The organism is Asaia bogorensis (assembly GCF_900465345.1).
GTDB lineage: Bacteria > Pseudomonadota > Alphaproteobacteria > Acetobacterales > Acetobacteraceae > Asaia > Asaia bogorensis_A.
Genome location: NZ_UEGO01000004.1, coordinates 172,246 through 228,402 on the forward strand (window position 1 = coordinate 172,246; position 56,157 = coordinate 228,402).

Annotated in this window: 55 protein-coding genes and 1 tRNA gene (1 of these 56 only partly in view); 30 read left to right on the forward strand and 26 right to left on the reverse strand. The window is 60.0% G+C overall.

Annotation, left to right across the window (positions count from 1 at the left end):
• Positions 1-373: 373 nt before the first annotated feature.
• A complete protein-coding gene (rpsI, locus tag ED655_RS02840; RefSeq protein WP_023977906.1) occupies positions 374-859 on the reverse strand; it encodes a 30S ribosomal protein S9 in 486 nt (161 codons plus the stop codon).
• Positions 860-864: 5 nt separating this feature from the next.
• Positions 865-1,341, reverse strand: coding sequence for a 50S ribosomal protein L13 (gene rplM, locus ED655_RS02845; protein WP_023977905.1), 477 nt, complete (start codon positions 1,339-1,341; stop codon positions 865-867).
• Positions 1,342-1,575: 234 nt separating this feature from the next.
• On the opposite strand from rplM, the gene ED655_RS02850 reads away from it, so the two are divergent.
• The 5 genes from ED655_RS02850 (at position 1,576) to ED655_RS02870 (ending at position 7,494) form a co-directional block, all read left to right on the forward strand.
• Positions 1,576-2,997, forward strand: a complete 1,422-nt coding sequence (locus tag ED655_RS02850) for a hypothetical protein (protein ID WP_162993359.1) — start codon at positions 1,576-1,578, stop codon at positions 2,995-2,997.
• Positions 2,998-2,999: 2 nt separating this feature from the next.
• Positions 3,000-3,899 (forward strand): SDR family oxidoreductase, encoded by a 900-nt coding sequence (locus ED655_RS02855; protein ID WP_122048890.1) that lies wholly within the window; start codon positions 3,000-3,002, stop codon positions 3,897-3,899.
• On the forward strand, positions 3,896-4,399 hold the full coding sequence (locus tag ED655_RS02860) for a hypothetical protein (protein WP_240993459.1): 504 nt from the start codon (positions 3,896-3,898) through the stop codon (positions 4,397-4,399). The genes ED655_RS02855 and ED655_RS02860 overlap by 4 nt, the downstream gene beginning before the upstream one ends.
• A 62-nt stretch (positions 4,400-4,461) precedes the next feature.
• Positions 4,462-5,928: a phosphomannomutase gene (locus tag ED655_RS02865; protein ID WP_122048976.1), complete on the forward strand. Its 1,467-nt coding sequence runs from the start codon at positions 4,462-4,464 to the stop codon at positions 5,926-5,928.
• 123 nt (positions 5,929-6,051) lie between these two features.
• Entirely contained in the window at positions 6,052-7,494 is a 1,443-nt protein-coding gene (locus ED655_RS02870; protein WP_240993460.1) for a mannose-1-phosphate guanylyltransferase/mannose-6-phosphate isomerase, read from the forward strand.
• 200 nt (positions 7,495-7,694) lie between these two features.
• Here the strand turns inward: ED655_RS02870 and ED655_RS02875 are convergent.
• A tRNA-His gene (locus tag ED655_RS02875) sits at positions 7,695-7,770 on the reverse strand.
• Positions 7,771-8,123: 353 nt separating this feature from the next.
• Between ED655_RS02875 and ED655_RS02880 the strand changes: the two genes are divergently transcribed.
• Positions 8,124-9,578: a SulP family inorganic anion transporter gene (locus ED655_RS02880; protein ID WP_122048891.1), complete on the forward strand. Its 1,455-nt coding sequence runs from the start codon at positions 8,124-8,126 to the stop codon at positions 9,576-9,578.
• Here ED655_RS02880 and ED655_RS02885 read toward each other — a convergent pair.
• Positions 9,552-10,010: an RrF2 family transcriptional regulator gene (locus ED655_RS02885; RefSeq protein WP_122048892.1), complete on the reverse strand. Its 459-nt coding sequence runs from the start codon at positions 10,008-10,010 to the stop codon at positions 9,552-9,554. The two genes, ED655_RS02880 and ED655_RS02885, sit on opposite strands and share 27 nt — an antisense overlap.
• Before the next feature lie 80 nt (positions 10,011-10,090).
• On the opposite strand from ED655_RS02885, the gene ED655_RS02890 reads away from it, so the two are divergent.
• On the forward strand, positions 10,091-11,287 hold the full coding sequence (locus tag ED655_RS02890; RefSeq protein ID WP_240993461.1) for a globin domain-containing protein: 1,197 nt from the start codon (positions 10,091-10,093) through the stop codon (positions 11,285-11,287).
• Between the two features lie 333 nt (positions 11,288-11,620).
• Positions 11,621-12,949: a hypothetical protein gene (locus tag ED655_RS02895; protein WP_122048893.1), complete on the forward strand. Its 1,329-nt coding sequence runs from the start codon at positions 11,621-11,623 to the stop codon at positions 12,947-12,949.
• Between the two features lie 121 nt (positions 12,950-13,070).
• Here the strand turns inward: ED655_RS02895 and ED655_RS02900 are convergent, their stop codons facing one another.
• The 9 genes from ED655_RS02900 to ED655_RS02940 form a co-directional block, all read right to left on the reverse strand.
• On the reverse strand, positions 13,071-13,490 hold the full coding sequence (locus ED655_RS02900) for a host attachment protein (protein WP_023977894.1): 420 nt from the start codon (positions 13,488-13,490) through the stop codon (positions 13,071-13,073).
• A 79-nt stretch (positions 13,491-13,569) separates the two neighbouring features.
• Positions 13,570-14,442, reverse strand: coding sequence for an inositol monophosphatase family protein (locus tag ED655_RS02905; RefSeq protein ID WP_122048894.1), 873 nt, complete (start codon positions 14,440-14,442; stop codon positions 13,570-13,572).
• Positions 14,443-14,497: 55 nt separating this feature from the next.
• A complete protein-coding gene (hflX, locus tag ED655_RS02910) occupies positions 14,498-15,802 on the reverse strand; it encodes a GTPase HflX (RefSeq protein ID WP_122048895.1) in 1,305 nt (434 codons plus the stop codon).
• Between the two features lie 27 nt (positions 15,803-15,829).
• A complete protein-coding gene (gene hfq / locus ED655_RS02915; protein WP_122048896.1) occupies positions 15,830-16,123 on the reverse strand; it encodes an RNA chaperone Hfq in 294 nt (97 codons plus the stop codon).
• Positions 16,124-16,248: 125 nt separating this feature from the next.
• Positions 16,249-17,634: a nitrogen assimilation response regulator NtrX gene (gene ntrX, locus ED655_RS02920; RefSeq protein ID WP_122048897.1), complete on the reverse strand. Its 1,386-nt coding sequence runs from the start codon at positions 17,632-17,634 to the stop codon at positions 16,249-16,251.
• Between the two features lie 20 nt (positions 17,635-17,654).
• A complete protein-coding gene (locus tag ED655_RS02925; RefSeq protein WP_240993467.1) occupies positions 17,655-19,964 on the reverse strand; it encodes a sensor histidine kinase NtrY-like in 2,310 nt (769 codons plus the stop codon).
• Between the two features lie 137 nt (positions 19,965-20,101).
• Complete coding sequence (locus ED655_RS02930; protein ID WP_162993360.1) at positions 20,102-21,031, reverse strand: helix-turn-helix domain-containing protein; 930 nt, start codon at positions 21,029-21,031, stop codon at positions 20,102-20,104.
• Positions 21,032-21,245: 214 nt separating this feature from the next.
• Positions 21,246-22,349 (reverse strand): tRNA dihydrouridine synthase DusB, encoded by a 1,104-nt coding sequence (gene dusB / locus ED655_RS02935; RefSeq protein ID WP_122048899.1) that lies wholly within the window; start codon positions 22,347-22,349, stop codon positions 21,246-21,248.
• A gap of 105 nt (positions 22,350-22,454) precedes the next feature.
• Complete coding sequence (locus ED655_RS02940; RefSeq protein ID WP_122048900.1) at positions 22,455-23,504, reverse strand: threonine-phosphate decarboxylase; 1,050 nt, start codon at positions 23,502-23,504, stop codon at positions 22,455-22,457.
• An 8-nt stretch (positions 23,505-23,512) separates the two neighbouring features.
• Here ED655_RS02940 and cbiB point away from each other — a divergent pair, with 8 nt between their 5' ends.
• Positions 23,513-24,514, forward strand: coding sequence for an adenosylcobinamide-phosphate synthase CbiB (cbiB, locus tag ED655_RS02945; RefSeq protein ID WP_122048901.1), 1,002 nt, complete (start codon positions 23,513-23,515; stop codon positions 24,512-24,514).
• Positions 24,511-25,167 carry a 5,6-dimethylbenzimidazole synthase gene (gene bluB, locus ED655_RS02950; protein ID WP_122048980.1) on the forward strand — a complete coding sequence of 219 codons (657 nt, stop codon included), beginning with the start codon at positions 24,511-24,513 and terminating at the stop codon, positions 25,165-25,167. The genes cbiB and bluB overlap by 4 nt, the downstream gene beginning before the upstream one ends.
• Before the next feature lie 80 nt (positions 25,168-25,247).
• Here the strand turns inward: bluB and ED655_RS02955 are convergent, their stop codons facing one another.
• Positions 25,248-26,156 carry a LysR family transcriptional regulator gene (locus tag ED655_RS02955; protein ID WP_162993362.1) on the reverse strand — a complete coding sequence of 303 codons (909 nt, stop codon included), beginning with the start codon at positions 26,154-26,156 and terminating at the stop codon, positions 25,248-25,250.
• A gap of 241 nt (positions 26,157-26,397) precedes the next feature.
• Between ED655_RS02955 and ED655_RS02960 the strand changes: the two genes are divergently transcribed.
• A complete protein-coding gene (locus tag ED655_RS02960) occupies positions 26,398-26,865 on the forward strand; it encodes a hypothetical protein (protein WP_162993363.1) in 468 nt (155 codons plus the stop codon).
• 106 nt (positions 26,866-26,971) lie between these two features.
• Here ED655_RS02960 and ED655_RS02965 read toward each other — a convergent pair whose 3' ends face one another.
• The 3 genes from ED655_RS02965 to cobU all read right to left on the reverse strand — a co-directional run bounded on the left by ED655_RS02965 (position 26,972) and on the right by cobU (position 29,613).
• Positions 26,972-28,402: a cobyric acid synthase gene (locus tag ED655_RS02965; RefSeq protein WP_122048904.1), complete on the reverse strand. Its 1,431-nt coding sequence runs from the start codon at positions 28,400-28,402 to the stop codon at positions 26,972-26,974.
• Between the two features lie 14 nt (positions 28,403-28,416).
• Positions 28,417-29,055 (reverse strand): cob(I)yrinic acid a,c-diamide adenosyltransferase, encoded by a 639-nt coding sequence (cobO, locus tag ED655_RS02970; protein WP_122048905.1) that lies wholly within the window; start codon positions 29,053-29,055, stop codon positions 28,417-28,419.
• A 63-nt stretch (positions 29,056-29,118) separates the two neighbouring features.
• Complete coding sequence (gene cobU / locus ED655_RS02975; protein WP_122048906.1) at positions 29,119-29,613, reverse strand: bifunctional adenosylcobinamide kinase/adenosylcobinamide-phosphate guanylyltransferase; 495 nt, start codon at positions 29,611-29,613, stop codon at positions 29,119-29,121.
• 47 nt (positions 29,614-29,660) lie between these two features.
• On the opposite strand from cobU, the gene cobT reads away from it, so the two are divergent.
• A complete protein-coding gene (cobT, locus tag ED655_RS02980) occupies positions 29,661-30,683 on the forward strand; it encodes a nicotinate-nucleotide--dimethylbenzimidazole phosphoribosyltransferase (RefSeq protein ID WP_122048907.1) in 1,023 nt (340 codons plus the stop codon).
• Positions 30,684-31,457: an adenosylcobinamide-GDP ribazoletransferase gene (locus tag ED655_RS02985; RefSeq protein WP_031240178.1), complete on the forward strand. Its 774-nt coding sequence runs from the start codon at positions 30,684-30,686 to the stop codon at positions 31,455-31,457.
• 47 nt (positions 31,458-31,504) lie between these two features.
• Here ED655_RS02985 and sodC read toward each other — a convergent pair whose 3' ends face one another.
• On the reverse strand, positions 31,505-32,032 hold the full coding sequence (gene sodC / locus ED655_RS02990; RefSeq protein WP_408735638.1) for a superoxide dismutase[Cu-Zn]: 528 nt from the start codon (positions 32,030-32,032) through the stop codon (positions 31,505-31,507).
• A gap of 253 nt (positions 32,033-32,285) precedes the next feature.
• Here sodC and ED655_RS02995 point away from each other — a divergent pair, with 253 nt between their 5' ends.
• The 4 genes from ED655_RS02995 to ED655_RS03010 all read left to right on the forward strand — a co-directional run bounded on the left by ED655_RS02995 (position 32,286) and on the right by ED655_RS03010 (position 35,428).
• On the forward strand, positions 32,286-32,531 hold the full coding sequence (locus tag ED655_RS02995) for a DUF1272 domain-containing protein (RefSeq protein ID WP_122048908.1): 246 nt from the start codon (positions 32,286-32,288) through the stop codon (positions 32,529-32,531).
• A 147-nt stretch (positions 32,532-32,678) separates the two neighbouring features.
• On the forward strand, positions 32,679-33,761 hold the full coding sequence (locus ED655_RS03000) for a catalase family peroxidase (RefSeq protein WP_122048909.1): 1,083 nt from the start codon (positions 32,679-32,681) through the stop codon (positions 33,759-33,761).
• Positions 33,758-34,303: a cytochrome b gene (locus tag ED655_RS03005; RefSeq protein WP_122048910.1), complete on the forward strand. Its 546-nt coding sequence runs from the start codon at positions 33,758-33,760 to the stop codon at positions 34,301-34,303. Before ED655_RS03000 ends, ED655_RS03005 begins: the two co-directional genes overlap by 4 nt.
• 81 nt (positions 34,304-34,384) lie before the next feature.
• Complete coding sequence (locus tag ED655_RS03010) at positions 34,385-35,428, forward strand: hypothetical protein (protein ID WP_122048911.1); 1,044 nt, start codon at positions 34,385-34,387, stop codon at positions 35,426-35,428.
• A gap of 106 nt (positions 35,429-35,534) precedes the next feature.
• Here ED655_RS03010 and ED655_RS03015 read toward each other — a convergent pair whose 3' ends face one another.
• Both ED655_RS03015 and ED655_RS03020 read right to left on the reverse strand, forming a co-directional pair.
• Positions 35,535-35,993: a hypothetical protein gene (locus ED655_RS03015; protein WP_023977874.1), complete on the reverse strand. Its 459-nt coding sequence runs from the start codon at positions 35,991-35,993 to the stop codon at positions 35,535-35,537.
• A 142-nt stretch (positions 35,994-36,135) separates the two neighbouring features.
• Complete coding sequence (locus ED655_RS03020; RefSeq protein WP_240993462.1) at positions 36,136-37,128, reverse strand: aldo/keto reductase; 993 nt, start codon at positions 37,126-37,128, stop codon at positions 36,136-36,138.
• A 107-nt stretch (positions 37,129-37,235) separates the two neighbouring features.
• Here ED655_RS03020 and ED655_RS03025 point away from each other — a divergent pair, with 107 nt between their 5' ends.
• Genes ED655_RS03025 through ED655_RS03035 form a run of 3 tightly spaced genes read left to right on the forward strand, consistent with a single transcriptional unit; the run spans position 37,236 to position 40,629 of the window.
• Complete coding sequence (locus ED655_RS03025) at positions 37,236-38,621, forward strand: O-antigen ligase family protein (RefSeq protein WP_122048913.1); 1,386 nt, start codon at positions 37,236-37,238, stop codon at positions 38,619-38,621.
• A gap of 14 nt (positions 38,622-38,635) precedes the next feature.
• Positions 38,636-39,598, forward strand: coding sequence for a CobW family GTP-binding protein (locus tag ED655_RS03030; RefSeq protein ID WP_062163788.1), 963 nt, complete (start codon positions 38,636-38,638; stop codon positions 39,596-39,598).
• Between the two features lie 5 nt (positions 39,599-39,603).
• The gene (locus ED655_RS03035; RefSeq protein ID WP_122048914.1) at positions 39,604-40,629 is read left to right on the forward strand and encodes a WD40 repeat domain-containing protein; all 1,026 of its coding nucleotides are present in this window, start codon (positions 39,604-39,606) and stop codon (positions 40,627-40,629) included.
• 123 nt (positions 40,630-40,752) lie between these two features.
• Here ED655_RS03035 and ED655_RS03040 read toward each other — a convergent pair whose 3' ends face one another.
• The 4 genes from ED655_RS03040 to mtnA all read right to left on the reverse strand — a co-directional run bounded on the left by ED655_RS03040 (position 40,753) and on the right by mtnA (position 44,706).
• Positions 40,753-41,226, reverse strand: a complete 474-nt coding sequence (locus ED655_RS03040; RefSeq protein ID WP_122048915.1) for a nuclear transport factor 2 family protein — start codon at positions 41,224-41,226, stop codon at positions 40,753-40,755.
• Positions 41,223-42,497: an adenosylmethionine--8-amino-7-oxononanoate transaminase gene (locus tag ED655_RS03045; RefSeq protein WP_122048916.1), complete on the reverse strand. Its 1,275-nt coding sequence runs from the start codon at positions 42,495-42,497 to the stop codon at positions 41,223-41,225. The genes ED655_RS03040 and ED655_RS03045 overlap by 4 nt, the downstream gene beginning before the upstream one ends.
• 3 nt (positions 42,498-42,500) lie before the next feature.
• A complete protein-coding gene (locus ED655_RS03050; protein WP_031240175.1) occupies positions 42,501-43,373 on the reverse strand; it encodes a DUF2272 domain-containing protein in 873 nt (290 codons plus the stop codon).
• A 229-nt stretch (positions 43,374-43,602) separates the two neighbouring features.
• Positions 43,603-44,706 carry an S-methyl-5-thioribose-1-phosphate isomerase gene (gene mtnA, locus ED655_RS03055; RefSeq protein ID WP_122048917.1) on the reverse strand — a complete coding sequence of 368 codons (1,104 nt, stop codon included), beginning with the start codon at positions 44,704-44,706 and terminating at the stop codon, positions 43,603-43,605.
• A 263-nt stretch (positions 44,707-44,969) separates the two neighbouring features.
• Between mtnA and ED655_RS03060 the strand changes: the two genes are divergently transcribed.
• The 7 genes from ED655_RS03060 to bioD all read left to right on the forward strand — a co-directional run bounded on the left by ED655_RS03060 (position 44,970) and on the right by bioD (position 51,556).
• On the forward strand, positions 44,970-45,602 hold the full coding sequence (locus tag ED655_RS03060) for an NUDIX hydrolase (protein WP_122048918.1): 633 nt from the start codon (positions 44,970-44,972) through the stop codon (positions 45,600-45,602).
• A 13-nt stretch (positions 45,603-45,615) separates the two neighbouring features.
• Positions 45,616-46,689, forward strand: coding sequence for a glycosyltransferase family 4 protein (locus tag ED655_RS03065; RefSeq protein WP_346773204.1), 1,074 nt, complete (start codon positions 45,616-45,618; stop codon positions 46,687-46,689).
• A 78-nt stretch (positions 46,690-46,767) separates the two neighbouring features.
• Positions 46,768-47,196, forward strand: coding sequence for a hypothetical protein (locus ED655_RS03070; RefSeq protein WP_122048920.1), 429 nt, complete (start codon positions 46,768-46,770; stop codon positions 47,194-47,196).
• A gap of 190 nt (positions 47,197-47,386) precedes the next feature.
• Complete coding sequence (locus tag ED655_RS03075; protein ID WP_122048982.1) at positions 47,387-48,280, forward strand: SDR family NAD(P)-dependent oxidoreductase; 894 nt, start codon at positions 47,387-47,389, stop codon at positions 48,278-48,280.
• A gap of 74 nt (positions 48,281-48,354) precedes the next feature.
• The gene (locus ED655_RS03080) at positions 48,355-49,539 is read left to right on the forward strand and encodes an aminotransferase class I/II-fold pyridoxal phosphate-dependent enzyme (protein ID WP_122048921.1); all 1,185 of its coding nucleotides are present in this window, start codon (positions 48,355-48,357) and stop codon (positions 49,537-49,539) included.
• Positions 49,536-50,165, forward strand: a complete 630-nt coding sequence (locus ED655_RS03085) for an alpha/beta fold hydrolase (RefSeq protein WP_122048922.1) — start codon at positions 49,536-49,538, stop codon at positions 50,163-50,165. The genes ED655_RS03080 and ED655_RS03085 overlap by 4 nt, the downstream gene beginning before the upstream one ends.
• Positions 50,162-51,556 carry a dethiobiotin synthase gene (bioD, locus tag ED655_RS03090; RefSeq protein WP_122048923.1) on the forward strand — a complete coding sequence of 465 codons (1,395 nt, stop codon included), beginning with the start codon at positions 50,162-50,164 and terminating at the stop codon, positions 51,554-51,556. The genes ED655_RS03085 and bioD overlap by 4 nt, the downstream gene beginning before the upstream one ends.
• A gap of 17 nt (positions 51,557-51,573) precedes the next feature.
• Here the strand turns inward: bioD and ED655_RS03095 are convergent, their stop codons facing one another.
• The gene (locus ED655_RS03095) at positions 51,574-51,975 is read right to left on the reverse strand and encodes a rhodanese-like domain-containing protein (RefSeq protein ID WP_122048924.1); all 402 of its coding nucleotides are present in this window, start codon (positions 51,973-51,975) and stop codon (positions 51,574-51,576) included.
• A 144-nt stretch (positions 51,976-52,119) separates the two neighbouring features.
• Between ED655_RS03095 and ED655_RS03100 the strand changes: the two genes are divergently transcribed.
• The 3 genes from ED655_RS03100 to ED655_RS03110 all read left to right on the forward strand — a co-directional run bounded on the left by ED655_RS03100 (position 52,120) and on the right by ED655_RS03110 (position 55,433).
• On the forward strand, positions 52,120-53,103 hold the full coding sequence (locus ED655_RS03100) for a cysteine synthase A (RefSeq protein WP_240993468.1): 984 nt from the start codon (positions 52,120-52,122) through the stop codon (positions 53,101-53,103).
• A 76-nt stretch (positions 53,104-53,179) separates the two neighbouring features.
• A complete protein-coding gene (locus tag ED655_RS03105) occupies positions 53,180-53,899 on the forward strand; it encodes a response regulator (protein WP_023978778.1) in 720 nt (239 codons plus the stop codon).
• The gene (locus ED655_RS03110) at positions 53,868-55,433 is read left to right on the forward strand and encodes an ATP-binding protein (protein ID WP_240993463.1); all 1,566 of its coding nucleotides are present in this window, start codon (positions 53,868-53,870) and stop codon (positions 55,431-55,433) included. The genes ED655_RS03105 and ED655_RS03110 overlap by 32 nt, the downstream gene beginning before the upstream one ends.
• Positions 55,434-55,690: 257 nt before the next feature.
• Here ED655_RS03110 and ED655_RS03115 read toward each other — a convergent pair whose 3' ends face one another.
• Positions 55,691-56,157: the 3' portion of a methionine ABC transporter permease gene (locus ED655_RS03115; RefSeq protein WP_023978780.1), read on the reverse strand. It continues 184 nt past the right edge of the window; the window shows 467 of its 651 coding nt (coding positions 185-651); the start codon falls outside the window, past its right edge — the gene reads right to left on this strand; its stop codon occupies positions 55,691-55,693.

The following is a 56,157-nucleotide window of genomic DNA, read 5'->3' on the forward strand; positions in this document are numbered from 1 at the left end:
CAACCGACTCGCTGTTTCTCGTCGACAGGGGTGTCAGATCCTAGGGCTGGATACCCAAACATCCAGAAAGCCAGGTTCATCCATCCGAAGGCATCGACTTGTGACGGGTAGTGCCAATGCGAGAGGTATGCGGGTGAAAACAGGATCCGAACGCATATCGTGCGCGGCGGCCTCATCTTCCAGCGCTGTCCGGGGGGATTACTGCTCCCCTTTGCCCCGCAGTGTGGCCGAGCCAACCTGTATGGGACCTTTGTGCCGTGTCGGCGCTGACTGGTCTTTTGACACAAAAAAACCCGCCCTCTTGCGAGAGCGGGTTTTTCCGAAACATCCCGCATAAGCGGATCGATCCCTGCGGGGCCGAAGCCCCGAAGTATCAGCGCTTCGAGAACTGGAACGAACGACGAGCCTTGGCGCGACCGTACTTCTTACGCTCGACGACGCGGCTGTCGCGGGTCAGGAAGCCTGCAACCTTCAGAATGCCACGCAGAGCGGGGTCATAATGGGTCAGGGCGCGCGAGATGCCGTGACGCACTGCACCAGCCTGGCCGGACAGACCGCCGCCCTTGACCGTGCAATACACGTCGAACTGGTTGTAGCGATCCGTCAGCAGGAAGGGCTGCGTGATCAGCATGCGCAGAACCGGACGGGCGAAATACGTCGTGACCGGACGGCCATTGACGATGATGTCACCCTTGCCCGGCTTGACCCATACGCGTGCCGTGGCGTCCTTACGACGACCCGTTGCATAGGAACGGCCCTGTGCATCGCGCTTGACTTCGTGAACCGGAGCAGCCTGCGTGGCAGGAGCGATACCGGCGAGGTCCTGAAGCGTACCTGTGCGCTCTTGAGTTTCAGACATATCTCTCAGGCCTCGATCACATTGAGGGTGTTCTTGCGGTTCATGGACGCAACATCCAGCTTGACCGGCTGCTGGCCTTCATGCGGGTGCTTGTCACCGGCATAGACATACAGATGCTTCATCTGGGCGCGCTGCAGCGGGCCGCGCGTGATCATACGCTCGACTGCCTTCTCGATCACGCTGCCGGGGTTCTTGCCCTCGAGACGCTGCGTGATGGTGCGCTCCTTGATGCCACCGGGATGACCCGTGTGGTAGTGGAACAGCTTCTGGCCCACCTTGTTGCCGGTCAGGACGATCTTCTCGGCGTTGATCACGACGATGTTGTCGCCGCAATCGACATGCGGGGTGTACTGGGGCTTGTGCTTGCCGCGCAGGCGGGTCGCGATGATGGTGGCGAGGCGGCCAAGAACGAGCCCTTCGGCGTCGATCAGGGTCCAGCCTTTCGTCACCTCTGCAGGCTTCAACGAAAGTGTGGTCTTCATGATTCTGACTGATCCAGCAACATGTGTTGGTATTGGGGGCGCCTTATGAGGCGCGCCCACTCGCAGGTCAAGCTTTTTCGACTCTGGCTACCACACCGAAAATGGCCGTTTTCCGCCATTTTTCGCATAACGGTATCATGATACCGCATGAAAAATGCCTGAGATTGTCCCTGTTGCAAAGCCGGACTAACATGCAGCCAGTCGATTGAGGCCGTTTCAAGAGGATGATCTGACGTGAAAAGACCCTTGCTTGCCGCAGGCCTGTGCCTTGTTGTCATCGGTCTGGGTGCTATCGGGGTACGCCACGAATCCAAGGCTGAGTTGCAACGCGCCCTTGCCAGCCTGCGTGCCAACCTGCCGCCCGACTCACGTTTCGAATATGATCAGGCCTATCCGCGCTTTCTCGCACGCGGTGCCGGTTTCGAGAATGCCCGCTTCATCCGCGGTGATATTGTCCTCGCGGCAAGACATCTCACCATCAACAACCCCACCGGTTATCTTGCAACGGGGCTTAGCTTTTCACAGATCCATGCTGATCATGTGACGGTTCAGGGGCCTGTGAGCGGTACCATTGGCGAAGTGACGCTCAAGAAGCTCCTGCTACCGCCCTTCAGCCGCGAGAAACGCGATATCGTCACCCTGCCGCCGGCCTCGCAGATTCATTTTCGTCATGGTCAGATCCATGACATCGCCCTGACCGCATCGAGCGGTTGCACGCTCACGATGGGCTACGCCTCTCTCGATAATTACGGACATGATGATGGCAATGCCGGAAGCCTTCATGAAGGTCATGTGCTTTGCGCAAAAGACAGCCTGGTGGCTGGCCTGTTGTCCCGTAGCACTCACCAGGCAACCGCACCTGTCAGCCTCGATATTACCGACATGCATGAGAGCGGCATACGCTACGCCCGTTATGTCGGTTGGGCGGAGCAATTCAGGGGTGGCACCCTGCCGGCTCACGTCGCGCTTTTGTCCGATGCGCTGGAAACCCCTGCAAGAACCGAAACCAAGGGTCTGTCCTTCTCATTCCTCAACCTGCAACTGACATCGGAGACCAGCGACATGCGCCGCGGGAGAGAAGGCGAGACGATCGAAACACGGGGAGAGACGCGTAATTCCTCTCTCAAGATCAGCCCTGCGTCTCCCCTCTCCCTTGTCCTGCCCCCGGTCATCCACATCAACACGGTCAACCAGACCATGTCCTTCAACACGACCACGCGTGCGGGAATGATCGATCTGACGGCCACCACCCCGAAATCCTTCACGGTCAATGCCCGGCTCGCCATGAACAATCTCGAGAATTACGATGCGGAGCATCTGCCCGCCCTGGTCTCGACCGATCTGACCTACACGGATGAGGGGGGCAATCTCGATGCGCTCCTGACGCGCATCGCCGCCCAGCGCAACATGACCCTTGAGGATCTCAAACCGACGCTCCTCATGTCACTGGCCTTCGTCGTACAGAAGGTCCCGGGGCTGAGTGCGGTCCCCGAATTCGTGCAGTCCCCTACAGGGAAAAGCCTGACGCTCTCCTTCCGACCGCCAGTACCCCTCGATAATTCCAGCATGATCAGAATGATCAAGCCGCTATCGCAGGATCCTGCCATGGCACGGGCCTGGTCATCACCGCCCGTCCTTTCCACGACGCTGCACTGAACATGGCATCACCCATCCATCTGATCGGGGCCAGTGGTCGCTCCGGCTCCGCCATCGCCCGGGCGCTTGCCGCGCAGGGCGACACGGTGATTGCCGTCGTACGGTCCCCGGAAAAACTCGAAAGCGCCCAACGCCGTACGGCGCGCATGGCCGATCTGAACGACGCCTCCGCCCTTGCCAAGGCTCTTGACGGGGCTGTGCGGATCGTCTCGACTGCCCATGCCCGCTTCATTCCTGCCATTCTTGCCGCCGCACCGGCCACTGCCAGCCTGATTGCCCTTGGCAGCACACGAAAATTTACGCGCTGGCCGGACGCGCATGGCAATGGGGTACTGGCTGGGGAATCTGCCCTGCTGGCCTCAGGGCGCAAAGGCATGATCCTGCATCCGACCATGATCTATGGTGCGCAGGGTGAGGACAATGTGCAGCGCCTGGCCAGCCTGCTGAAGCGCCTGCCCGTTATTCCGTTGCCCAATGGCGGGCGCTCTCTGGTGCAGCCTATCTATCAGGATGACGTGACACGCGCGGTTCTTGCCGCGCTGGAACTGGCCGAAACCGGCAGGCTGGCCGGCCCTGAATCGCTCGTCATTGCCGGCCCCAAGGCCGTCACCTACCGACAATTCATCGAGGCGATCCTCAAGGCGGCCGGTCTGGGGCGTCGGCTCTTTCTGCCCCTGCCCGGCCCCTTGCTCGAGGCCCTTGCCCCCCTCGCGGCGAAGCTGCCCGGCTTTCCCACTATAGGGCGCGCCGAGATACGACGCCTGCTCGAGGACAAGGCTTTTCCCGTCCAGCCCATGCAGGACCGGCTGGGAATGACGCCAGTTCCGCTCGAGGTCGGGCTGTCCCGTCTCTTCTCCCCGGCCTCCGAACAGGCCCCCCTCTCCTCTGGAATGCGCCCATGACCCGCTCAATGCCCCAACCCCGCGCCCTGAAAAGCCTGTCCCGCCTAGGCTGCCTGATGCTGGCGATGGTGTCATGCACCACACTGGCGGGCTGCACCGACCCGACAGGGCCGGTTTTCGGTGACTGGTACGGATTCAACCCCCTCCCCACGCCGCAGGGCAATATCTCGATCGAGCTGGTTCTGGATGGCGCCCCAACCGCGACATCGGGCCGCTATCGTCTGCATCGCCAGTCATTCTGGGCAGAAGACATGATGTTCAACCGGGCTGATACGCTTGATGGCACATGGACGCTCAGGGAATATACGGTGGACGGCAAGATCTGGCGCAATGTCTTCCTCAAGGGGCCAGAGCTGCACATCTCACACTACGTGCTGTTGCCCAATGGCTACCTTACCCCTGCGACCGACCAGAACACACCGGATATGGGCGAAGGGGGATGGAAATGCTGCCGTCTGGCACCCCGCGCGCGCAATAGCTTCGGCTATGGGCGCGTCTAGAACCACACCCTAACGACAGGAGTAGCACGCCCATGGCTGACGCCTTCACAATCGGCACCTGGATGACCCGCTCGGGCGTCGGTTTCGGCACGAGCGGTGCACGTGGCCTTGTCTCGGCCATGCGCGATGACGTGTGTTTTGCCTATGTGCTCGGATATCTGCAGCATCTCGGCACACTGGGCGAGTTTATGCCCGGCTGCCATGTTGCTCTGGCGGGCGATCTGCGTCCCAGCACGCCGCGCATCCTTTCCGCATGCGCGGCCGCCATTGAGCATGCAGGCGGTGTGCCGGTCTTTTGCGGCTATGTGCCAACCCCTGCTCTCTGCCTTCATGCCTATACACGCGGCATACCGTCCTTGATGGTGACAGGCAGCCATATTCCCGCTGATCGCAACGGTATAAAATTCAACCGGGCACGAGGGGAATTTCTGAAAGAAGACGAGCCCGGCATGCGGGAGCAAATCGTTGCGCTCCCTGCCGGACTTTTCGACGATCATGGTGCCCTCGTCCAGGGTTTCGCGTTACCGGATCCCATTGATGTTCTGACGCCTTATATCACCCGATATCGCTATTTTTTCGGGGCCGATGCGCTGCGGGGCCTTCGCCTTGGCGTTTATCAGCATTCCGCGGTGGGGAGAGATTGCCTGGTCAGTGTGTGCGAAGCACTTGGCGCCAGGGTGACGCCGCTGGCCCGGTCAGAGACATTCATGCCGGTCGACACCGAAGCGGTTCGCCCCGAGGACGTGGCTCTGGCCAGCACCTGGGCAGCGACAGGGGCTTACGATGCCCTTTTGACGACAGACGGCGATTCCGACCGACCCCTCATTGCGGATCGACAGGGTCAGTGGCTTCGTGGCGATATCCTCGGCATTCTCGCCGCCCGTTATCTCGGGGCACAAGCCGTCGCCACCCCCATCAACAGCAATACCGCCCTTGAAAAAGCCGGGTTTGCTCACGCGATTTACCGCACACGCATTGGCTCACCCTATGTGGTTGCTGCCATGACCCAAGCCGCGCAATCGGGGCTGGCGCCGTCGGTGGGCTATGAGGCCAATGGAGGGTTCCTCCTTGCCACACCGGTCATGCGCCCTACGGCCATAGCTCCCGGCAGTGCGTTTGCCGCTCTGCCAACACGTGATGCGATTCTCCCGATGCTCTGCGCCCTCATGGCTGCGCGCGACCACGGGGATGATCTTGCGGCTCTGGTCGCGACGTTGCCTCAGCGCTACACGTTGAGCGACCGGATCACACCACTGGCAACCGATCGCAGCCTTGAGGCCATCGCGGCCCTGCGCGACTCACTGGCCACCCAACGGCATCTGCCCGCCTTCGCGGCTCTTTGTGGTGACATCGCTCATATCGATGAAACGGATGGCCTACGCCTGACCTTCGTGTCGCAGGATGTCGTGCATTTCCGTCCCTCGGGCAATGCGCCTGAACTACGGCTCTATGCCGAGGCAGCCACCCAGACACAGGCCCATCTTCTTCTCGCAACCGCTCTCACGCTTGCCACCTCTTGGCGCGATTGACCATTAGGGATTAGGGTCGGTGCAACAGACAGCCCGCAAAGCTCTGGAAATCGTGCATCAGAATGTCGCCCGGGCGGGCCCGCCGTAGCTCAGTCTCCGGAGCAATTTAAACTGGATCGAGTCTTGCCTTCTTCATCTCTGACGACCCCTCATCGCATTGTTCCTGTTATCCTCTCCGGTGGCTCGGGGAGTCGCCTCTGGCCGGTGTCCCGCAGCAGCTTCCCCAAACAGTTCTGGCCGCTCCTTACAGACAAGACCCTGCTGCAGGAAACTGCCCTGCGCGGCGTGGCTGCCGGGCTGGAAGCGCCTATTGTGGTGTGCAACGAGTCACATCGCTTCATCATCGCCGAACAGTTGCGGGCGATTGGCATTGATAACGCCAGGATCGTGCTCGAGCCCTCGACGCGAAATTCGGCCCCGGCCATTGCGGCGGCAGCTTTTCTCGTTGCCGAGCACACGCCAGACGCCATTCTCTGGGTCATGGCCGCGGATGCCGCCATCACAGATATGGACGCCCTATTCTCGACACTGGCCATCGCCGCAGAGACCGCAGAAAAGGGCTATGTCACGATATTTGGCGTCGAACCGACCAAACCCGAAACCGGCTATGGCTATATCGAACGCGGTGATGCCCTGGCAGACGTATCGGGCGCCTTCAGTGTCGCGCGTTTCATGGAAAAACCCGATCTGGCAACAGCGACACGGCTCGTTCAGGATCAGCGCTATTCATGGAACTCAGGCATGTTCGTTGCACGTGCCGATATCCTTCTGCGCGAAATCAGCACCTTCGAACCTGATATCTACGCCCATGTCGAAGAGGCTGTCGCAGGCCGTAAATCCGATCTCGACTTCGAACGCCTCGACTCTGAAGCATTCAACCGCTCGCCCGATATCTCCATCGATTACGCGGTCGCTGAACGCACCTCTCATGCCGCCGTCGTGCCGGCACGTTTTGGCTGGTCTGATATCGGCAGCTGGGATGCCCTGTGGGAAATCAGCCCCAAGGACGACGATGGCAATGTGACATCAGGCGATGTGTTCCTGGACGGCACACGCAATTGCTACGTCCGCTCGGATGGGCCGGTGACAACGGTTATGGGGCTGGATGATCTTGTTGTGGTCGTGACAGAAGACGCCGTAATGGTGTCGCATCGGGACCGGGCGCAGGATGTCAAGAAAATGGTCGCCCGTCTGAGCGAGGCAGGCCGTGCCGAAGCCCTGTCGCATAACCGGATGTACCGCCCCTGGGGCTTTTATGAAAGTCTGATCCAGGGCGACCGTTTTCAGGTGAAGCGGATCCATGTCGATCCCGGTCATACCCTCTCCCTGCAAAAGCACTTTCATCGTGCCGAACACTGGGTGGTGGTTGCCGGTACAGCCGTCGTCACACGCGACAGCGATGAGATTATGGTGAGGGAAAACGAGAGCATCTATCTGCCACTTGGATGCACCCATCGTCTCGCCAATCCGGGCCGGATCCCGCTGACACTGATCGAAGTGCAGTCCGGGCCTTATCTGGGTGAGGACGATATCGTTCGTCTTGAGGATGTGTACGCGCGCGCCTGATCCGCAAAACCAGCCTGGCATGCGCCATTGTGTGCCAGGTCATCTGAAAGAGCCGAGATTCAGGTGCGGTGACTGGCTCGCCATTTGGCGTGCTGCCGAATAGTCCAGCAAACTACGTGGAAGCATCGTAGCGCAGGGCGCATACATGAGACACGCGAGCACTCACGGTGCTACTAAAGATCATATTTTGTGGAAAATGCTGGGGCGAATGACGGGACTCGAACCCGCGACCACCGGTACCACAAACCGGCGCTCTACCAACTGAGCTACATCCGCCACACAGCGACGCCCGATTTAGAGAAATGCAGGGCTGTCGTCTAGTCCCTTTATCGAGATTCTTTTCCAGCCTGAGAGGAAACAGGCCATCGACCTGTTCTGGCTAGCGATGCCTCCCGGATATGTTGCTCTGTCCCTCAACGCCCGCAGAGGCACGTTACGCACGAAGCACGCTTGTCGTCCTGCAGGTCGATACCAATCAGGGCAGCATAACTCGCAATCCCGGACACGTATTCCAGACAGCCCCCCTTGCTAAGGGAGACGGCTCTTTCTAGGTTCTGCACATCATTGCCGCGTCGGGCCGGAATACGACGAGACCCTGCTGATCTTTGACTGACGAAAGGAATCGTCCCTTGAACCTCTCGACTTATCGCGCACAGTGGGCTTTCAGCCCGCTGCGCGAGGTGCTGGCTGGCATGGTGGGCACATTTGCGCTCATTCCCGAGGTCATTGCCTTTTCGTATATTGCTGGCGTTTCGCCTGCTGTCTCGCTTTACGCGTCATTTGTCATCAGCGTCGCGATTGCCATTACAGGCGGCCGACCGGGCATGATTTCCGGCGCTGCCGGTTCGGTGGCGCTTGTTGCCGCAGCGCTCGTGCATCATCACGGTATCCAGTATCTGTTTCTGGCCACGCTGATCGCTGGCGCCATGCAGATCGTATTCGGCCTGCTGAAACTGCATGTGCTCATGCGCTTCGTCTCGAAAGAAGTGCAAACCGGCTTCGTCAATGCGCTGGCCATTCTAATTTTCTCGGCGCAGGTGCCGCAGATGCTGCATGTGACATGGCATACTTATGCCCTGATCGCGCTTGGTCTTGCCATTATCTACCTGCTCCCAAAGCTGACAACGGCCATCCCTTCCCCCCTGATCTGTATCGTCGTTCTCACACTCATCACCATCTGGTACCCGATGCCTGTGCATGTGGTGGCTGACCTTGGTGCCCTGCCCACCGGCCTGCCCAGCTTTACCCTGCCGCATGTCCCCCTTACGCTCGAAACATTCGAGATTGTCATGCCCTATGCACTGGCAATGGCCTCGGTGGGTCTGCTCGAATCCCTCATGACTGCGGGTGTGGTGGATGACCACACAGACACCCACGGTGCACCGCGTATGGAATGTACCGGGCTCGGCATTTCCAATATCCTGGTCGGGCTTTTTGGTGGCATCGCAGGTTGTGGCATGATTGGCCAGACGGTCGGCAACCTTCGTTATGGCGGCCGCGGACGCCTCTCCACCTTCACGGCAGGTGCCTTCCTGCTGATCCTGATGGTCCTCCTGCACAGCTATGTTGCGCGCGTTCCCATGGCAGCGCTTGTTGCCATCATGATCATGGTGTCAGCCAGCACCTTCGCATGGGGCTCGCTGCGTGATCTCATGCGCCACCCCAAGCTTTCCAGCCTGGTCATGATCATCACCGTGATTGTCACGGTCACCACGCATGATCTTGCAGCTGGCGTTGCAGTTGGTGTGCTACTGAGCGGCGTTTTCTTTGCCTGGCGGGCCATGGGCATGCTGCGTGTGGAGAGCCGAAAGTCAGCTGAAGCTGATCTGTATCTGGTGCACGGCCAGGTTTTCTTCGCCTCGGCTGACATGCTGTACGATGCGATCGACTTCCAGACAAAAGCGCCAGTGGTCGAGATCAATCTGGCCGATGCGACATTTTGGGATATCACATCGGTCGATATTCTGGAGAAGATCGTCAGCAAGCTGCAGGGCAGATCGATCACCGTTCGCGTCGAGGGACTGCATAGCCGGCGTCATGGCCTGATTGCACAGCAATCAGATGAGCCCCTCCTCTCGATGTGACCCCTGCAAACGCTGCGCCAGAGCCTTGCGCTCTGGCGGCCTGAGCAGATCGGCAAGAGTCTGCCCGTCCAGAACCGCCATGAATGCATCCAGCGCTTCCCCGAGAAGGCCCTGAAGGCGACAGGCGCCAGTGAGCAGACAATTCTGACCCGTCTGGAAACAGGCCACCAGAGCCATGTCCTCCTCGGTGAAGCGAACAAGTTCTCCAAGATTGATTTCGACTGGTGGGCGGCCGAGTACGAGACCGCCACCACGGCCACGCATCGTCTTCACAAAGCCACCCTGCCCAAGACGATGCACAATCTTGACGAGATGGTTTTCTGAAATGCCGTAACGCTGTGCGATCTCATTGATCGACACCCGACGATCCTGGTTGAGGCCGAGATACAGCAATGTCCTCAGAGCATAATCCGTGTGAAGGGTCAGACGCATATGTGAAGATATATCATGTTTACATCTTTCATGCATTAGCCCTAAAAGATGTGCGCATAATACACCTTTTAGGGAATCGAATGATGATTGCACCGCTCAAATCCGGCACACCAGCCATCGTGAAAGCGACGATCCCGGCACTGGAAGCCCACGGCGTGACAATTACCAAAACCATGTATGGCTCCCTGATGCGTGACCCATCCATTGCGGCCATGTTCAATCAGACCGATCAGGCCAATGGCCGTCAGCCCCACGCTCTTGCAGCCGCCGTACTGGCCTATGCACGCCATATCGAACATCCTGAAAAGCTTGAGGCTGCCCTGCGACTCATCATCGAGCGTCATGTCGCCGTGATGGTAAAACCAGAGCAGTACCCGGTGGTTGGCGAGGCGCTGCTTGGCGCTATCAAAACTGTCCTGGGAGATGCAGCAACACCTGAAATCCTGGATGCTTGGGCTGACGCCTATCGCTTTCTGGCCGAGGTGCTCATCGCACGCGAAGCCGAAACCTATGAGGAACGCGCTGCCCTTCCTGGCGGGTGGCGTGACTGGCGCGCATTCCGTGTTGCGTCACGCTTTGAGGAAAACGACAGGATCACATCCTTCTGGCTGGTGCCGGTCGATGGCAAACCGGTTCTTCGTCACGAGCCAGGTCAGTTCCTGACTTTTCGCCTTGAGCGCGATGGGCTCTCAACAAGGCGCAGCTACAGCATTTCCAGCGCTCCGGATTCGGGTGGATACCGCATTTCCGTCAAGCACGACCCAAAGGGCAAGGTCTCGTCCTGGTTTCATGCCTTCGTCAAGGAGGGAGATGTGCTTGATGTGGCACCTCCAGCCGGGGATTTCACCCTTGCCCGAAGCGGATCATCGCCAGTGGTTCTGGTGAGCGCGGGCGTGGGTATCACGCCATTCATGAGCATGATTCTTGCGGCTCTTGACGGTTGCAAGAGCCCGCCGATGAGGCTCATTCATGGTGATCATGATTTTGGTCGTATGCCATTCCGCGCAGCTTTTATCGACGCTGCGTCCAGACCGGAAACATGTCGTATCGACCTGTTCAGCAGTACGGGAGAGGGAAACAGCCTGCCGGTGCCGGGCCATCAGGGGCGTATCTCGGCCCAATGGGTCTTTGATCACATGGAACCAGACGCGCATGTTTTCCTGTGCGGCCCACGGAGCTTTCAGCGAGATCTGATCGGTGGCCTACGCCAGCTCGGTATTCCGAGCGCACACCTGCACCATGAGTTTTTTGGATCGGACGAACCACTCCCTGCCTGAGAAATCATGGCTGTGCTGCGATACGAAATTATCGTAGCACAGCCATATCTTTTCAGTAATTATTCTATAAAGAACGACCAGGTTTATTTTGTAATCATGATAAATATCATGCGTATATGATATAAAAAGACTATTTTCCAAACATAAATAGCAAATTTTATTGTGTATTTTATTCTTAAGTTATAGTTGTGATTCCATTAAATAGCTACACCCTGTTGATATAGTAATTATTTACCATTTATATACACTTTTGCATAATAGAAATATTTTATTACTTTATTTTGCTTAGTATCTCCGATACCTACTCCCCATTGCTTTCGGGGGAAGGATGTGATGGCGGTTATCTTCGAGGGTGACGATCTGGTCGTTCACGAATCTGAGGGTGGCAGTCAATACGCCGTCATAACATTTGGTGCTGCTGACCAATGCCACCGTGCCACAGAAGAGTTTTTCGCTGAAAAGCCACTTCATATTGGCAACATCCGCAGCATAGGCGTCACGACCAAGAAAATGCATTGGTTCAGATCGCCGGAAGCGGAGCGGGTCATCGCGCTGATCAATGCGCGCCTTGACACAATAGAAAACAGGATCGTTTTCGGATATTCCATGGGCGCTCACCCGGCTCTGAGTTGGTCAAAAAAACTCAAAGCGAAAACCGTGTTTTCCATGGCGCCAAAATATTCTTTGGATCCGGCCATTTGCAACGTCGATCAGGGCTATATCGACCGATATTTCTGCGATGAACTACGTGGGATGTCCATTGATGCTGACGATGTTGGGGGTCGCGTATTCATCGTGCACGATCCCGATCACGAACACGACACATATCATGCAGGCCTGATTGCAGAAAAAATCGCAAAACACGATGTCACTCTGATTCCGAGCTTTTACTCAGATCATTTCATCCCGCGGGCATTCACAGGACGGCACAAGTTTTTCCGCTTGATCAATGCGCTTGCTGAGGGCACGAATGCACAGGTTCGCGAGGTTTTCACCAAAGAGCGTCGCACGAGCCTCAACAATGTTGAGGCGCTTTTTCTGCGAAACATCCATCATCGGCCGGATCTGTCATACCGCACCCTTCTGGCTCCGGCGATATTTGCCCACGATAACCTCAAGCCACTTTTGGGCAGGGCATTCGATATAGGTCGCCTTTCCCACCGTCTCTCTGAGCGTGGCCGGTTGGATGCAGCGTCAATCTGCCGCAATCTTCCCCTGAACTATGCGCGCTATGGCAAGGAGATTGAACGGTCAACTCTCATCGAATGGGGAATGAAACGGCCAGTTACAGCGCCATTGGGCTTTCACGGACATCTCTTGTGCTATGATATCCCCAATCGCACATTTATCGGCGCCGATCTTCTTGGAGGCGCTGCACTGCATCGCCCCGTTACGGTAAGGCGCTTTGGTGGGCACCTGTTTCTCGAAATCAGGATCGGAGACGAAACGCTTTATCTCTACGAGAAAGAAGGTTTGATCCTGTCCTCAAATGAGCCGCGTGTCTCCGGCTTTCAACTCGTAAAGAGTGCGCGTAATCCACATCACCTAATCAAATCCCGACTAGGTAACCTCTGCTCCCACCCCAACGGGACCTATGATCTGGACTCGACAAATGCGCTGGAGTGGGAGGAGTTCGCAATTCCTTCCGAGCTATCCACCTGAACGATATCCGCTCCGGTATTCGACTCCAGTAGTGACTGATCGGACTCGTCATCGGACGAGCGGGCCATAAGGCAGGAAGTTTGACCTTCCTGCCACCATCCCCAGAAATTGCGAGGCAATTTCAGGGCTTTGGCCAACCCGTCGCCGGGCGATCGAAATGAGATAGGAGATCCTGATCAGGAATGTTGGTGAGGTCCTTGCTCTCACTCTTGATCAGCTTCTTGCTGGTCGCCTTGGACAGATGCTCGCGTATGTCATGAAGCACATGAGGTGCAGCCGCAAGCACAAGCCCTTCAAGAGCAGGGTTGTCGTTCAGTGCCGTCTCGATTTCATCTGCAATCTGTCTGGCGAAACGCTCCTTGACCTGCACTTTCGGATCCGAACGCGGCTCTTTTATCGAGGCGACATCACCCGCTGCGTCCGTTGCCTTGTCGTGGGCTCCAAAGCGCTGGATCGTACGCATCTGCTGGCCATCATAGCGCAGAAAGCGTGCCTTTTCTCCATCGCAGACTGCATAAAGTACTGGATCCTGAACAGCCATAAAACCTCTCCTGTATTCACGAATAATGAACGCAAGCTGGTAAAATCGGTTTCTGCTCACACAGATACTTGAAGGATGCTCAGAACGACAAGGCCAAGGCGTCGCGGATCATCTGCCAGGAGGCGCGGTCAGGTGCGTAGAGCAAGCCTCTTCCTGGCACAGCGGGATGATAGGGCACATCGTTCAGACGCGCGCCATAAGCCCCGGCTTCGTGCATAAGCAGCCAACCCGGACAATGATCCCACAGGCACGTGCGACTGTAAGCCAGCACATGCCCGTGCCCCCCTGCCACCAGGCGATATTCATGAGCGGCACAGCGCAAATCCCATAATCCGGTCATGGAACGCAGCGCCTGATCCGCGCGCTCCGTGTCACCCATGGGCAGTGTGCGCCAAGCGATCTTGCCGGTCACATCCTCGATACGGGAAAAAGGTCGTGCCGCCTGCATCGGATGGATTGCCCCGCAAGGATCCTCCGTCCATGCGCCCTCGCCCATCAAGGCAAGGGCAGAACTGCCTGTAACGGGGTCATGAATGACACTCGCCACCGGCACGCCATGCTCGAGAACGGCCATCATCACGCCAAAAACCGGCAAGCCGGCGGCGTAATTGGCTGTGCCATCAATAGGATCGATGGTCACACATAGCGGGGCTCTACCGGCTTGTTCGATCAGGGCCGGTTGGGTGCAGCATCGCTCTTCGCCAATCAGGACAGCCTCAGGCAACAGGCGCGCCAGCTCCCCCGCAATAAACTCTTCCGAGAGGATATCCGCAATCGTCACCAGATCGGAAGGGGACGATTTCGTCCGTATGTCAGCTTCGGACAAACGACCAAAACGTGGCATGATGATCCGTGTCGCCGCATCACGGGCGATCACGGATATATCCTCCAGCACCGCCCGCGTCACGGTGCGTGTCCGCACCGGTGTCATGATCGCCTCACCCTCGCTCAATCGTTCCTCCCTGGGACAGACCGTTATCCTCCCTCAATCCAGTATCAGGAGGATTTCAGGCAGATACAAGGCAATCCGGGTAGAGTTGGCCGAAGCGTGACCGGTCCTGCTCGAACAGCCGGACATCGAGCGTGATCTCGGTTTCCCGGTCCAGACGTTCCAGCACCTCGCCATGCTCATAGAGCCATGCCAGCGCAGCACCATTGCTGATATCGAGGCTCACACGTGTCAGGCTCATCGACGCCGTCATATGCTGATCGAGCATCGAATAAAGATTGGGCAGCCCCTCGCCTGTCATGGCCGATATGGCCACACAACCGGGATGGCGGGGCACAGCCTCGATACCGCCCATGAGGTCGGCCTTGTTCAGAACCTCGATGGTTCGCTCGGGCCAGTTTTCATCCAGCATGCCATCGCGCACCATGCCATCCAGCACGTTGATGACATCAGCACGCTGGGCGGCACTATCCGGGTGAGCAATATCGCGCACGTGGAGGATGATATCAGCCTCGGCCACTTCTTCGAGTGTCGCACGAAAGGCCGCAACCAGCTCGGTAGGCAATTCACTGATGAATCCGACCGTATCGGACAGAATGACCCTGCGCCCTGACGGCAGACGCAAACCCCGCATGGTCGGATCCAGCGTCGCAAAAAGCTGATCCTGCGCATGCACGGCGGAGCCGGTCAGCGCATTGAACAGTGTCGATTTGCCTGCGTTGGTGTAGCCCACCAGAGCGACCACCGGGAAGGGCACTTTCTTGCGGGCGGAGCGATGCAGGCCACGCGTGCGGCGTACCTGATCGAGATCCTTGCGCAATCTGACCAGCCGCTCGTCGATCATGCGACGGTCAGCCTCGATCTGGGTTTCACCCGGACCGCCAAGAAAGCCGAAACCACCCCGCTGACGCTCAAGATGGGTCCATAGCCTGACGAGACGGGAACGCTGATATTCCAGATGCGCCAGTTCTACCTGCAATACACCCTCACGGGTGGCTGCGCGTGCGCCGAAGATATCCAGAATCAGCCCGGTGCGATCGAGTACCTTGCAGTCCAGCGCCTTCTCGAGATTGCGCTGCTGGCCGGGTGAGAGTTTCGCGTCCACGATCATGACCTTGACGTCATTCTCGTGCACCAGCTCGGCCAGCTGCTCAACCTGTCCCTTGCCGAAAAGGGTCGCAGGGCGAACCGCGCGAATCGCCAGAACGGCCTGCCTGACGACAACGAGACCGATGGAAGACGTCAGCCCGACAGCCTCTTCAAGACGGGCCTCCGCAGCGCGGAACTCGTCATTGGGTGTCGGGCGCGCCCAGGGTAGAATGACCGCAGCGCGTGTCGCGGGGGGTGTCGTACTTGTCGTCACTGACACGTCTTGGGGAAACTCCAGTCCTTAAAGGCTCAACTCGCCATCCTGAGCAAAAAGCGCCAGGGGAGCGACAGGCATGATCGTGCTTACCGCATGCTTGTAGACAAGCTGGGTGTGGCCGTCACGACGCAGAATGATCGTCTCATGATCAAACTGGGGAATGACACCCTGCAGTTTCACGCCATTGACAAGAAAAACAGTCACCGGAAGCGCATGTTCCTGCAGATGCTGGAGGAACAGGGATTGTACGGTTTCACCCTCCTGAAATTCGGCAAAAGGGGGGGTCTGGGGCGACGGGGTGGGATTTGCTCTGGCCAAGATTGCTCTTCTTCTTTTCAGGTGTTTGCAGGGGCCCCTGTTCGGGGGGCCGGGAGACAACGCGTGAAACAGGCTCCCGGCTTTATGGCCCCTACCTTATCTTTATTGAGATAGGGTTTCCAGACTCACAAGGTCCGGTCTTCCGGTGTCACACCAAGCTGCTTGAGCTTGCGATGAAGGGCGCTACGCTCCATCCCGACGAAATTTGCTGTTCGGCTGATGTTGCCGCCAAAACGCAGGAGCTGCACTTGCAGATATTGCGTTTCAAACAGGTCACGTGCCTCACGCAGGGGCAGCGCCATGACATCCGCCCCGGCATCGAGACGGGTCATGGACGGCGCACCCTGGCTGACCGTGCTGGGCAGCATATCCGCACGAATGAAATCCTGACCATTGGGCATCATGATCAGCAGGCGCTCCATCAGGTTGCGCAGCTCCCTGATATTCCCCGGCCATTCATAGGATTGCAGTGCAGCCAGCGCATCAACCGACAGCTCGCGCGGCGCAAGACCGGCATTCTCGGCGTAACGGCGCAGGAAATGCTGTGCGAGTGCAGGAATATCCTCACGACGCTCGCGCAGCGAAGGCAGACGCAGCGGCACCACGGCAAGACGATAATAAAGATCCTCACGAAACCGTCCCAGGGTGATTTCGCCCTGAAGGTCGCGGTTTGTGGTGGCGATCACACGTACATCCACCTTGACCCGGGTCGAGCCACCCAGGCGCTCAAATGTCTGGTCCTGAAGTGCACGTACGATCTTGCCCTGGGTTTCCAGCGGCATGTCTGCCACTTCGTCCAGCAGCAGCGTTCCCTTGTGAGCCCGCTCCAGCACGCCGGTGCGGCGCATCACGCCATCAGATTGCCCTTCAATTCCGAACAGTTCTTCTTCGAATCGACTGGGGGCAAGCGTAGCACAATTGAGCGCGATGAAAGGCCCTGTACCACGGCGTGACCGCGCATGAACCATCCGCGCCGCAATTTCCTTGCCAGACCCGGCAGGCCCTGTGATCAGCACGCGTGAATTGGTGGGCGCCACACGCTCAATCTGCCCCCGCACGGCGCTTATGCCGGGGCCGTCACCGAAAAGCAGGGTCTCATTTCCCGAGCGCAGGCGCAGCTCGGCGTTCTCACGCTCCAGACGCGCGGCTTCCAGTGCGCGCTGGACAACGACAATCAGACGATCAGCCTGAAAGGGCTTCTCGATAAAATCATAGGCACCGTGCTGAAGGCTCGAAACGGCGGTCTCGATCGTTCCGTGGCCGGAAATCATGACGACCGGCAGTCCCGGTTCCTCAGCCTTGATCGTCTTGAGCAGATCGATGCCGTCGAGACGCGACCCCTGCAACCAGATATCGAGAATGACCAGAGACGGACGACGGGCCCGGAACGCCGCCAGAGCCTGATCCGAATTGGCGGCAACCCGCGTCTCATATCCTTCATCACGAAGGAGTCCCTCGATGAGAAGCCGGATATCCGGCTCGTCATCGACGATCAGGATTTCATGCTCCATGCGCATTCCTCATCAGAAGTTCATTGCTCCCTGCTCGTCTGGACCGCAAGGCCGGGTTGCGCGTCATACATCTCGCGCACAGGCAAGGTAAGCGTCGAGACGGTTCCACGTCCGTCCGGTCTATCCTCCAGCCTGATTCCACCTGCGTGATCCTCCATGATCTTCTTGACGATGGCGAGCCCCAGCCCCGTCCCTTTCGGTTTGTGCGTGATATACGGTTCCGTCAAGCGGTGGCGGTCAACAGAAGGCAAACCGATGCCGTCGTCAATGACCTGCACAATGGCTTCGCCCCCCGCAACTCCCAAAACGACGCGGATCTGTCCCTGAGTCGACCGCCGCTCCGCGTTTGCCTCGGCGGGGTCATATGGCTGGTCGGGCTCGCCCCGTTCCTCCCGTTCCTTTGCCGCCATGGCAACAGCATCTGCTGCATTTTGCAAAAGATTGGTAAGAGCCTGCCCTATCAGTCGTCGGTCACAATGCACAAACGGCCCACGCGACGGTACATCAGCCGTATCATAGACAATCTCGGGATGGGCGTTGCGCTGGAGAACCAGAGCCTCGCGCACCAGACGCGCCAGATCCTCATCTTTCAGAACGGGTTGCGGCATACGGGCAAAAGACGAGAATTCATCCACCATACGCCCGATATCGCCAACATGACGCACGATGGTATCCACGCATTGACCAAATGTTTCCGGATCGGAACTGATCTCGCGCAGGAAGCGACGCTTCAACCGCTCTGCCGAGAGCTGGATGGGCGTCAGTGGATTCTTGATTTCATGAGCGATGCGTCGGGCCACGTCGGCCCATGCTGCCTTGCGCTGGGCCGCCAGAAGCGCCGTGATATCATCAAACGTGACAACATAGCCTGTCGAATCATCGCTTCGTTGCTCACCCACCACACGCACCAGAAGCGTGCGACCGGATGTACCCACGCTGGGACCATCGCCAAGCACAGCCCCTCTCTCAGCGACATCAATCTGGATTTCCGCGGTGTGCGCCTCTCCGGGCTCTGCCCGCGCCTGATCGAGCATGGTGCCGAATTCCGGCACAACATCGCGCAGGGCCTGCCCCTTGCCACTGTCCAGGTCACGCTGGAGCAGTCTGGAGGCCGCGCGATTGGGTAATTCGATCACCTGATGCGCATCGAGACCAATCACGCCGGCCGACACACCGGACAGAACCGTTTCGGTGAAGCGACGCCGCTCATCAATCTGCTCATAAGCTTCCATCAGCTCGGTACGCTGGGTCGAAAGCTGATCGGTCATGCGGTTGAAAGCACGAGACAGGGTGCCAACCTCATCATCACGCCGGGCGTCGCGGGCACGCGCTTCAGGCACACGCACACTCAGATCACCCTCGCTCACCCGTCGCGCCGCAAGGATCAGGAGGCCGAGAGGCTGGGTAATCTGCTTGGCCAGAACCAGCCCCGTCAGCATGCCGATGCTGAGCACCAGCAGGCCCAGCAGCGCAAAGATCAGCGCAAAGCTCACCTGTATGGCCGAACGATGCGCATCGAGACGCTGATATTCCGAAACGACCGCATCGGTATGGCGCATATGCTCAAGAATCTTGGCATCGACCGGGCGTGTGATGACCAGCATCAGCCCGGAACTTGGCCCAAGGCTGACGACAGCGCGCACAGTACGTTCATCCGGACTATCGAGAATCGCCACGTCATTGGTGCGCGCCAGTGTCGTGGCATCCTTGGGCGGCAGGGCCATCTGCTTGCCCTGCAATGCCGCCAGCCCGCCCGACGCCACCACCTTGTTGGTGTAGGAATCGAACACCACGGCCTCGTTCAGGCCGCGTTCAGTGGCTTCCACATCCAGCATCATCCCGAGCTGACCCGGATCACGCATTAGATCCACGCCATGGCGATACATCTCGTCATTATTGGCGGTGATGATGATATTTGCGAGGGCAAAGGCCTCGGTGCGGATGTTGTCGTTATGCTCCTGCAGATAGCCTGCCGCCACGTCACGCGCTTCGGTCAACGCCGTGTTCACACGGTTGGAAAACCAGATCTGGATTCCGAAATGGAAGAACAGGGCTGCAAGCCCCCCGATCACCACAGTTGGGGCCACAGCGACCACGCCGAAAAGCGTAATCAGCCTGACATGGAGCCGCGCCCCTGCCAGACCGGTACGGCGCTCGGCGAGCATGCGCCCGACGCGCATGATGACAGCCGCCCCCAGAAGAAGCAGCACCACGAAATCGAGCAGGAACACGACGGATTCGATCTGGGGCCGGTAAGCAAAGGAAAGGCCACGCGCCAGAACAACAAATGTCGTGATCAGCAGGACCAGCGCCGCGCAGGCCAGAACCATTGCCGTCTTGAGACGGCTGACACGCCGTATAACCCGCAGGAAGGCGGAATCGTGCTCTGTCTGCGATCCGCTCCCGGGCATAGTATCATCCGGGAAGGGGTCGGACACATGCGTGATTACGGGCTTGTCCCTGTCTGTCATGACCGTGTGCGCCCTGTCTCGATGCCTAAAAGCTGCAGCCGCTTACGCAGCGTATTGCGATTGATCCCCAGAAGGGCGGCCGCCCTGATCTGGTTGCCCTCTGTCGCCCTGAGTACGAGACGGAACAAAGGTCGCTCGACTTCTGCCAGCACGCGGGCATGAAGCGACCCCTGAACATCGCTTTCAAGATCGAGCATGGAGGGAAGATAACGCGCCAGAAGCCCCTGGAAAGAGGCGGCATCAGCCGTTGTGTCCACCCGATGCAACGCAGCAAGACGCGACGCCGTCACAACCCCGCCCGCTCTGGATTGCGCAGCGTGAGACAAAAGCTGACATATCTGGCGGAAATTGCCGGGCCAGTCCTGCTGGGCTAGCCAGGCGGCACAATCCGGATGAAAAACCGCCTCTCCGCCATTCTGTTCGGCCCAGACGGCACAAAGCGCGCCCATATCGTCATGACGCTCCCGCATGGCAGGAACGGTGACACAGTGTCGGCTCAGAAGAGTCGCCAGGGCCTCATCCATGCGGCGATCCTGCACAAGGCGCGCAGGCGTCCATGTACTGGTGCAGATCACCACCGGGCGTTCATTGGCCGGTTTATTGCACAACAGCAAAAGTAGGCTGGCTTGCAGGCCTGGCTCGACAAGGCCGATCTCACCGATGAACAGGCACCCGGCCTGATCCGCCAGAGCCTCTTCAAAGGAAAGGCGATCAATGACCGGCACGAAGCGCCCCGGCCGGGCAGACTGCACCCAAAGATAACGTGCAGCTCTTGTTCGGCCGCTGCCTGCCTCACCACACAGCATGAGCGCGTCGAGCGATGGCAGGCAGGCATCGAGCCGATCTCGCAACTGTCGGACCGCTTCAGACTGCCCGTCAAAACCAAGACTCGCCGGTGCAGGATGCTTCAAGGCATGAGGCGCCATGTTCGCCGCGCCTCGGAAATCTGGCTCTGCATTTTCAGAAAGCATGCCGGGAGAGGCGCGATCGTGCGGCATCAGGAGCGCACTGACACGGTTGCGATCATCATGCGCCCGACGAGCCTGCACCGGTAAGGCAAGGCGCGGTCAGATCTTTCTCATTCAGAGAATGCAGAAGTCCGGGATAAAGGGGCGCATCATGATGCAGCGAACGCGTCATTCAGGCAGCTTCTTCAACTGCATCGCCGGAATCGGGGCGCTGATGCGTGGATTCACGGTCGCGTACGACCCCGTTGGCGATCTGCTGGTCATAGAACGCCGTGAGGTGGCCGATCACATCCTGCGCTGTATCCATCTTGTTGATGCTGGCACGAAACGCGGCTGAACCGGGAAGGCCGTGCGAGTACCAGGAGACATGCTTGCGGGCGAGACGAAGGCCGGGACGCTCGCCGAAATGGTCCAGCATCATCCCGTAATGGCGCAGAACAATGGTTTTCTCCGTCTCAAGGTCCGGATCCGGCATGTTCTCGCCCGAACGAAGCGACTGCGCCACCTGCGCCAGAAACCATGGCCGCCCGTAGCAGCCGCGACCGATCATGACGCCATCCGCCCCCGAGGCCGCCAGCGCATCACGGGCATTCTGGATGGAAACGATATCCCCGTTGACGATCACAGGCAGGGAAACGCTCTCCTTCACCGAACGAACGAAATGCCAGTCTGCCGTGCCGTTATAGAACATCTGGCGGGTGCGCCCGTGGACGGTCACAAGGCGAATACCAACATCTTCGGCAATGCGGGCCAGGCGCGGGGCATTAAGCGACTGATGATCCCACCCCATGCGCATCTTCAGCGTTACCGGCACTGAAACAGCCTTGACCGTCGCTTCCAGCAAGGCCGCAGCCTTGACCTCATCACGCATGAGCGCGGATCCGGCAGATTGCCCCACCGCCACTTTTTTCACAGGACAGCCAAAGTTGATGTCAATCAGGTCGGCTCCCTGATCCACGGCAATCTTTGCGGCCTGCGCCATCGCCTCGGGATCACATCCTGCCAGCTGAACGGAGTTGGGGCCGTTCTCGGCGCTGCGCGCCATGCGCAGGGTGTTCTCGTTCTCACGCACCATGGCCCATGAGGCGATCATTTCCGACACCACAAGCCCGGCACCGAGATCACGCGCCAGCTGACGGAAGGGCAGATCCGTAACACCCGACATCGGCGCCAGAATGACCGGCGTCTCGATCACGACACCGCCGCCAAGATCGATCGGGCGTAGTTCAAGGCCGTGGCTCGACCCAGCCACGTCGGAAGAGGAGAGATTGCTCATGATGGACCAAGGATACCGGCGGCCCTTGCGTGAAGCAATCAGAGATCGTCTCTCGTGGCACAGAGAGTCCCTTGCACAACCCGGCTTCTCACGCGTCGGGATCGTTCAGCTTGCCGGGCTTGCCAGCGCTTTGGTCAGACGGGTCAGAGCGGCCTCATCCGCAGGCAGGCCGAAACGCAGCAAGGTTTCATCCCATGCAAAGCGTCGCACCAGTATTCCGGCCTGCGCCAGCCTTTCCCATATCTCCTGGGCATGGGCCGTTCGCCAGAGGCTGAAAAGCAGCGTTCCTCCCACAAATGACAGGCCGGCATCATGCAGGATGTGACGCAGGATTTGCGTCTGATGCGCGAGACGCAGGCCCATCGAGTCGCGCCAGGCCGTGTCCAGCAGCGCCTCTCGCCCGATCTGGCAACCGGCTGTGCTTACGGCCCAAGGGCCCATGATTTCCCGCATGGCCTGAAGCACCGGATGGGTACCCAGCAGAAAGCCAAGACGGACCCCCGCGAGACCATAGGTCTTGCCGAAAGAGCGACAGATAATCAGGGCCCTGTGCGGCAGCAGGGACGCTGCACTGACGGGTTGGAAATCGGCAAAGGCTTCGTCAATGACCAGCACCCCGCCAGCATGGCCGTGACTTTCGGCGAGAAAGGCTATCTCTCCGACGCTCAGACCGTGCCCTGTCGGATTATTGGGCGCGCAGATGATCGTCACGATGTTCCTTCCCGGCATCGGCAGGGATGCACCATGCGGAATGAAGGTGATCGGTACCCCCGCTGCTGCCCAAGCGGTCTCATGCCCGCTATAGGTGGGTGTCAGGATGCGAACACCCTCTACCCTTTGCAGCCGCGAGAGCATGACAGGCAACAACCCGATCAGTATCTGCGTGCCCGGACCCGCCAGCACATGGTCTGGCGACACGCCGTAAGCCTGTGATGCCGCAAGACGCAGCGCCTCTTCCTCCGCGGGATCAGGCAGGCGCGACAGGGCATCCGCCCCGGGCGGGGTGAACGGATAGGCGAACGGATTGATGCCTGTCGAAAGATCAATCAGGGGGGTGGGAGCCTGCGGAAAGCGACGCACCAGCGTGCTCAGCTGGCCCCCATGCGCGGGCCAGGGCGTCATGCTATGATGCCGTTCCTCATGCTTTGCGGTCATCTTGCTCCATGTTCCTTCTCCTGACCCTTTGCGCTCTCGTGACAGAGAGCGTGTTCGGGTATCCGGACGCCCTGTTCCGCCTCATTGGCCACCCGGTAACATGGATTGGCCGGCTGATCACGGCACTGGACAAGGGGCTCAATCCGCTCGATCTCCCCTCCTGCGCGTCATCCCCCCGAGGGCAACGCTCGATCGTCGATATCCGGGCGCGTGGTTTGCTGGCACTTGTCCTCATCATCGCTGTCCCGACAGGGCTTACGATCGGAGCACAGGCTCTTGCCCGCGCCGCCCTGCCCATGCCGGTCACTTTCTGCCTCGAAATCTGCGCGGCCAGCACACTGATTGCCGGGCGATCCCTTCATGATCATGTACGGGCGGTTCTGACCGGGCTGCGCGCAGATGGCCTTGACGGTGGGCGCAAGGCGGTCGCGATGATTGTCGGGCGCGACCCCGAGTCTCTCGATCTCGCTGGCGTGGTTCGCGCTGCCACGGAAAGTCTGGCCGAAAATTTCTCCGACGGTGTTGTGGCCCCTGTCTTCTGGCTGGCCGTTTTCGGCTTGCCCGGCGCCGTGGCCTACAAGGCCATCAATACGGCAGACAGCATGATCGGCCATATGACGCCGCGCCATGAGGCTTTCGGACGTGCCGCAGCGCTCTGCGATGACTGCGTGAATATCCCGGCATCCCGTCTGACCGCGCTCTGGCTCATTCTGGCGAGTCTGGCACCGGGCTATTCGACGCGAGGTGCCCTGCGCACGGTATGGCGTGATGCCTCCCACCATCGCTCCCCCAATGCGGGATGGCCGGAAGCAGCCATGGCTGGCGCGCTGGCTTTGCGTCTGGCAGGCCCCAGGCAGTATGGTGGCACAGTCATTGCCGATTCCTGGATGGGCGATGGGAAAATGACGGCCGACACCCGCGATCTTGCCCGCGCCCTCACACTCTACCGTCTGGGGTGCCTGATACAGGGCGGCTTCCTGCTCGCCCTGTTTTGTGGAGTATGCTCATGAGCCCCCCCGCCTGTACCAGTGCGCCGGTTTTCGATCAGGATTTTCGCGACAGGCTCGACACGTTGTTCCAGTGGCGCCGCGATGTCCGCCATTTCCGGCGCGACCCTGTCCCTGAAGCGGTGCTCGACCATCTGCTGGCGGTGACCTGCGCCACCCCGTCGGTGGGACTCAGCCAACCATGGCGTTTCATGCGCATTGACGCACCCGAGCGCCGCGAGGCCGTGCGTCGGGAATTCATGCTACGCAATGCCGAAGCTCTGGCCGCAAGAAGCGCCACGGATAACACGGCCTATGCCCGCCTCAAGCTCGCAGGGCTTGAGGATGCCCCGCATCATATTGCCGTCTTCTGTGACCCCGACCCCGCTCAGGGGCGTGGTCTGGGGCGCATGACCATGCCTGAAACGGTCCAGTGGTCGGCGGTCATGGCCATTCATGGTTTCTGGCTGGCAGCGCAGGCCCATAACGTCGGGCTGGGCTGGGTGTCCATTCTCGACCCGGCGCATATGAACCCGCTTCTGGATGCCGATCCGCACTGGCAGTTCATGGCCTATCTCTGCGTTGGCTATCCCGAGGAGGAGCACAGCACCCCCGAGCTGGAAAGACGCGGCTGGGAGCAGCGCTCGGGCGATCGTCATCGGTGGATCCTGCGCTGAGCAGCGCCCGGATTACGTCCGGCGCCGCTCAGCCCTGATCTTGCCCCTCTGGGCGACTGACCGCCCCACGCTGCCCCCCTTCAATCGGGAAAGGGCAGCCCGTGGGCGGCGCAGCTCATCCAGTCTATGAACAGACGCACTGCCGCCGAACGCTGTTTTGTCGGGTAGGCATAGGCCAGAATATCACCGCTCTGAGCTGACCACTCAGGCAGGATCTTGACCAGCTGAGACGCAACACTCGGATGATCGTAAAGAAAATCCGGCAGGACCGAATAGCCCTGCCCGGCCATCAGACTCTCAAGAATCAGGTTGATTGGCCCCAGCGACAGATAAGGGCTTGATCCCAGACTACGGGGCTCACCGCCGGCAGAGAGGCGCCACCCATCCCGTCCGGGATCATCGACATAGCCAATGAACGGCAGTCGGACGAGCTGATCGAAACTCTCCACCGGGCCATACTGATCCAGAAAGCCACGCCCCGCCACCAGATGCCGCTCATACCCGCCGATCCGTCGCACATGCAGTGAAGGATCATCGAAAGGACGAGTGCGTATCGCCACATCGAACCATGTCATCTTGGCTTCAGACACGTCATCACCCAGAGAAAAACTGATCTGGCATGATGGATATCGTGCGGCGAAGGCATGAACCACCGGCAGGACGACATATCGCCCATAGGCGGCATTGGCGAGGATATGCAGCTTTCCCTGGGGAATCGAGCCGTGATTCTGCGTGTCAAGAAAAGCTGTCTCGATAGCCTCTACACCCGAATTGCAGCGCCGGTAGAACACCTCGCCAGCCCGTGTCGGGAGAATCTGTTTTGACGTTCTGATCAGCAGATCGGTCTGCAGGAACGCCTCAAGTTCGATAATCGCCTTGCTTATAACGCTTTTTGACACGCCGAGCGTACGCGCTGCACCGGAGATCGACCCCGCCTCGACCACCGATATGAAGTAAACCATGCCATTGAAATTTATCTTTTTTCTCATGGATTCCCTCAGGGATCGTTCTAAAAAACCGCACGATCCGTCGCAAAATTTTTCCTTGTTTTTACACAGCATTTCAGTTGATGCTCAGGATCGTAAAAACATGATGAAACTTTAGATACTGAACAGTCTTGTCCGTTACACATCGTTAAATATGACAAACGAACCAAATAGGTAACACCGCCTTTACGAATGTCTCACTAGAAAACGCGGCATACGATAAAAAACAAGACCGGAGATTGAGATGCACCGATTTAATCCGCCTTCTACATTGCATAGTGAAACCGTGAACAAGTGGAATAACTCCTCGGAGAATTCTTCATTCGTTCGTAATTTTTCCGACTCCCATCATGAATATTACGAGTCGAAAATGGTATTCGGCGACACATCCGATGTGCTCGACAATGACAGCGCGACACATTGCGCCGTAAATGACGGTCTGGATGACGCTATTTCTTTTCTGGGCACCGATACGGGACTTCTGTCGAGCGCACAGAACGATCCCGTGTCAATCCGGGTCGTGTGGAACCTGCTGGAAAATGTCTCTCGGGTTTACCTCCCGAAGATTTCCTCCACCAGCGTTGATGAGACAGTTTGCCTATCCGTGAAGGGTGATCCTTATTCGGTGCGCGAAAATGGCGTCATGCTCGATGCTTTGAATTATGTACGCATGCTGTTCTCTGAAACGGCGCGGGCTATGCCTGCTTTCTGAAATCCGGTTTTCTGCATCTCATGGCCCGTGCCGGACGGGCCACCGGAAGCAACTTCCAGCTTCCCCCCGGCACACAGGCAGAATAAAGCGTCCTGCAAGCGACCCATCAGATCGACAAAAGCCGATCAACCGCGACATGCTCTTCAAGGTGATCCGCCAGCGCATCGAGCACGGTTTCGATACGTGCCCTGTTATCGAACGGGGAAGATCCCGCGCCAAGCCATGACAGGAATGCAGCGCGCGCTGCCGCCTGATCGAACAGGCCATGCAGATAGGTGCCACGAACACGGCCATCCTCCGAACAAGCTCCATCCATCCGCCCATCGGCAAAGCACAATACGGGCCGTGACAGGGCTGGCCCCTGTGTAACCCCGGCATGAATCTCGTAACCCGAAACCTCAGCACCTGACGGCAGAAGATGGCCGCCTGTCTGACGCACGGTCTTGCCTGGCATTAGGCTGGTCTCGATATCGAGATATCCGAGCCCCTCGCGGGTTTGAGGGGTGCCCTCCAGACCATGCGGATCACTCACGTTGCGCCCGAGCATCTGGTACCCGCCACAGATCCCCAGAATATGACCGCCACGCCGATGATGCGCTGCCAGATCGACATCCCAGCCCTGCCCCCGGAAGAAATCCAGATCGGCAATCGTCGCCTTCGATCCCGGCAGAATGACCAGATCGCAGACAGGCAGTGCCTCACCCGGCGGTACAAAGACCAGCGACAGGGCCGGCTCGGCGCGCAGGGCATCCATATCATCGAAATTGGCAATCATGGGCATAAGCGGCACCGCCACACGCCACGTACCTGCCCCCTGCCAGCCGGTGGGCAGATCGCCCGTATCCTCTGGCGGCAATTCGCGCATCGATGGAAAGAACGGGACCAGACCGCAGGGTGTCCAGCCGGTGTGCTCGGCAATGAAACTCATGCCACTGGCAAACAGGCTGGCATCGCCACGCATACGATTGACGATAAACCCCTTGATGCGTTCGGCATCCGAGGGCGGCAGAACCGTGCGCGTTCCAACCAGGCTGGCAATGACACCCCCGCGGTCGATATCGCCTATGAGGATAACGGGGAGATCGGCCGCCTCGGCAAACCCCATATTCGCTATGTCATTGGCGCGCAGATTGACCTCTGAGGCCGAGCCCGCCCCTTCAACCAGCACAATATCCGCCTGAGCTTGCAGGTGATGAAAGCTCTCAAGCACGGCAGGCATCAGAAGAGGCTTTACCGCCTGATACTCACGCGCCTTGCGCTGCCCCCATATCTTGCCTTGCAGGATGATCTGCGATCCATGCTCTGATTGCGGCTTGAGCAGGACCGGGTTCATGTGCACGCATGGCGCCACCCCGCAGGCCAACGCCTGAAGCGCCTGGGCACGGCCGATTTCGCCACCATCTGGCGTTACGGCAGCATTGTTGGACATGTTCTGGGGCTTGAAGGGCCGTACACGCAGTCCGCGCCGTGTCAGTGCACGAGCCAGACCGGCCACCAGAACAGATTTGCCAACATTGGAGCCCGTTCCCTGAAACATCAGGGCGCGAGGGCTCAAAATTCGAAGCCCTGCTGGGCTTTTACACCATCACGGAAATGATGTTTCACCAGGGTCATCTCGGTGACCAGATCTGCAGCCTCGATCAGCCATGCCGGGGCATTACGCCCGGTAATGACAACATGCTGATGCGCGGGGCGGCTGCCCAGACCTGCCAGCACCGTGGCCTCGTCGAGATAGCCATAGCGTAACGCAATATTCAGCTCATCCAGCACCACCAGCGCCACATCCTCGCGTGCCAGCGCCACACAGGCCTGCTCCCAGGCCCGCTTGCAGGCGGCAATGTCCCGCTCACGGTCCTGCGTCTCCCAGGTGAATCCCTCTCCCAGTGCGTGAAACTGCGCCAGATCGCCAAAGCGGGCGAGTGCCCGCCTTTCGCCTGTATCCCATGCCCCCTTGATGAACTGCACGACAACCACCTTGCGCTCATAGCCAAGCATACGCAGGGCAAGTCCGAAAGCCGCTGTGGACTTGCCTTTACCGGGGCCGGTATGGACCGCAATCAACCCTTTCTCGATCGTCTTTTCAGCCACCTCACGGTCCTGCACCTCCTTGCGGCGCTGCATTTTCGTGCGGTGACGATCACGTTCGGCCTCCGAGGAATTCCCCTCAGGGGTTGCGGGCAGGTCACTCATCGCATTCGTCTCCAGACACGTCATCTTCAGAAAGTAGCCTCCCGAAGGAGGCCATAAGCGTGGTCATTTCATTTCGAGTGCACAGCCTGCCGCGACAAACAGGACGCGCTGCGCCCGCTGGGCCAGTTTCTGGTGCAGCAGCCCTGCCTCATCCCTGAACCGTCGTGCAAGGGCATTTTCTGGCACGATGCCGAGCCCGACCTCATTGCCGACCAGCACTGTCAGGGCGCTGCGCCTGTCCAGCGCATCAAGCAGGGTTTCGGTCGCCTGTTCAATATCGCGCTCCTCGAGAATCAGGTTGGTGAGCCACAAGGTCAGGCAATCCACAAGCGCTGGTTCGGGCACGTCCAGCGCCGTAGCCAGATCGAGGGGGGCCTCGATTGTTTCCCAACCGGCGCCGCGCTGTGCCTGATGCAGGGCGATGCGGGAGCGCATTTCATCATCCCAGGCACGCCCTGTCGCGATATAGCGCCACGGCCCCGGCTCCGCCGTTACGAGCGCTTCGGCATGGCGGCTCTTACCGGATCGGGCACCACCCAGAACAAGTATGGTTTTCATGACCGCTCCCCCTTGCAGAACCGCGCTTATCCCAACACAAAGGCGCCATGTCACCTTTCTGCTCTCTCGAAACCCTCCGGAACGCGTGCGAAACCCTGCCGGAGCCCGATGCTGCGGCACAAGACGCCATCAGGGAGCGAGAGGCACGGCTGACAAAACCTGCTGGAAGCCTTGGGCGTCTCGAAACACTCGTTTCCTGGTTCGGCGCCTGGCGTCCCCTGCAAATCAATCAGGCAGCGATCTGCCTTTTTGCTGGCAATCACGGCGTTCTGGCGCAGGGCGTCTCGGCCTGGCCGGCCAGCGTGACCGCTGCCATGATCAGCAATTTCAGACAGGGTGGAGCCGCCATCAACCAGCTGGCCAATCAGGCCGGTGCGTCGCTTCACGTCGTGCCCGTGGGGGACCTCAACCCCAGCGCGGACCTGACATGCGCGCCGGCGCTCACGACAGAGGCCTTTCTTCAGGCTGTCTCGACGGGATACGACGCCGTCCCGGCGCAATGCGATCTGCTCGCCCTTGGTGAAATGGGTGTGGGCAATACCACCGCAGCGTCGGCGCTGGCTGCCGCCCTGTTTGGCGGGGATGGCGCAACATGGGCAGGCCGAGGCGCAGGGCTGGATGACGACGGTATTGCACGCAAGGCCAGGGCCATCGACAAGGCGCTGGCCCTGCATGGTCGTGAACACCCACCTCTGGAACTCGCGCGACGTTATGGCGGATGGGAACTGGCTGCCCTGCTGGGGGCCACGCTGGCCGCCCGTCACCGGCGCATACCTGTCGTACTCGATGGCTTTGTCGTGACGGCCTCGGTCGCGCCTCTGGCGCTGATGCATCCCTCTGGCCTGTCCCACACCGTGCTGGGCCATTGCTCGGGCGAGCAGGGCCATAGCCGCCTTTCCGCCCATCTCGATCTTGAGCCATTACTCGATCTGGGGCTGCGCCTTGGAGAGGGGTCCGGGGCCGCTCTGGCCATCCCGCTTGTGCGCGCGGCCCTCGCCTGCCACAATGGCATGGCAAGTTTTGATGATATTGCCGTTCTTGATGAGAATAATCGATCAATAAAGAGCTAAATGCCTATCATTCGCGCAGATTTCGCTGCGGGTCTCAGCCTGCTGACACGCTTGCCAACAGGCTGGCTTCATGCCCCCGACAAGAAGATAGACCTGACACGGTCCAGCTGGTGCTGGCCTCTGATCGGGGGGGCCATCGGTGCGCTTACCGGCACTGTGATGGTACTGTGCATACGCCTTGGCATGCCAGCCATCGTTGCCACGGGCTGGGCCATCGCCTTTCAGCTTTTCCTGACAGGCGCCCTTCATGAGGACGGGTTTGCCGATACGGTGGATGGGTTTTTCGGCGGCCGTACGCCAGAGCGCAGGCTTGAGATCATGCGCGACAGCCGGATCGGCAGTTATGGCGGGCTTGCGCTCAGCCTGCTGATGCTGCTGCGGGCTGGCACCATGACAACCCTTGCCACCCAGCCGATCCATATCATCTCGATTCTGGCAACAGCCGGGGCCTTCTCGCGCCTGTCACTCATGCTGCCCCTGCTCTGGCTGCGTCCTGCCAGAGCCGATGGACTGGCCCATGAGCTGCGCCACCTGCCAGCACGTGGCCTGCTGATTGCCATGATCCTGACCGCCCTGATCGCCAGCTCTCTTTCCGTACTTGGGGCGCTGTCTCTTTTTCTCGTGGCCTGTCTGGCCACACTTGGCCTGTGCAGCGTCGCCTATCGCCTGATAGGCGGCTACACAGGCGACGTGCTGGGGGCGACTGCCATCATCACCGAGCTTGTGGTTCTGACGGGGGCCAGCCTGCACGGGTTCGACAAACTCCCCCTGTAAACGTCAGGGCCTCTAACCCCGCGCAGAGTTAAAAGGCCCGAACGCTGTCAGTCGAGTACGGCGCAGGCGATACGTGCACCGGCGCCACCGATCGGCTGGGTCGTATAATCATCGGGGCTGATGTGGATGATCAGTGCCGCACCGTCGGCATCCTTGAGCGCGGGTCGCTCACCTGCACCATGCAGCGAAACAAGCGTCGAATACAGCTCGACAGTCGCTGTGCCATCGGGTGCTACATAAAGATTGGGCAGATCACCAGCATCATTCGCGTTTGGCGTAAGCAGACCATGCACGACAGGCGTCACCGCATGAACATGACCGCCCGCGCTTGTGAATTTCGGTGGGGTGCAGCTGCCTTTCTCATGGAAATGCATGCCATGCCAGCCGGGCGCCAGACCCTGAGCCGTGATACGCAGCAGAACACCCCGTGGGGCTTCGGTCACGCTGACCGTTCCATGCGCCTTGCCGTCCGTGCCAAGCAATGTGCCCCTGGCACTGTCTGCCGCCTGCGCCTGCGACAGACCGGCAGGGGAGAGAGCGATGACCGCCCCCCCCAGGAGAAAAACAGAAAGCATCTTGTTCATGGCATGACGCATGAGATCTGACCTCGACGTTGAAGAGAACGCTGCTGCTCCGAAACGGATGACAGCCGGGAAAGGTTCTGGACGGGAAACAGAAAGCTTGCCTGAGTTGAGACCGCTTCGCAACATGCCGTCTTGACACGCTATCCCGGTTATTCCCGGTCCAGAACCGTGTGCCACGCTTGTGCCGCCCGCGTTCCTGCCCGAAACTGGTTTTGCTCACCCCCAGGCACAAAGAGGCAACGCCATGCTCGAACTCAGGCCCAATTGTGAATGTTGCAACACAGATCTCTCCCCCGCTACGAACGATGCCATGATCTGCTCTTTCGAGTGCACATTCTGCGTGCGCTGCGCCACCGATCACCTTAAGGGCGTATGTCCCAATTGCAGCGGTGATCTGGTGCCCCGCCCTGTGCGGCCATCACGCTTTCTGGCCTCCAGCCCGGCGTCGACGCGCCGTGTGTTACGGGAGCAACCCTGCCCCAGCCTTTGAGCCGTTCCTGAAGTCGTTTTTAAACCGGAATTTTCTAACACCCTGCGTGTCGATGCTCTAGCCTCAGGCCATGCGTAGGCCGTGAGCCCTGCCAGCATGGTGCTGACAGCTCACGGCATATCCGAAGGTACACGAGGCTGATTGGTCATGGCAGACAAGGCTTCAAGCCCCTCGTCCGGTGCGTGGCGCTGGCTTGGTGTGGCGTCTCTTCCCTGCCTGCTCGCCATCGGCTTCGCTGTTGCTGGCGGGTGGTTGAGCCCCCACAGGGTCACACAGAATACATTGCTCGGCGCCTTGCAGGGCGTGGACGGCCATCATCCGGGCTTTCGGCGCAACCATGCCAAAGGCGTCTGTGTCACAGGGTGGTTCGAAGGCAATGGTGCCGCCGCCACCTATTCCACAGCCCCCTTCTTCGAGGCAGGTCGCGTGCCGGTCATCGGGCGCTTCGCTCTTGCCGGTGGAATGCCCTATCAGGGTGACGCACCGGGCAAGGTGCGCTCGCTGGCGCTGAGTCTGGAAGCACCGAACGGGCAGGAATGGCGCATGGGCGTCAATGACATCCCTGTCTTTCCGGTTCGCACACCGGCGGAGTTCCAGTCACTCCAGATCGCTGTTCGCCCCGATCCGGCCACGGGCAAGCCTGACCCAGCGCGCGTGCAGGCTTTCAAAGCGTCCCATCCGTGGCTGGCTGAAGCCGGCGCGGCGCTGGCCAAAAGGCCGATTACCCCCGGATTTGAAAACGATCGCTATAACAGCCTCGATTCCTTTCTGCTGCACGATGCCAAGGGGGGCACAACCCCTATGCGCTTCGCCCTGCGCCCTGCGGAAGATGTTGTAACCACCCCCCTGACAGGCGATGATGCCCTCTTCGAGCAGCTTGCCGCGGCCATGAGTGCTCATCCCCTGCGCTGGACGCTGGTGCTTACCCTTGCCGGTCCAGGCGATGCCATCAATGACCCAAGCAAGGCCTGGTCTGCGCAGGACAGGCAGATCGAGGCTGGCACCCTGACGCTTGACAGGATCGAGAGCGAGGAGACCGGCCCCTGCACCGGCATCACCTATGACCCGTTGATCCTGCCGCAGGGGATAAGCGCCTCGGACGATCCGGTTCTTCAGGCCCGTTCAGCGGCCTATATGCGCTCTTTTGCCGAACGGTCACGCGAGCCCGTGCCTCAGCCTGCCGTCACACCCACGACGCTTGAGCAGAAGATGCCGGAGAAAGCATCATGAGCCCTCACCCTGTTTTCAGCCTGACATCGCGCCTGCTGCACTGGATGATGGCTGTACTGATTCTGATCATGATCTTTGTCGGTCTGTTCATGGCCTCCGGTGTGGGGCCGCACTACCATAGCCTTGTGTCGTTTCACCGCCCGCTGGGCATGGCCATTCTGCTTCTGGCTGTCCTGAGGTTGCTTAACCGCTGGCTGAACCCGCCTCCTGCCCTGCCCGCCGATCTGCCGAATCTCATGGCGCTCATGGCCAAAGCGTCGCACTGGACGCTTTACGCGCTCATGATCGGGTTACCTCTGGTCGGCTGGGCCATGCTCTCGGCGGGCGGTTACCCAATCCCGCTTCTGGGCCACAGCTTTCTTCTGCCCCCGATCCTGCCACATGATGCAGCACTCTGGGGCTGGCTACGCCTCGCCCATACCATACTGGCCTTCTGTCTTTTCGGGCTCATCCTAGCCCATAGCGGGGCAGCGCTTTTTCATTTCCTGATCAGGCGCGACAGGGTGTTCCAGAGCATGACGGGGCAGGATCACGAGATCTGACATCGGCACCTTCCGCTGCCCTCTTGCAAAGCCGCGGGGCAACGGTTCATGGGAGGCAAAACATCTCCGGATCCTCTTGTCATGCCGCGTGTCCCTTCCCCCGCCTTTGGTCTCGCCCTTGCCCTGCTGGCGTGGCAGCCCCGGCCTGCTCTGGCCAGTGAGACAACCGACAGGGCTCTCATCGTCAGCCGGGTCGATACGCTCTGTGCGGCCGTGCAGCAGAGCGCGCCCCCTGCGAGCGACCGGCCGGATCCGGCGCAACGCGAGGCGTTACGGGGATGTGACAGCGAGGCCCTGTATTTTGGTATCGGCATGAAGGCCGATCCCGTCAGGGCGCGACTCTGTGCCTTTACCGAACAGTCCCGGGAATCATCCCGGGTCGTGTGGGGTTATACAGGCAGCCATCTGCTGATGATGATCTACGCCAATGGCGAGGGGACTGCCCGCAACATTGCCTATGCACAGAATCTGGCCTGTTCCACCTCTTTTGCCCCGGCGGAGCGCGACCTGCGGGTGTTGCATCTGCAGGCCATATCCGAAGGCACGGACAAGGCTCCTTTCGATTACTGCCATGACGCCACGGCGGGCGTTACGAGCGGCTATTGCGCAGCCCATCAGGCAAGGATTGCGAGCGAAGTCGAGAACCGGAAAATCCGGGATTTTGCGTCCAGCCTTCCTCTCTCTGCCCGCCCGGCATTTTCCGCGCTTGTGGCGCAACAGAAACTCTGGGGAGAGGCCCGCGCCGCCAATGAGACGGATCTTTCAGGCTCGCTGCGCGCGGCTTTCGAGATACAGGAGCGCATGCTGCAACTGCGCGACTTCACCCAGATGCTGGCGCGCCTCGGGCATAGGCCCCTGCCGCCTCTCGGCAACGCGCAGCTCAATACCGCCAACACGCGCATGCAGATGGCTCTGAGACGGCTTGCTGGCCAGAAAAACATCGGCGGCACAACCATCAATTCGAGTGACATCGAAAAGGCCCAGAGCGCTTTTCTGGCCTACCGGCAGGCATGGGGTAGTTTCGCCACCACAGCTTATCCTCACTGGGGGCGTGACGCCGCCGAAGCCTGGGTCACGATGAAACGGGCCGATATGCTGGAACACCTCGCCGCCTTGCTGGATTGAAGGACGCAAGCAGGGAGATAACCGGTGCCAGACCAGCATCAGCCTCCCGGATATGAAAAAAGCGACCGAATGGTCGCTTTTTCCCGTTTCAATCCGGCTGAGACTTTCAGTCAACCAGCTGGAAAGACAGACCCTGACCACCGGCGGCGAGATGCGCCCCACGTGTTGCAGTCGTGATCTTGATCTTCACGCCATTGCTGTTGCTCAGAATGGCGCCACCGATCCCACGATCCAGCGTCGCGTCGCCATTCAGAGCGCCGTAACCGCCATCGAAATCGTGCAGGTTCTTCAGATTATATACGACACCCGTTGCCTCGATCTTCGAGAAACCGACAGCAGCAATATTGCCGCCCGAAATCTTGAAGCGATAGGTCTTGTGGCCATAGGTCAGTGTGCCTTGGCCCCAGGTGTAGCCAATGCCCACATCGGCAGATTTTGCCATCAGGGTGATGTGGCCAACGGGGGTGCCCAGTGCGTCGGGGGCTGCATGCGCTACCGGCATGACGGCCAGAGCCGCTGCGGCAAAGGTCGAAGCAGCAAGGGCACGGCGGGTAAATGAGCGCATTGTTATTGTTCCTCTCAGAAAGGGAATGCGTTGCGGTTCGTTAACTCCCTGCATCGCTTTTCGTTCCCGCCCCGCCTGCATGATCGCGAGGCGTTGACCTCAAGGCGGGCCAACGCTGCACGAAGGGCGTACGGGGGGTGGTTCAGTCGCGCTGCGGCGGGGCCATGAAATCCGGCTCAATGGCATCAGGCACATTGTCACGCAGGATAGTCTCGATTTCGGCCTTTTCCTGCTCGCTCAATGACCAGCCATAGGCCTCGGCCACTCCGTCAATCTGTTCCGGCTTGCGTGCGCCCCAGAGCGCCACCGTCGGCCCCTGATCGAGCACCCAGCGAATGGCCAGCGCCAGAATGGATTTGTCGTGACGCGCGGCGATGGCCTTCAGCGCTTCGACAGCAGCGAGATAGCGTCCGAATACTGGCTGCTGGAATTTCGGATCGCTGCTGCGCAGGTCATCCTTGGGGAAATGCGTTTCACCCGTCATCTTGCCCGCCAGAAGGCCGCGACAGAGAGGACCATAGGCCATCACGATTGCGTCATGAGCCTTGGCATAAGGCAGAATGTCACGCTCGGTCGTGACGCGCTCGAACAGGTTATAGGGCGGCTGGATGGTGCTGATCGGGGTGATGGCCCCGAACCGGTCCATATCATCAACCGAGAAATTGCTAACCCCGATGGCACGGATCTTGCCTTCGCGACGAAGCTTCTCCAGCTCATGGGCAGTTTCCTCAACCGGCGTCTTGCCGTCAGGCCAGTGCACCTGCTCCAGATCGATCACATCGGTCCCAAGGCGTCGCAGAGAGTCTTCCACCTCCTTGCGGATGCGTTCGGGACGGCTGTCACGATAGACTTTCTGATCATCTGTCCAGGCCAGACCAAGCTTTGTGGCCAGCACGACCTTGTCGCGTCGACCGCCCTCCAACGCCCGACCGATAACCTCCTCGCTGTGGCCAAACCCGTAAACCGGCGCTGTATCGATGAAGTTGATTCCGTTATCGATCGCCTTGTGAATGGTGCGTATGGCGTTGTCGTCATCGGGGCCACCCCACATCCAGCCGCCAATTGCCCATGTTCCCAGGGCGATGCGGGTTACAGGCTTGTCGATATTCCTGATGCTGATCGTATCGGCTGTCATGACAGGTTTCTCCATTCGTGTGAGGTCACATGCTGTTTCATACGGTGGAGAACCGTGTTCGTTGCCTCACTTGCGCCTGATGCGCCGAGCGGGCATCACCGCAGATCATGACACGCCGCGCCCGCCTTACTTCCGTGCTTGATCGCCTTGGTTTCGGGGCGACGCTGCTTCTGCCTGTCTTTCTGACTCATGGCAGGCTGTTTTCAGAGATCATGATGGACCTGCTGGCCGTCGGCCTGCTGGCGCGATCGGCGCTGGGGCTTGGCTGGGGCTGGGGTCGGCAGTTCTGGGTCCGTGTGGCCCTGCTGTGGTGGGGTTGGCAGATTGTTTGCTCACTGCCCCATATCGGCATTGGCTCGTCGCAGGCGCTCACGCAGTCCATTCTCGCCATACGGTTTCCCCTCATGGCGGCAGCCCTTCAGGTCTGGACGCTGCGCGATGAACCATCACGGGCGACAATGCGCTGGGTTCTGGTCACCTGTTGCGGATATTTCGTGCTGCAATTTCTGGTGCAGGCCATCTTCGGGCATAATCTCTTCGGCTACCCGCGTTATATCGACGGGACGCTGACCGGACCCTATGCCCACCCCAGAGCGGCAGCGCCTTTCTCCCGTCTGGTACTGCCGGTCATGATGCTGGGCTGCGCCTGGCTGATGGCCCGCCCCATCAAGGCACCTGCCACAGGCTCCCCGGGAACGCGCAACGGCAATCCGCACAGGACAACCCTCCCCGTTTTCATGGCCATGAGTGGGCTGGCTGTTATTGTGCTGGGGATTATGGTCCTGGCCGGGCAGCGTATTCCCATGGCGCTTACCGCGCTCGGGATCGGCATTTGTGCCCTGTTCTATCGCCCTTTGCGCCCTGCTGCCCTGGTCGGGGCCCTCAGTCTGCCCGTCCTGGTCTTGCTGGTGCGCGTTCTTGCGCCTCAGGCTTTTCAGCATCTCATCGTGTTGGCCGCTCATCAGCTCTCGCATTTCTGGGAGTCGCATTACGGTCTGGTCTTTACCCGTGCGATTGTCATTGCGCAGGCCCATCCCGTCACCGGGCTCGGTTACGACGCCTTCCGTCACGCCTGCGCCGATCCGGCCTATCTGCATGGTCTGCCCTGGCTCAGCACAGCCAGCGATGGCGGCGGCACAGGCATCTGCGTCCAGCATGCGCATAATCACTATCTGCAGGCGCTGACCAATGCCGGACTACCGGGGCTCTTCCTGTTCGGTGGGCTGGTTTTTGCGTGCCTGCGCGCACTCTGGCCTGTGCAAGGGGCTCATCATGCCTGGCGCATCGGCCTGTTCGCGGCCTTCTTCGTTCAGGAATGGCCCTTTGCCTCAGCCAGCGACTTCCTCAACCTGCCTCTCGGCGGATGGGCCTTCATGCTGCTTGGCGTCGGACTGGCCGAGGCCGCGGCCCTGGGGGCCCCGACCTTGGGGGCCGCCTCTGTTCCTCGCGACAAGGCAACCCTATATGCAGTGCCGACCGTAACCTCTCGCTAAGACCCGGAGTGCCGATGTCCGAGACCAAGATCCCCGTCACCGTTCTCACCGGCTTTCTCGGTGCCGGGAAAACCACGCTGCTCAACCATATTCTCTCGAGCGAGCACGGGCGCAAATATGCCGTTCTCGTCAATGAGTTCGGCGAACTGGGCGTCGATGGCGATCTGGTGGTCGATGCGGATGAAGAGGTGTTCGAGACCAATAACGGTTGCATCTGCTGTACCGTACGCGGCGATCTGATCCGTATCCTCGGCAGCCTGCTGCGTCGTCGTGGCAAGTTTGACGGTATCATTGTCGAGACCACCGGTCTTGCCGATCCGGCCCCCGTGGCCCAAACCTTTTTCGTGGACGAAAACCTGCGCGAGAAATCACGCCTCGACGCCGTCGTAACCGTGGTCGACGCCTATAATGTCATCCAGACGCTGGACGAGAGCCCCGAGGCGATCCGTCAGGTGGCGTTTGCGGATGTGATCATTCTCAACAAGACCGATCTCGTGGATGAAGCCGGGCTTGAGGCCATCGAGGCGCGTCTGCGCGGGATCAATGCCAGCGTGCAGATCCATCGTGCCCAGCACAGCGCCGTGGCACTCAGCACTGTGCTCGATCAGGGCGGGTTCGACCTCGAACGCGCGCTGGAAACCATGCCGGACTTCCTTGAGAACAACGAGCACTCGCATGAGGAGGGCGTTACCAGCATGTCCTTCGCCGTCGAGGAGCCGCTTGACGAACAGCGCTTCCAGGCGTGGATCGGCGCGATCCTTCAGGAACAGGGCGCGGATATCCTGCGGTCCAAGGGCATCATGCATTTTGCGGGCAAGGATGAGCGCTTTGCGTTCCAGGCCGTGCACATGATGGCCGATGGCGACTATATCGGCAAAGGCAAGGAGGGCGAGAGCAAGGAATCGCGCATCGTCTTCATCGGTCGCAACCTCAACCGTCCGCAGCTTCGTCGTGGCTTTGAAAGCTGCCGCGCATGAGCGAGATGACCGAACTCCTCGCCACACGTGGCGCGGAAAAGACCATTGGTTCGCCCGTTACCGTCGCCGCCTGCGCCCGCGACGGCCAGACCTTCGCGCTCGGCACGGTCGAAGGCGAGATCTTCCTGATCCCTGTTGCCGGGATCAAACATCCTGAAACATGGCAGCGCATCGAGGCCCATGACGGTGCCGTGCTCTGCCTCACTGCCGATACCGGCAAAACAGGTTTCGTTAGCGGTGGCGAGGATAACCGCCTGTGCCGCACCCTGCCCGATGGCACGGTGAGCGAACTGCACAAGTGCCGCCGCTGGGTGGATTGCGTGGCCACGACCCCTGACCATCTGGCCTTTTCGACCGGCAAGCAGCTTGAGATCCGCGACGCCTCCGGCGAGACGACCCTCAAGACCCTTGAGCACCCCTCGACCGTTACCGGCATCGTTTTTGACGCCAAGGGCAAGCGTGTCGCTGCATCACATTATAACGGCGTGTCGATGTGGTTTGTTGGCGCGAAAGTGGACACGGTGCGCCCCCTCGAATGGAAGGGCAGTCACACCACCCTCGCCATCCATCCGGCTGGCGAGGCCCTCGTGACCGCGATGCAGGAAAATGACCTGCATGGCTGGCGCCTGTCTGACAGCCATAACATGCGCATGAGCGGCTACCCCAAGCGCGTGACCTCGCTCTCCTTTACCCGTAACGGGCGCTGGCTTGCGACCTCAGGCGCCGATGCCATCGTGCTCTGGCCTTTCTTCGGCGGCGGCCCGATGGGCAAACCCCCGACCGAACTTGCGCGCCTGCCTGGCGTGTTCTGTTCGGCCGTTGCGGCCCACCCCAAGAACGACATCATTGCGGCAGGCTTTGAAGATGGCTCAGTTCTTCTCGCCGAACTCGGCTCCGAGCGTGTCCTGCCCATTTGCCTTGGCAAACGTGGCAAGGTAACCGGCCTGGTCTTTTCCCCGCTCGGTGGTGTGATGGTATTCGGTACGGATGACGGCGTGATTGCCGCCATCGATCTTTCTTCGGCAGGCTAGGCTTTTCATGGGGCTTTGCCCCATCCCCCACCCAAGGACATGCGTCCTTTGGAAACCTGTCTGTCGAACAGGATCAGAGGGGGGGTGTCCGTGCCCGAAAGGCGAGAGCCACGCCCCTGAGAATTACAGGCCGAGTTCGCTCAGTGACGGATGGTCATCCGGGCGGCGGCCCTGCGGCCAGTGGAACAGCCGATCAGCGCTGTTGATGGCAAGATCATTGATCGACGCCATACGCTGCGCCATCAGGCCTTGTGCGTCGAAAACCCAGTTCTCATTCCCGTAGGAGCGAAACCACTGGCCCGAGGCGTCGTGCCACTCATAGGCAAAGCGCACGGCAATACGGTCGTCCTGATACGCAAAGAGCTCCTTGATCAGCCGGTAATCCTGCTCGGCAGCCCATTTGCGTTCAAGGAACGCGACAATAGCCGGGCGACCCTGCAGGAACTCATTGCGATTGCGCCATTGGCTCTCGACACTATACGCCAGTGAGACCTGAGACGGGTTGCGGCTGTTCCATGCATCCTCGGCACGACGTACCTTCAGCCGCGCCGTTTCTGCGGTAAAGGGAGGAACCAGAGCCGCGGGGTCTTTGGTCATGAACTTGCCTTCCTGAACGCCCCCGCCTGCACAACAGTGAATATCGCCGTCGTGAGGCGCGCCAGATCCTCTGGAGTGATCGTGAAGGCGGGTGTGAGATAGATGATATTGCGAAACGGCCTGACCCAGACGCCGCACGCAACAAGCGCGGCCTTAAGCCCGGCCATATCCTCGATCGCTTCAAGCTCGACCACACCGATCGCGCCCAGCACACGCACATCACGCACGCCAGACAGAGCACGACAGGGCTCCAGCTGATCACGCAGCATCGCTGAAAGCGCGGCGACCTGAGCCAGGCGCGGCTCACGCCCGAAAAGATCAAGCGAGGCACAGGCGGCGGCGCAGGCCAGGGCATTGGCCATGAAAGTCGGGCCATGCATGAGCGCGGCCATGGGTGAGTCGGACAGAAACGCCTCATAGACATGGCGGCGCGCAACGGTTGCCGCCAAAGCCATTGTGCCACCGGTCAGGGCTTTGGAGAGCGTGATGATATCGGGCACAATCCCGGCTTGCTCGCAGGCAAACATGGTGCCTGTGCGCCCGAAACCCGTGAAAATCTCATCGAGTATCAGCAACACGCCATGTTTGTCGGCCAGTTGCCGTAGTCGGGCAAGCACCTCGGGGGCATGGAACACCATACCGCCAGCACCCTGCACCAGAGGCTCGGTGATGATTGCCGCGATACTGCCCGCATGATGCGCCAGAAGCTGGTCGAGGGCCTCATAGCATGCTGCGTCGAGGGGTAAATCAGCAATAACCTGCTCGGGAAACACGCCGCTGAAGAGGCTGTGCATCCCCTCTTCAGGATCGCAGATCGACATCGTCGCAAGCGTGTCACCGTGATAGCCCCCACGGAAGGAGAGCAGCCTCGTACGTCCTTTTTCACCGCGATTGAGCCAGAACTGGATCGCCATTTTCATGGCCACTTCGACGGCCACCGAACCGCTATCGGTGAAAAAACAATGGGCGAGATCACCCGGCAGGAGTGCCGTCAGACGCTCTGACAGCTCCATGACCGGCCGATGAACCAGCCCGCCAAGCATGACATGGGGCATGGCATCGAGCTGGGCCGCCACCCGGGCACGTATATGGGGATGATTATAACCGTGACAGGCCGTCCACCACGAGGCGATCCCATCCACCAGCGAGCGGCCATCTTCCAGAACGATGCGCGTATCCTGCGTCCGCGCCGCAATGAGCGGCGCAGGCGCTGTGTGCATCTGGGTATAGGGCAGCCAGACAGGACTTGTGGAAGGCTTTTCGGATGTCATGCCTTACTGCCCGCTATCGGGCTCACGATCGGCATCGTAGAGCACCTGAAGCACGGCGCACCACGGATAGCGCGTGTCATAGAACTGACCCTCGGCGGTTGCGAGCGCACCGTTGGAATCGGTCGGAACATGGGTCAGGGATACCGTATCATCCACATTGCCGCCGATGATGCTCAGCTCATTGCCAAAAGGCGGGGCATTCTGATGCGTGGCAACCACGATGCCGCAATGGGAAGGGAACCCATAGGAGGTTGGCAGCATGGCAAAGGTCACGCTGCGGCTCTTGCCGCGACCCACGCAGAGCAGATCACCCAGCTGGGGAATATAGGTTTTCGGGTCCTGCGCGCGCAGACCCGTGGACTGTCCCGAAGCGGCGGCATTGATATAGGTCGAATGGTTGGGCGAATAGGGAAAGCGGTCATTCGCACCGGCCACGCGCATCACATAGGAGATGAACGCCGCCGACCAGGCGTAATGCCCGTCATTCTCGGGGCGGAAAAGCTGACCATCCGCATTGTATTTGCCGCTCCATGAGACTTCCGTCTCATAGGGGTCCTGCCCGATCCACCAGTACTCGCCTACACGCTGCCAGAGGCCGGGGATACGCTCGGGCTTGAGCGAGGGGGCACTTGGCTCGGGACGATCCTCGGGATCGTCATCGCTGACAGGGTTACCGAACATGCGCCATTCGCGCATGGCGATCGCCACAACATCCTGACGGTTGAACGGCACGAAATTGCGCGAGGCGAAGTCGGGCACATGGCCATCATAGCCATAGGCCCCGACACGCCCGTTGGCATATTGTGCCATAGGCGTCTGGGCCGGATGTTGCGCTGCATTCTGAACCGCAGTCGACGCGCACCCTGAAAGCAGCATGAGCGCACCAAGAGCGCCGACAACCCGGCTCTGCCCGGCAAGGGTATTCTGCGCATATGATCGTAAAGAAAACAGTCCGGCGCCCATGATGTGATTCTTCTCCCTGTATGCGCAACGAGCGCCGAACAGCGCCGGTTCATTACAGCGAGATAGGAACGAGAGCGGCGCTCCGGTCAAGTGCCGCTCTTGTCATGCCTTGGTGACTGCCTTGCGCGAGGCAGCCGAGGCTTCAGCCAGCCTGATCAGGGAACAGGGAAGCAAGAGCCTCGGCAGTTGCCTCGCAGCGGCCACGCTCGGTAATCAGCCCTGAAACCAGTCGGGCCGGGGTAACGTCGAAGGCCGGATTGGCGGCCTTGGTAATCCGGGGGGTGACGCGCACGCGGGCAGCCTGACCCTGCTCATCGATGCCATGAACATAGGTTACTTCCTCGCCCGAACGCTCCTCGATGGGAATTTCCTTCACACCATCGGTTACCCGCCAGTCGATGGTCGAGGAAGGCAGCGCGACCCAGAAGGGCACGTTATTGTCATGAGCCGCCAGGGCCTTGAGATACGTGCCGATCTTGTTTGCAACATCTCCCTGACGGGTTACGCGATCTGTCCCTACGATCACCAGATCAACATCGCCATGCTGCATCAGGTGCCCACCGGCATTATCCGCGACCAGCGTGTGCGGCACGCCATGCGCCCCCAACTCCCAGGCTGTCAGCAATGCGCCCTGATTGCGGGGGCGTGTCTCATCCACCCACACATGAACGGGCAGCCCGGCATCATGGGCCATATAGATTGGGGCCAGGGCTGTGCCCCAATCGACCGTGGCAATCCATCCTGCATTGCAATGGGTCAGGATATTGAGACGTTCCTGACCGGGACGGCGCTTCTCCCAGAGCGTACGAAACAGCTCAAGCCCATGACGACCGATGGATTCATTGACCTGCACATCCTCGTCACAGATCGCATCCGCCTCTTCATAGGCTGCCTTCACGCGGGCATCAGGCGCCAGAGGCTGAAGATGCGCCACCATGCGTTCGATGGCCCAGCGCAGATTGATGGCCGTCGGGCGCGTCTCGACCAGACGCGCTGCGGCGTCCTTCAGCCCGGCATCGGATGCGTCTTTCTGCAGGGCAAAGGCCAGACCATAAGCGGCAACCGCGCCAATCAGGGGGGCACCGCGCACCTGCATGGTACGAATGGCATGGGCTACCTGATCCTCTTCGCGCAGGGCGAGAACATCGAGCGTCCAGGGGAGCTTGGTCTGGTCGAAGATATGCACGAGAGCCGGGTCATGGGCGTCGCGCCAGACACTGCGATAGGGCGTACCGTTGATTTTCATGTGGGTATCCGTCTTGTGAGCCACGCAATGCGGGGGAACTGCTTCCTGACAAGGGAGCCGGTGTCATGATCAGAGGGCTAGCATGTGGCAAATAAGGGGAGAGGACTCAAGTTCCTGTACCCTTATTTCCTGTAACGCACCGGGCTTTTTCATGAATCTGCCACGATACTGACAAGCTGTGGAACCACGCTGATGATCGGGAACAAGGTTTTACGGCTGGGCCGATCCGGTCTATATTGGGGCATAGGCAAAAGGACCAGAATATGAGCGAACCGCAATGGCTGACCTGGGCACGGGACGTGCAGGCGATCGCCCAGAACGGGCTCACCTTCTGCCAGAACCCCTATGATCGCGAACGGTACGAGCAGTTGCGCGTGCTCGCATCGTCCATGATCGCCGCGCTGGGCCAGAACACACCCGAGACAGTGCTGACCCTGTTCACGAATGAAAATGGCTACGCCACCCCCAAGATCGATGTCCGTGGCGCGGTATTCAACGCGGCAGGCGCGATCCTTATGGTACGCGAAGCCATCGATCAGGATCGCTGGACCCTGCCTGGCGGCTGGGCGGACGTGAATTTCACCACGGCCGAAAACACGCTCAAGGAAGTCATGGAAGAGAGCGGGTACAGCGCGGAAATCATCAAGCTGGCCGCCCTTTGGGACCGCAACAGACAGGGCCACCCGCCTGACGTCTTTTCCTGTGCCAAGGTGTTCTATCTGTGTCGTCTGACAGGCGGCACCCCCACCATCGACAATCTCGAAACCTCGGGGATCGGCTGGTTCAACCGTGACAACCTGCCTGATGATCTCTCTTTGACACGGCTCCTGCCCCATCAGCTTCGCCGCATGTTCGATCATTACGACCAGCCGGATCTGGCGACGGATTACGACTGACGCCATGAAGGTCATGACCATTCTCCCCCGCCGGGAGGGCTATGCGCCCGACCGTGCAGGGGCCATCGCGCTTCTGATCTCCCGTCTGGCGTCCCCGGAAGATATCGTGATCGGCACCGAAATCACCGGCTCACCTTTGCCGGGTGGCCAGTTCATAGCCGTGACCGAACCGGGCGGGCTGCATCGCTGGCGCCGTGATGGCACGCGCTATCGGATTGCCTGCCAGCGTGAGATCAGACGGCATCGACCCGATCTGGTGGAGGTGCATAACCGTCCGGCTCTGGCGCGGGCGCTCCGGAAGTGTGGTGTCCCGGTTCACCTTATTTTGCATAACGACCCACAGGACATGCATGGGGCCCGTCGTCCGCGCCAGCGTCAGGAGCTCATGCAGCATGTGAAAGTGTTCACGGTCTCTTTCTGGCTGCGACGACGCTTTCTGGAAGACCTCGATGACGGACCGGTTACGGTCATGCCCAATTGTCTCGATCTGTCTGCCCTGCCCGCTCCCCCCGAGAAACGCGCGAAACTGGTGCTTTTTGCAGGCCGCATGGTGGCGGATAAGGGGGCCGACGCCTTCGTGCGCGCCTGGGCTGCGGTCAGCCAGAAGGCTCCGGGCTGGAAAGCGATCATGATCGGGGCCGATCGCTTTCGCTTCAATTCGCCACGCACAACCTTTGTCGATCGGGTCGAGGCCAGCGCGAGCGCGGCCGGAATTACGCTCTGTGGCTATCAGATGCATCATCAGGTGCTCGAAGCCATGGCGGCGGCCTCGATCGTCGTCGTGCCCAGCCGTTGGCCCGAGCCTTTCGGTCTGACTGCGCTAGAGGCCATGGCGAGCGGCGCGGCTGTTATCGCCTCACCCCGCGGGGGCCTGCCTGAAGTTGTGGGAGAGGCAGCTCTTCTGGCCCTCCCGGATGAAGGCGATGCGCTTGAAAAAGCAATGCTGCGCCTGATCGAGAACGAAGCACTCAGAGCAGAATGCGTCCGGCGTGGATACGAGCAGGCGCAGAAATTTGATCTGGCACGCGCCCGTCAATTACTAAAGAAAATGCGTGATAAATCGGTAAACCTCGGAAAATCGCACTAAGCGGTGATCTGTGGCGCCGCATATTCGACACATTAAAGACATTGGCTATGACCGTACAGTATTTCTCTGAGAGGACACATGTCTAAAACACGAATCCTGCCTGCCCTTGCTCTTGCTGCTTTTGTGGCGGCACCTGTGGCTCATGCACAAACTTCAGGATGCGATACCAATACAGGAAATACAGGTGTGATTGGTCGCTTGGCGGCCAAGGAAAACTGCCTGAACAATCGGGTGCAGAACTGGCAGAACAAGAACAAGGAAGCATCCGAAGCTCGTCAAAAGAAGATCGACGAACTGCGCGACAAATACACTAATGCTCCCGAGCGTGAACGCGAGAAGATCCAGAACAAGATCGATGCCCAGAAGGACAAGCTGAACAACCTGAAGCAAGAGCGCACCCAGCGCATTGATCAGTTCAAGGCTGACCAGAAAGCTCAGCGCGACCAGATGAAGGCATTGTCGGACAAGACAAAGCAGGATTTTCGCAATCTGGGTCGCTTGAACTGACGGTTTGACAGGATGGCGTGTCCGTCATCCTGATATTTCCCCCTTCTCCCTTGCAGCCCAACCCTATGGGCTGCAAGGGCCGCGATTTGTCCTTACTGACCCGCAGACAGCGAAATGTGTCGGATAAAAAAGACCTGCTAGAGCCGAATTCCCGTGTCTCGCCATGACATTCGGCGTTAAGACAGGCGCCATGACGGTTTCTCCCCCCATACAGGGCTCCCGCCCAGTCGTTCCTACGCCTGGTTCAGCGCACGCGCCGAAGCAATGGCAGAGTGAGCGAAAACTGGCAGTGCTCACCGGTGCCTCAGGAGGAATCGGCGTTCTGATCGGCCGGATCCTTTTATCGCAGGGCTATGATCTCATTGCGCTTTGCCGCTCGAAGCCCGATCTTGATTCCGGCCGCACCCTCCATATTCCCTACGATCTTTCCCAAACCGAGACGCTTGCTTCAGCCAGCGAGACGATCGGGCAGTTTGATCGTCGGGTGTTTGCCCTCATCCATTGTGCAGGACTGATCACGCCATCCCCGGTTGCCGAAGCTGAAGAGGCCATGCTCACAGCGCAGATCACCCTCAATCTTACCGCGCCCATTCTTCTCACACGCCATCTCCTGCCGCATATGAGGCCTGGCAGCACCCGCAGCGAACCAGGCGGTCATATCGTTTTCATCAATTCCATGTCGGCAGTCATGCCCCTGGCCGGAAGTGCGGCCTATGCCGCGGCCAAGGCTGGTCTGCGAAGCTTTGCACTCTCGCTCGCCCAGGAACTGCGTCCATCAAGTCTCTCGGTCAGCAGCGTTTTTCCCGGTGCGGTACAGACATCCATGCTGCAACGCGAGATGGAAGAGGGTGGCTCGGTGCTGAATTACGTGAGCACACCCCTCGATCCCGGAAAAGTCGCCCAGGCCGTCATCAACCAGCTTGGCAAAACCCGGAAGAATACCTGCCGCGAGCAGTTCATGCCCGCCATTGATGGCGTATTTGGCAAGATGTGTATGGTCGTACCCGCGCTTTTGCGCCTGACCCTGCCTGCACTCCATGCGATCGGACGGCGTAATTACGAGAAGGCCCGACATCGCAACTGAGCAATGACACCCATACCGGGGTCGGGTCATGCCGAAGAATTGACAAGCCCACGCCATAGCGGCAGGGACAAGCCATGACGCGCTTTGATCCGCTTCTCAGACAGGCACTCGACACGCTGGAATCCCGTTCCCTGCGTCGCACCTTGCGCCCCCTGCATCGCACCCCCGATGCGGTTCTGCGTCAGGGCCGCGAAGTGCTCGATTTCTCGTCAAACGATTATCTTGGTCTCTCGGGTCATCCACTTCTGCGAGACCGCGCCGCCGACTGGGCTGTGCAGCATGGCACGGGAGCGCGGGCGTCACGGCTGGTCAGTGGCACGCTGGATCTGCATCAACAGGTCGAGGGACGCCTTGCCCGCTTCAAGGGGGCAGAAGCCGCCCTGCTGTTCGCTTCGGGCTGGCAAGCCAATGCTGCTGTTCTGCCCGCCCTGTTCCGCCTGGCCCGTGAACAGACCGGCGCGCCGCCGCTGGTCTTTACCGACAAGCTCAATCACGCCAGCATGCATCACGGTTGTGCTGCAGCCGGGGTGAAGCAGATCAGGTTCCGTCACAACGATCTGGCCCATCTCGAGGTCTTGCTTGAGCGCCACGCCGAACAGCCCGGCATGCGCTTCATCGTAACCGAGAGCGTCTTTTCCATGGATGGCGATACGGCCGATATTGCCGCGCTAAGCGCTCTGGCCAAACGATACGATGCCTTCTTCTACCTTGATGAGGCCCATGCAACGGGTGTTCTGGGCCCCCAGGGGCGCGGCCTGTCTCATGGTCATGAGGTGGATCTCGTCATGGGCACATTCAGCAAGGCGCTGGGCAGCATGGGAGCCTATATTGCCGGTTCACGCGCCCTGTGCGACTGGATCATCACGGCATGCTCGGGGTTCATCTACAGCACAGCCCCATCCCCGCCGATGTTGGGCGCCATGGATGCGGCTCTGGAACTCATGCCTGATCTGGAGGCGGCCCGCCTGAAACTGCGGCAGAATGCCGCACTCCTGCGTCAACGGCTCAACGAAGCCGGGATCGATACAGGCGGTTCAACCACGCAGATCATTCCCGTCATGATCGGCGATGAGGAAGCGACCCTTGCTCTTGCCGAAACGCTCGAAAAGCAGGGCCTGCTGACCATCGCCATCCGTCCGCCAACGGTCCCCGCCGGGTCGGCGCGTCTGCGTCTGGCCCTCAGTGCCAGCCATGATGAAGCCGCCATCAACAGGCTTGCCGATGCCCTGACCGGAGCCCTGCGGCCAGGCCGGTCATGAAGCTCGTCTTTGTTCACGGATGGAGTTTCGATGCCCGGTTCTGGTCCCCGGTTCACGAGGCACTCGGCCATCCTGACTCGGTTTTTCTCGATCGCGGCTACACAGGTGCGCCCGAAACACTGACCCTGCCCGACGCCCCCTATCTTGCCATCACCCACTCAGCAGGCACGGCAGATCTTCTCGCCCGCGACCTCACCGGGTGTCGCGGCATCGTGGCATTCAACAGTTTCGCCCGTTTCACCCGGTCGGACGATTTTCCCGAAGGTCTTCCTCCCCGTATCCTCTCCCGCATGGCCAGTCGCCTGTCCGATGATCCGGCGGGGGTTGTCACGCAGTTCCGGCAGCAATTCGAGCCCTTCCTGCCCTGCACCACGCTGGCACCCGACAGGTTGCAGGCCGGGCTTGATGCGCTGATAGCGACCGATGCCAGAGCCGAAGCGCGCCGCTGGGGGGCCAGTCTGACAACAATTAGCGGCACGAATGATCCGCTGGTAACACCTGCCATGACCCAGGCCGGCTTCCCTCTGGCGAAGACCCTGCAACGCGAAGGCGGGCATCTTCTGCCCCTGACCGATCCTGAGGGTTGCGCCGCCATCATCCGGGACCGGCTGGAGCAAGGCGCATGAGTGAGGAAACCAGCCGCCTCGCCCCGATTGCCGCCCGTTTCGACATGGCCGAACATTATGATCAGGCTGCGCGTGTTCAGGCTCTCACGGCCATCGCGCTTGCACAGCATATTGCCTCGCATGTCACGCCGGATAACCTGCCCCGCCGGATTCTGGAGCTGGGCTGCGGCACTGGGGCCCTCACCCGCCTCCTGCGCGGGCTTTTCCCGGCGGCAGAGATCACCGCCATCGACCTCTCACCCGGCATGATCGCCCGCGCTGCACGCGCCGTGCCCGATATCTGTTATCACGTGATGGATGCCGAGCACCCGACCCTGCCCGGGCCGTTCGATCTCATCTGTTCCAGCTTCTGCATGCAGTGGTTCAGCAATCGGGAAGCCGCCTTTCGTCGACTGGCCCATCTTCTGGCACCGGGTGGGCGATTGGAGGTGACAACGCTGGCTGAAGGCAGCTTTGCCCAATGGCGCGAGGCCTGCGCCGCGCAATCCCTGCCCTGCGGCTTCCCGGATTATCCCACGGCCAGAACGCTTCTGGCTGAACTCCCCCCGTCGCTTCAGGGCGAATGGTCGCTTGAGACGTTGCGTGATCCTGTAGGTTCCGCACGCGCGTTTCTGCTCGACCTCAGAAAAATTGGGGCGACAACGCCCAAGGAGGCCAGCCGCAAGCTGACAGCCCCCGAACTTCGGCGCGTGATGCAGCATTTCGACAGGATGACCAACGAGATGGACTACCAGATTGCTTTCGGCAGCGCCGTAAAGACACGGGGCGTTTTCGTCACAGGGACGGATACCGGGATCGGCAAGACCCTTGTGTCAGCCATTCTCACCCGTGCGCTCGATGCCACCTACTGGAAGCCCTTTCAGACCGGGCTGAGCGATGAAGCAGGCGACACGCATAGCGTCAGTGCGCTTGCCGCCCTCCCCGCTTCACGTGTGCTGGCCCCCGCCCATGCCTTTCTCGCCCCGCTCTCACCGCAGGACGCGGCGGCGGCAGAGGGCCGGACGGTCAACCTGGAGGGCCTGACCCTGCCGGATTGCACGGGGCCTCTGGTGGTCGAGGGTGCCGGCGGGCTGATGGTGCCGCTCAATGACGAGGCCCTGCTGATTGACTGGGCGGCCACACTGGGCCTACCGATCATTCTTGTCACCCGCTCCACACTGGGCACGATCAATCACACGCTGCTCAGTCTCGAAGCCCTGAAGCGGCGCAGTATCGCCATTGCCGGCGTGGTGATGAGCGGCCCCCCGAACGCCGCCAATCGGGCGGCCATAGAGCATTTCGGGCAGGTGCCTGTGCTGGCCGAAATTCCTCTGCTGGACGCCATCACGCCGCAAAGCGTGGCGCAAGAGGCAGAACGCCTGCGCGAAACCCTGAGACTACAGGGTTTCTGACCCATTCTGTGCCGCTGTCAGCCGGGAAAATACAGGGGCAGATTCTGGTATTGCCAGCCACAGACCCGCCCGCGCTGACCGTTTGCATCCGGCTGGCCTTCATATCCCTCGACCACATTCACCGCCTCGACATAGCCGAGATGCGCCGCAAGTTCCGCCGTCTGCTGTGAGCGCACGCCCGAGCGGCACAGGAACAACACGGGCGTTTCCAGCGAGGGCACAAGCTCACGCAACGAGCGTGCGAAACCATTGGCATCGTAAGGGTCCCAGCTCAGGGTTTTGACATCCTTGTCGAGGGTTGAGAGGTCGGGCAATCCAACCAGCTGCCATTCGCCGGGGGTGCGCACATCAATCAGGACGGCATCCTTGTCTGTCGTCAGGCGTTCCCAGGCAGCTTGTGCCGAAATACAGTCGACCATCGTTTTTCCTCATTTATTTTACATGTCGCGACGTTAAACTCTCAAACCGCAGACGTATAGGATGGAATGTAGATGACCACGCAGAACGTGACCCCCTCCCACGCCACCAGTGTCATTCCGGGCTGGCAGCACCCTTCAGATGGTATGATCGGCGCCATTGGCGGCACGCCGCTGATCCGTCTGAAGCTGGCGTCGGAAGCGACCGGCTGCGAAATCTACGGCAAGGCCGAGTTCATGAATCCCGGAGGGTCGGTCAAGGATCGTGCGGCTCTGGCTATCATTCTGGATGCCGAGAAGCGGGGCGCCCTCAAGCCGGGCGGTGTGATCGTTGAAGGCACGGCAGGCAACACCGGTATCGGTCTTACCCTCGTCGCCAAGGCCCGTGGTTATCGCACCATCATTGTCATGCCGGAAACGCAAAGCCGTGAGAAAATCGATTTCCTGCGCATGATCGGCGCCGATCTGCGCCTCGTGCCTGCCAAGCCCTTCCGTGACCCCGGCAATTACGTGCATGTCTCCCGCCGTATTGCCGAGGAAACCGACAATGCCGTCTGGGCCAATCAGTTCGACAACACTGCCAACCGCGAAGGCCATCGCACAACCACGGCGGCCGAGATCTGGCAGCAGCTCGATGGTCGTGTCGATGCGTTCACCTGCGCCTGCGGCACGGGTGGTACGCTGGCAGGTGTTGCTCTGGGCCTAGGCGAACTGGCCGAGGCGGCGGGTCGCAAGCGCCCCGAGATCGTTCTGGCCGATCCGGAAGGCTCAGGGCTGTATGGCTGGGTCAAATCGAACGATCTGAGTGTTTCAGGCGGCTCGATTACCGAAGGGATCGGGCAATCCCGCGTGACGGGCAATCTGGAGGGCATCACGATTGACGATGCCGAGCGTATTCCCGATGCCGAAGCGCTTGAGCAGATCTTCTCGCTTCAGGATCGCGAGGGAATCTCGTTGGGCGGCTCGGCGGGAATCAACGTGGCGGCAGCGATTCGCGTGGCAAAACGCCTTGGTCCGGGCCATCGCATTGTAACAATCCTCTGCGATGGTGGAGCACGCTACCAGTCCAAGATCTTCAATCCTGAATTCCTGCGGGCCAAAAACCTGCCGACCCCACCCTGGCTCGATTGAGACAGGTTTTCGCAAGTTGTGACGGAATGAAACAGCCCCTTGAAGGGGACATTCGATTCGGACCAATGTTACATTCATGGAAACGACCCCGCACCTTCTCATCGTTGATGATGACCGCGAGATACGCGAGCTGCTCTGCCGCTTTCTCGAGCGCAACCATTTTCGCGTGACCGCCGCACGCGACGGGCGTGAAGCCCGTCGTGCCTGGGCGGCCGGCCATTATCAGCTTGTGGTGCTCGACCTGATGCTCCCTGGCGAAAGCGGGCTCGACATTGCCCGCTGGCTGCGCAGCCAGGACAATGTTCCAATCATCATGCTGACCGCCATGAGCGATGAGACAGACCGTATCATCGGCCTCGAATTCGGCGCGGACGACTACGTGGCCAAGCCCTTCAACCCGCGTGAACTGCTGGCTCGTATCCGTGCCGTGCTTCGTCGCACCGCCGACAGTTCCGACAAGAAGCTTTCGGCGGATTCACGCATGATCCGCTTTTCGGGCTGGACACTCGAGCCTGCGCGCCGTCGTCTGCTCAATCCGGACGGGGCCGAAGTGCCGCTGACAGGTGGCGAATACGACATGCTTCTCGCGTTTCTCGAACGCGCCAACCGTGTCCTGACACGTGACATGCTGCTGGAAATGCTGCGTGGCCGACAGGCCGGGCCGTTCGATCGCGCCATTGACGTTGCGGTGAGCCGTCTGCGCCGCAAACTGGAGGATGACGGGCGTAACGCCCAGATGATCAAGACGGTACGCGGGGGCGGCTATGTTCTGGCCGCCGATGTCGAACGCCTCTGACACCGTGATCCATCTTCTGCCGCGCTCGCTGCGAGCGCGCACCAATCTGCTTCTGATTGCAGGGCTTTGCGTGGTTCAGGCGGCCGGCCTGACCATCCATGCCCTCGATCATCTCAATATTGCCGACCGGGCAGAGATGCATGACAACGAGCATCATGCCTTTTCGATCTATCATACGCTGGTCGAACTTCCACCCGCCGACCGTCAGGCCGGGCTCGATGCGATAGAAGTTCCCTCGAATTTCAAGATCATTCTCGACACCAAGCCAGACACGCATTTTCCAAATTCCTTTGTGCCGCTGCCATTTGCCATGAACCCCATGATGCATGGTGCCCCGCCCCCCGAGCGGCAGGATGAGGGCGGTTTTCCGCCTCCGGGTGAGATGAACGGCGCTGAGGGTCACAATCCTTTCCCCTTTGAGGGAATGCCGCCCCCCGCGGGAGGCTTCGATCCCGGGCAGTCCGAAGAGCGCAGACCGCCCCCGTTCCTGCCGCCAGCTCTCTCAGGCATCGGCATGCTGCCTGCGCGTCTGCGCCCGCAACGCATGGTCGTGGGCCACAAACCCGGTACGCGCCATTACGCAATGTCATTGCAAATGCCCGATGATCACCGTTGGCTGGTCATGAACTACACGGTGCGACCACCCAATCCGTTTGGTTCACCCACCTTCATGATCTCCTTTGCCCTGATGACGATCTGCGGCGGTGGCCTGATCCTCTGGGGTTCGCTCCGGCTCATTGCTCCTGTCGCAACGCTCGCCAACGCAGCCACGGCACTTGGCCGCGATGTCCATACGCAGCCACTGCCCGAATCAGGGCCAACCGAAATTCGTCAGGCGGCAATGGCTTTCAACACCATGGCAGCGCGTATCCGGCGTTTCGTGACGGATCGCACCCTCATGCTGACCGCCATCGGTCATGACCTGCGCACGCCCATCACGCGCCTGAAGCTGCGCGCTGAATTCATTGATGATGACGAGTTGCGTGACAAGTTTCTGGCCGATCTGGACGAGATGGAAAGCATGGTTGCCGCGACCCTCGCCTTCGGTCGTGACAGTTCGACCCAGGAGCCCATGACGGCGCTTGATCTAGGCGCACTCCTGCAAACCATCGCGGATGAAGCTGCTGAAGCCCGCCCCGACCTTGCCGATCAGGTAAGCTACCACGAGCCGGACAATGCCATTCGTATCAGGGCACGTTCGCTGGCGCTCAAACGCGCCCTGACCAACCTCGTCATGAATGCGCTGAAATATGGCGGATCAGCCACCATCAGCGTGACATGTACCCGTGGGCCCGGTCAGGAAAAGAACGTCTGTATCCGTATCGACGATAATGGCCCCGGCCTGCCGCAGGAAGATCTCGAACGCATGTTCGAACCCTTTGTGCGTGCCGAAACCAGCCGCAACCGCGAAACCGGCGGCACCGGCCTTGGTCTGGCCATCGCCCGCTCTACCGTGCGCGGTCAGGGCGGGGATGTCACCCTTGTCAACCGCCCCGAAGGAGGGCTGCGCGCAAGCGTCATCCTGCCTTTATAAGCAATCCGGGTTCTGCCCGAACCCGGCGGCCTTTCCCTGCCCTTCAGCCTGATTACCGGCAAACCTGGTCAGGGGGTGCGCTACTGGCACCGCAGGGCGCGGCGCGCGAACGCTGCATCAACCTGATTGCCATGCGCTTACTGCCTTTTCGCTGGCAGGAGTTGGTAACCGCTCTGTCTGGGTCGCCTCGTTATTCAGTCGAGTCCAGAGGCGCACCTCTGGCGGGGTGCGGGGCAGCGCCCCGCGTCACCTATCGCCTAACGTTTGACTGTTCGCACCGCCAGAGTACCCGCTCCCTGGATAAGCCCCACGAGAAGGATCAGCACAGCCACCACAGCAAACATGATGGTGGTGTTGAAGCGCTGATAGCCGTAGCGAATGGCCAGATCACCCAGACCGCCCGCACCGATCGCCCCTGCCATGGCCGAGGCGCCGACAAGGGTGATGGCGGTGACAGTCAGCCCTGAGAGCAATCCGGGCAGGGCTTCGGGAATCAGCACATAGCGGATGACCATCCAGCGCGTTCCGCCCATGACACGCACCGCCTCGATCAGCCCGGGCTCTATTTCCTGGAGGGAAATTTCGGCAATGCGGGCGAAATAGGGAATGGCTGCAATCGAGAGCGGCACAATGGCCGCCAGCGTACCCAGAGACGTACCGGCAATCAGCCGCGTGACCGGAATGAGCAGGACCAGCAGGATGATGAACGGAATGGCCCTGATGG

What these genes read in the sequence shown, in the direction of transcription:
- ED655_RS02985 (WP_031240178.1), top strand. Translation starts at nt 30,684, where the DNA reads ATGCCTATCATTCGCGCAGATTTCGCTGCGGGTCTCAGCCTGCTGACA.
- dusB (WP_122048899.1), bottom strand. Translation starts at nt 22,349, where the DNA reads ATGAGCAATCTCTCCTCTTCCGACGTGGCTGGGTCGAGCCACGGCCTT.
- ED655_RS02900 (WP_023977894.1), bottom strand. Translation starts at nt 13,490, where the DNA reads ATGGCTGTTCAGGATCCAGTACTTTATGCAGTCTGCGATGGAGAAAAG.
- mtnA (WP_122048917.1), bottom strand. Translation starts at nt 44,706, where the DNA reads ATGAAAATCAACGGTACGCCCTATCGCAGTGTCTGGCGCGACGCCCAT.
- ED655_RS03110 (WP_240993463.1), top strand. Translation starts at nt 53,868, where the DNA reads ATGTTCTGGCCGCCGATGTCGAACGCCTCTGACACCGTGATCCATCTT.
- ED655_RS03005 (WP_122048910.1), top strand. Translation starts at nt 33,758, where the DNA reads ATGAGCCCTCACCCTGTTTTCAGCCTGACATCGCGCCTGCTGCACTGG.
- cbiB (WP_122048901.1), top strand. Translation starts at nt 23,513, where the DNA reads ATGTTCCTTCTCCTGACCCTTTGCGCTCTCGTGACAGAGAGCGTGTTC.
- bioD (WP_122048923.1), top strand. Translation starts at nt 50,162, where the DNA reads ATGAGTGAGGAAACCAGCCGCCTCGCCCCGATTGCCGCCCGTTTCGAC.
- ED655_RS02855 (WP_122048890.1), top strand. Translation starts at nt 3,000, where the DNA reads ATGGCATCACCCATCCATCTGATCGGGGCCAGTGGTCGCTCCGGCTCC.
- cobT (WP_122048907.1), top strand. Translation starts at nt 29,661, where the DNA reads ATGTCACCTTTCTGCTCTCTCGAAACCCTCCGGAACGCGTGCGAAACC.
- ED655_RS03030 (WP_062163788.1), top strand. Translation starts at nt 38,636, where the DNA reads ATGTCCGAGACCAAGATCCCCGTCACCGTTCTCACCGGCTTTCTCGGT.
- rplM (WP_023977905.1), bottom strand. Translation starts at nt 1,341, where the DNA reads ATGAAGACCACACTTTCGTTGAAGCCTGCAGAGGTGACGAAAGGCTGG.
- ED655_RS03025 (WP_122048913.1), top strand. Translation starts at nt 37,236, where the DNA reads ATGACACGCCGCGCCCGCCTTACTTCCGTGCTTGATCGCCTTGGTTTC.
- ED655_RS03085 (WP_122048922.1), top strand. Translation starts at nt 49,536, where the DNA reads ATGAAGCTCGTCTTTGTTCACGGATGGAGTTTCGATGCCCGGTTCTGG.
- ED655_RS03075 (WP_122048982.1), top strand. Translation starts at nt 47,387, where the DNA reads ATGACGGTTTCTCCCCCCATACAGGGCTCCCGCCCAGTCGTTCCTACG.
- bluB (WP_122048980.1), top strand. Translation starts at nt 24,511, where the DNA reads ATGAGCCCCCCCGCCTGTACCAGTGCGCCGGTTTTCGATCAGGATTTT.
- ED655_RS03015 (WP_023977874.1), bottom strand. Translation starts at nt 35,993, where the DNA reads ATGCGCTCATTTACCCGCCGTGCCCTTGCTGCTTCGACCTTTGCCGCA.
- ED655_RS02865 (WP_122048976.1), top strand. Translation starts at nt 4,462, where the DNA reads ATGACCCGCTCGGGCGTCGGTTTCGGCACGAGCGGTGCACGTGGCCTT.
- ED655_RS03040 (WP_122048915.1), bottom strand. Translation starts at nt 41,226, where the DNA reads ATGACCAAAGACCCCGCGGCTCTGGTTCCTCCCTTTACCGCAGAAACG.
- ED655_RS02940 (WP_122048900.1), bottom strand. Translation starts at nt 23,504, where the DNA reads ATGACCGCAAAGCATGAGGAACGGCATCATAGCATGACGCCCTGGCCC.
- ED655_RS02885 (WP_122048892.1), bottom strand. Translation starts at nt 10,010, where the DNA reads ATGCGTCTGACCCTTCACACGGATTATGCTCTGAGGACATTGCTGTAT.
- ED655_RS03060 (WP_122048918.1), top strand. Translation starts at nt 44,970, where the DNA reads ATGAGCGAACCGCAATGGCTGACCTGGGCACGGGACGTGCAGGCGATC.
- ED655_RS02895 (WP_122048893.1), top strand. Translation starts at nt 11,621, where the DNA reads ATGGCGGTTATCTTCGAGGGTGACGATCTGGTCGTTCACGAATCTGAG.
- ED655_RS03080 (WP_122048921.1), top strand. Translation starts at nt 48,355, where the DNA reads ATGACGCGCTTTGATCCGCTTCTCAGACAGGCACTCGACACGCTGGAA.
- ED655_RS03010 (WP_122048911.1), top strand. Translation starts at nt 34,385, where the DNA reads ATGCCGCGTGTCCCTTCCCCCGCCTTTGGTCTCGCCCTTGCCCTGCTG.
- ED655_RS03065 (WP_346773204.1), top strand. Translation starts at nt 45,616, where the DNA reads ATGACCATTCTCCCCCGCCGGGAGGGCTATGCGCCCGACCGTGCAGGG.
- sodC (WP_408735638.1), bottom strand. Translation starts at nt 32,032, where the DNA reads ATGCTTTCTGTTTTTCTCCTGGGGGGGGCGGTCATCGCTCTCTCCCCT.
- rpsI (WP_023977906.1), bottom strand. Translation starts at nt 859, where the DNA reads ATGTCTGAAACTCAAGAGCGCACAGGTACGCTTCAGGACCTCGCCGGT.
- ED655_RS02995 (WP_122048908.1), top strand. Translation starts at nt 32,286, where the DNA reads ATGCTCGAACTCAGGCCCAATTGTGAATGTTGCAACACAGATCTCTCC.
- ED655_RS02925 (WP_240993467.1), bottom strand. Translation starts at nt 19,964, where the DNA reads ATGGTTCTGGCCTGCGCGGCGCTGGTCCTGCTGATCACGACATTTGTT.
- ED655_RS03035 (WP_122048914.1), top strand. Translation starts at nt 39,604, where the DNA reads ATGACCGAACTCCTCGCCACACGTGGCGCGGAAAAGACCATTGGTTCG.
- cobO (WP_122048905.1), bottom strand. Translation starts at nt 29,055, where the DNA reads ATGAGTGACCTGCCCGCAACCCCTGAGGGGAATTCCTCGGAGGCCGAA.
- ED655_RS02890 (WP_240993461.1), top strand. Translation starts at nt 10,091, where the DNA reads ATGATGATTGCACCGCTCAAATCCGGCACACCAGCCATCGTGAAAGCG.
- ED655_RS02860 (WP_240993459.1), top strand. Translation starts at nt 3,896, where the DNA reads ATGACCCGCTCAATGCCCCAACCCCGCGCCCTGAAAAGCCTGTCCCGC.
- ED655_RS02930 (WP_162993360.1), bottom strand. Translation starts at nt 21,031, where the DNA reads ATGGCGCCTCATGCCTTGAAGCATCCTGCACCGGCGAGTCTTGGTTTT.
- ED655_RS02960 (WP_162993363.1), top strand. Translation starts at nt 26,398, where the DNA reads ATGCACCGATTTAATCCGCCTTCTACATTGCATAGTGAAACCGTGAAC.
- ED655_RS03000 (WP_122048909.1), top strand. Translation starts at nt 32,679, where the DNA reads ATGGCAGACAAGGCTTCAAGCCCCTCGTCCGGTGCGTGGCGCTGGCTT.
- ED655_RS02955 (WP_162993362.1), bottom strand. Translation starts at nt 26,156, where the DNA reads ATGAGAAAAAAGATAAATTTCAATGGCATGGTTTACTTCATATCGGTG.
- ED655_RS03105 (WP_023978778.1), top strand. Translation starts at nt 53,180, where the DNA reads ATGGAAACGACCCCGCACCTTCTCATCGTTGATGATGACCGCGAGATA.
- ED655_RS03095 (WP_122048924.1), bottom strand. Translation starts at nt 51,975, where the DNA reads ATGGTCGACTGTATTTCGGCACAAGCTGCCTGGGAACGCCTGACGACA.
- ED655_RS03050 (WP_031240175.1), bottom strand. Translation starts at nt 43,373, where the DNA reads ATGCTGCTTTCAGGGTGCGCGTCGACTGCGGTTCAGAATGCAGCGCAA.
- ED655_RS03070 (WP_122048920.1), top strand. Translation starts at nt 46,768, where the DNA reads ATGTCTAAAACACGAATCCTGCCTGCCCTTGCTCTTGCTGCTTTTGTG.
- ED655_RS02965 (WP_122048904.1), bottom strand. Translation starts at nt 28,402, where the DNA reads ATGTTTCAGGGAACGGGCTCCAATGTTGGCAAATCTGTTCTGGTGGCC.
- ED655_RS03045 (WP_122048916.1), bottom strand. Translation starts at nt 42,497, where the DNA reads ATGACATCCGAAAAGCCTTCCACAAGTCCTGTCTGGCTGCCCTATACC.
- ED655_RS03100 (WP_240993468.1), top strand. Translation starts at nt 52,120, where the DNA reads ATGATCGGCGCCATTGGCGGCACGCCGCTGATCCGTCTGAAGCTGGCG.
- ntrX (WP_122048897.1), bottom strand. Translation starts at nt 17,634, where the DNA reads ATGGAGCATGAAATCCTGATCGTCGATGACGAGCCGGATATCCGGCTT.
- ED655_RS03020 (WP_240993462.1), bottom strand. Translation starts at nt 37,128, where the DNA reads ATGACAGCCGATACGATCAGCATCAGGAATATCGACAAGCCTGTAACC.
- cobU (WP_122048906.1), bottom strand. Translation starts at nt 29,613, where the DNA reads ATGAAAACCATACTTGTTCTGGGTGGTGCCCGATCCGGTAAGAGCCGC.